Genomic DNA, 53773 nt, shown 5'->3' on the forward strand with positions numbered 1-53773 from the left:
TACCTAATAACTAAAAAACTATCGTTACCGAATCGAAAACAGGGTCAGATAACATAGCGCTATTCATAGCATAGTGATTATCGCTAACTTTCGATATTAATCAATTGGTTAACTTTTCATATTTACCTTCATTTATTTCTTTGCGTGTATTCGTGCAAAATCTCCCGACTAAACTGCGACTGACAAGGCGAAACCTATGCAAATTAGCCATATTCCGTGCGTTTTTTGCAAATACATGACTCACTTGCCAGCCTTTAGTCACAATATTGTGTATTCCCACACATTTACGCAACATTTTTAACAAATGTAAGCTACTGAATTTTATTAATTTAAATATTTAATGCATTAAATGTGAACATTTTGTAAGCAAAAACGATTGACGATGTTAAATCAATCTGGGAATATGCTCACTAGTCGGGCATATCCCCAAAATACAATCATTAACTCAGATCTAGGGCTTACGCCCTGTTTGTGAAGGCAGTTAACGGATATATCGGCTTTAGTTGATTTCCATTTGAAATCTATAAGACCACACACAACACTTACTTTCATAAGGGCGTAAACATGTCTAACTCAAACATCTGCACAACTCACTGTCATCGTAACAATGCTCGACCTGCGTCGGTCTTCGGCAAGCTAGGATTACTCGCGGCAGCAGTTATGGCTGCATCAGCACCTACGCTGGTACATGCTGAAAAGCTAAGCAAAACAGCACCGGCGTACGTACCCGCTACCCAAGTAAACTCGTTTCTTGATGGTCGTGTAGAAGTTAACTTTCTAGCTATGCAAAACTACCAAGCAATTCAAGCCAAAGAAGGCGCGTTTCGCCCTGTAGATGAAGAACAGTCTTCTGGTTTTGGTCGTATCAGAGCAAACCTCATGCTTAAGTTTCACATCACGGAATACATCACCGCTGATATCGATATCGCTGAAGAGCCAAATGATTTCGGTAACAACGGCGACCGTGATTTTGCTTTTCACAATGACTACTCGGGTATCGAGTTTGACTTATTTGGTCTTACTGAGTATGCGCGTGAAAATGCTAACTTGACCCTGCGCGTTGGTACCATTGGCGGAGCTCCTTTCCAATTTAAAGGGTTTCAAGACGGCGCTGACAACCAAGGTAACGCCCTCATTGGTAACGGAATAACGGACTACGCAACCGCAGAGAATGGTGCACAATTAAGATATACCGAGACATTCGATGATGGTGTAATCCGCAGCTACAATGTTACCGGCCACATCACCACATCCAGTTTTGGCGAAGCGTTCCAAGAAGATCGCGGTTTTAACTACTTGCTTCAAGGTAGCTTAGAGTTCGCTGGTGGTTTTAAAGCCGGGATGAGTTTTTTACAGGCCAACCAAGGCGACCAATTGCGCTTTGAAAACGGCGTAGCAAGCCTTGACGGTTTAACCACCACTAACTATCGCTTTGGGGATGGTGAAAACTATAACTTTTCGGCATCAGCTTCAAGTGAGCGCGACACCCATGTTGGTATTATGCCAGGGCTTGAGCAGACAACAATTCAGTTGAACTTAGCGTACCAGCCAACGCCTGAAACCAGTTTAATTTTTATGATTGGTAAGTCCAGTGACGATTATACTTTCGCAGATACGGCAGGAAACGCAGTAGCCGGTATTACTTACTTCGGCGTAGACGGGGTCGCTGATCCGGCAGGAACAACGTTCGATTCAAATAGCGTGATTAAAGGAGATTCGTCAGTTGAGTATTGGACTGTTGAAGCCCAGCATTATTTCATTCCTCGCAAGTTCTATGTCGCCGCACGTTATGCAGAAGCTGAAAACACCTCAGATTTAATCGCCCAAACAGATAACACAGTTGAGCGCCTACAAGTGGCTGCAGGTTACTGGTTCAATGATAGAACGCTTCTAAAGTTCGAATATGTTGATCAAGACGAAGGAATTAACTCTGGCGGGCAAATCGGTAAAGGGTTTGACGGCTTCACCTCAGAGATATCCGTTAAATTCTAAGTTATTAGTCTACTTGATGTGGCCATGTACCTAACAATGGCTGCATCACACTGAACTACAATAAGTTATGAAAACCGTCTTATTTACCCCTGCGAAGCAAAATAGCGGTACGTAAGATACCTAACCGAAAACATAAGGGGAATGCCCGATGTTGAAAAAAATTACCATGTTAACCTGTGCAGCGCTAACGCTGAGTACTGCCGTAACCGCTGAAACCATCACCATCGCCACGGTAAACAACGGCGATATGATCACCATGAAAGAGCTAAGCGCTGATTTTGAAGCTAAGCATCCAGATATCGACCTGCAGTGGGTCACATTAGAAGAAAATATTCTACGTCAACGTGTGACGACCGATGTTGCTACCAAGGGTGGCCAATATGACGTCATGACGATCGGTACATACGAGGTGCCTATTTGGGGCAATCAAGGTTGGCTAACTGAACTTGACGACTTAGGCGCTGAGTACGACGAAGAAGACTTACTTCCGGCTATCAGAAGTGGCCTGTCGGTAAATGACAAATTATATGCGGCCCCTTTTTACGGTGAAAGTTCGATGGTCATGTACCGCAAAGACTTGATCGAAAAAGCCGGTCTTGAAATGCCCACCAAACCCACCTGGAAATTTATTCGCCAAGCTGCCAAAGCCATGACAGATAGTGACGCCGGTGTGTATGGGATCTGTCTGCGAGGTAAAGCTGGGTGGGGTGAGAACATAGCGTTGATTACCGCCATGTCAAATTCTTTTGGTGCCCGCTGGTTTGATGAAAATTGGAAGCCACAATTTAACACGCCTCAGTGGAAAGACACCTTGCAATACTATGTTGATATCATGACAGAATCTGGCCCTCCTGGCGCATCTTCAAACGGATTCAATGAAAATTTAGCGTTGTTTCAAACAGGTAAGTGCGGCATGTGGATAGATGCCACTGTTGCGGGTGCCTTTGTGACCAACGAAAAAGATTCGGAAGTCGCCGATAAGGTGGGCTTTGCCATGGCTCCGGATATGGGCTTGGGTAAACGTGGAAACTGGTTATGGGCATGGACGCTTGCTGTACCTTCTAGCAGCGAAAAAAGCGCAGCAGCAATGAAGTTTATCAGTTGGGCAACATCCAAAGAGTACCTTGCTCTCGTCGCAAAAGAAAAAGGTTGGGCTAATGTACCTCCAGGTACTCGTACATCTTTGTACGCCAATCCTGAATATCTAAAAGCCGCTCCCTTCGCTGAAATCACCTTGGCGTCTATTGAGTCTGTTGATCCGAAAAACCCAACGGTGCAACCCGTGCCTTATGTGGGCGTTCAATTTGTTGCCATACCTGAGTTTCAGGGTATTGGTACTGCCGTAGGCCAACAATTTGCCGCTGCATTGACTGGGCAGATGACGGTAGAGCAAGCATTGGCTAGCTCACAGCGCTTGGTCGAACGCGCAATGCGTAAAGCACGTTATCCAAAATAGTTAAATTTTGATGGGGGGTAAGTGCAGGTCACTTACCCATGGTTTTCACTTGAAAAAGGTCTAGATTATGGCGACGATGCAATCTCGTAACTTAGCTAGAATGATGTTATTTCCATCCGTCGTATTGTTGTTGGCGTGGATGATAGTACCGCTGTGTATGACATTGTATTTCTCATTTTTAGATTACAATCTACTCACACCCGGAAGCGAAGAATTTATTGGTTTTCTAAATTATGAGTTCTTTCTGACAGATCCTGCTTTTTTTGCCTCTTTTTTCAATACACTGTTGCTCGTGGGGGGGGTTCTTCTTATCACCATTTGTGGTGGTATTGGCTTGGCGATCTTGCTTGACCAAGCCATTTGGGGACGCAACTACGTGCGCATTATGGTGTTAGCGCCGTTCTTTGTTATGCCGACAGTTTCTGCTTTAGTGTGGAAAAATATGCTGATGAATCCGGTTAATGGTTTGTTTGCACACTTTGCCATATGGATTGGTGTCGAACCCGTCGACTTCTTTGCTCAAGTACCCTTGTTGTCAATTATTATCATAGTGTCATGGCAGTGGCTGCCGTTTGCAGCATTGATATTACTCACTTCTATTCAGTCCCTTGACCGTGAGCAATTGGAAGCCGCTGATTTGGATGGTGCCGGCCCGTTTAGTAAATTTATTTATATTGTTATGCCGCATTTATCTCGCGCTATAACAGCTGTAATTTTAATCGAAACCATCTTTTTACTGTCGATATTCGCTGAAATATTGGTCACAACCAGTGGTGGGCCGGGCTATGCCTCGACCAATCTTACCTACTTGATTTACACGCAATCATTACTTCAATTTGATGTTGGCGGAGGCTCAGCAGGAGGTATTGTCGCAGTAATCATTGCCAATATTGTCGCTATTTTCCTTATGCGCCTAATTGGCAAAAACCTGGAGGACTAAATTATGGCTATGAATAACAGTAATAAATCTAAAATTATTTATACCGCTTTAGCCTGGGGCATAAGTGGAATGATCTTTTTCCCCATTTTATGGACCTTGCTAACCAGCTTTAAAACGGAAGCTGAGGCAATATCAGCCAACCCCAGTCTATTTATGTTTGATTGGACACTTGAAAACTATTCAGACGTACTGGCGCGTTCCCCCTACTTTAACCATTTCTGGAATTCTGTAGTGATTTCGATTGGTTCTAGTTTGCTAGGTTTAGTCATAGCCATACCCGCAGCTTGGTCTATGGCGTTTGTGCAAACTAAACGCACTAAACATTTATTAATGTGGATGCTGTCGACCAAAATGTTACCGCCGGTCGGTGTACTGATCCCTATTTATTTGATGTTTAGAGATTTCTCTTTGCTCGACACTAAATTGGGCTTGGTCATTGTTATGACACTGGTCAACTTACCGATAATGGTGTGGATGCTTTACACCTACTTTAGAGAAATCCCACATGAAATCCTTGAAGCATCACGTATGGACGGATGCAGTATTGCTGAAGAGATATTTCATGTGTTACTACCGCTTGCACTGCCAGGTATAGCTTCTACGCTACTTCTAAACGTTATTTTAGCGTGGAATGAAGCTTTTTGGACACTGATATTGACCGCAGCAAATGCAGCCCCGTTAACGGCATTTATTGCCAGTTATTCAAGTCCAGAGGGATTATTTTACGCCAAGTTATCAGCAGCATCGGTGATGGCCATTGTGCCCATACTTATACTTGGTTGGTTTAGTCAGAAACAATTAGTGCGCGGATTAAGCTTCGGCGCAGTAAAATAGGAGAGTTATCATGGGCAGCATTACTTTAAAACAGGTCACGAAAACTTTCGGCGACGTAAATGTAATTAAACCAATAGATCTACAGATACATGATGGCGAATTCATCGTATTCGTTGGTCCGTCAGGTTGTGGTAAATCAACTTTGTTGCGGATGATCGCGGGTTTGGAAGATACAACCAGTGGCAATATTGACATAGACGGACAAGATGCCACTAATACGCCTCCTGCAAAGCGAGGCTTAGCCATGGTGTTTCAATCCTACGCACTGTATCCACACATGTCGGTGCGCAACAATATTGCGTTCCCATTAAAACGAGCAAAAATGCCCCCTGCTGAAATTGAGGCAAAAATTGCCTCCGCGGCAAAAATATTGAATCTGGGTGATTATCTGGATCGCAAACCCGGACAATTGTCAGGCGGTCAGCGTCAACGCGTTGCAATTGGCCGTGCGATAGTGCGTCAACCTTCTGCGTTTTTATTTGATGAGCCACTGTCTAATTTAGACGCATCATTGCGCGTTAACATGCGCCTGGAAATTTCCGAGTTACACAAAACTCTTGATACGACGATGATTTATGTCACCCACGATCAAGTAGAAGCGATGACAATGGCAGATCGCATTGCGGTATTTAATGCAGGTGTGATTGAGCAGGTCGGAACCCCGCTAGAGTTGTACCAAACTCCGATCAATCGCTTTGTTGCTGGTTTCATTGGTTCGCCAAAAATGAACTTTATTGAGGTTGAAGCAGTTGATGGCGATCCAACCAGTTGCGTGGGAGTACGTCCGGAGCATTTAAAAGTTACACAGGACAAAGGCCTTTGGACGGGTAAAGTTGGTGTGATTGAGCATTTAGGGTCAGAAACCTTTCTACATATTCATGTTGATGGAGTGGGTCCCCTTACCCTTAAAGCTGATGGTGATTGCCCATTGAAATATGGCGACGATGTAAATTTGACCGCACCGCAAAACAAAATTATGCATTTTGATGCAGCGGGTAAGACTCTGCCAGCGACTCCATTTTCCGGTAACTAAACGGCACAGGGGAGGCAAACCTTTTTGGGTTTGTTTCCACGTGTTCACCCGGGAAATGAACCAACCTGATTTATATTAGCATTTTGCTACATAACGTAGGAGCTCAATTCAATGACTATTAAACTTGGTCTTGACACACTTGATGCCATGCCACCTAACGTGTCTAAACCCGATTATCAACGCGCATTGCTTTCACCCGGTATTATTCACATTGGCGTCGGCAATTTTCATCGTGCTCATCAAGCGGTTTACCTAGACAAATTATTTAACGCAGGCCTGGCCCATGATTGGGCTATCAGAGGAGCAGGCATTAAAACCTATGACTCGGTCATGCGCGACAAATTGAAAGCTCAGGACTGGTTAACGACCGTGGTAGAACTAGATGCAAAAGGACTCACCGCTAGGGTTTGCGCTTCGATGCTCGATTTCATCGAAAATGATGCCAGTACGTTAATTGACGCCCTCACCGATAGTCAGATTCGAATAGTGTCAATGACAATTACCGAAGGGGGTTATTTCATGGATGATAAGACAGGCGGCTTCAACCTTGCCCATGACGAAATCCAAAGGGATATTGCTAATATTGAAACCCCCACAACCGTATTTGGCTTAATGATTTCGGCGCTAAAACGTCGTAAGGAACAGAACAAGCCAGCTTTTACCATTATGTCCTGCGACAATATTCCTCACAACGGTAATATTACCAAACGAGTTGTTAGCGAAATGGCTGCAGCGATCGATGGTGATTTAGCGCAGTGGATTAGCCAAAATGTTACCTTCCCGAATTCTATGGTTGACTGTATTACGCCGGCAACATCAGAGCAGGAACGTCAACGTCTGATGACTTTATTTGATATAGAAGACCAGGCCCCTGTTTTTTGTGAACCGTTTAGACAATGGGTACTAGAGGATAACTTTGCCAATGGCCGCCCCCCCCTAGAACAGGTCGGTGTCGAATTTGTTGCAGATGTCGCCCCTTTTGAACTGATGAAATTACGTATTCTAAATGGTGGACATGCCGCAATTGCCTACCCAGGCGCTTTATTCGGCATTCACTTTGTCCACGATGTTATGGCTCATCCACTCATAAGCTTGTACTTGAAAAAACTGGTTACACAGGAAATTATTCCTACCTTACCCCAGGTGCCTGGGGTCGATTTTGATGACTATTTTGCCGTTATCGAATCTAGATTTGCTAATCCTGAAGTGTGCGATACTGTGCCACGGCTATGCCAAGATGCATCGAACCGTTTACCCAAGTTCATTTTGCCCACTATTGTGGCCAATTTAGAACAAGGTAGAGATTGCGCTGGTCTAGCGTTAGTCGTGGCATTATGGTGTCGACTTTGTGCTGAAGGCGACGTTCCCAATAGCAAAATATCTATTGACGACCCACAAGCTAAAAGGCTTATAAAACAAGCATCTATGGCAAAAGTGGAACCGGCAATATTTTTGCAAATGACGGACATATTTGGGACACTCTCAAGCAACAACGTATTTGTTAAGCATTTTACGTCGATATTAGACATGCTCTGGGTCTCAGGTACTGAAAAGACCTTAGAGTGGTATTTAAAACAATAAGAATAATTGCCGGTTATTGAATGACTCCTTCCCACACATCACTTTTGCAGTACCCCATAGAATTAATCATTTTTGATTGCGATGGGGTACTGATAGATAGTGAAATTATAAGTAAACGTGTATTGCTACACATGCTCTTAGAGCTTGGTGTGCGCATATCCGATGAATATTTTGAGTCGAACTTCCTCGGCCATAGTTTTGAGCATGTCACAGCCAAAATTTTGGCTGACTTTGACGTAGCATTAGCGAGTTCATTTTCCCAAGACTATCAAACTAAGTTAATGCAAGTTTTCGCTGTGGAGCTTGAGCCCACGGTTGGACTAGAACGAATGTTATCAGAGCTCAAAGTACCTTATTGCGTGGCGACCAGTAGCAGTCCTCAGCGCGTCAGTCGCGCGCTAGAGATAACGCGTATTGGCCACTATTTTGGTGATCAAGTTTTCACTTCTTCTGAAGTAAAAAACGGTAAACCCGCTCCTGATTTGTTTTTATACGCAGCGGAAAAAATGGGTGTTCATCCTCAATGTTGCCTAGTGATTGAAGATTCCCCCGCCGGCATTCAAGGGGCCAAGGCAGCCCAAATGCAAGTCATCCGATATGCTGGCGCAGGCCATATGCAGCAATGGAGACAACCCGGCGAGTCCTCAGTCGACGATTTGACGACTATCAAAAATTGGCAAGCTCTTTATGCGCTTGCACCGACGCTCAACACAATACATAACATGCGAGATAAACGTGGTTAAGCTTTCCAGTGCCGAAAATAGACGATTAGACGACGCCGCTCGAGCCGGCTGGTTATATTATGTTGCGGGTAACACACAAGATGACATCGCAAAAAAACTCGGAATTTCTCGCCAATCGGCTCAGCGCATGGTGGCGTTATCCGTTAGCGAGAAGTTAGTAAAAGTTAGGCTCGATCATCCCATTGCTAAGTGCATGGACTTGGCTGAAAAAATTTCCAACCGTTTTGGTCTGCTTTCCTGTGAAGTGGTGCCTAGTGATATTAGCGATCCGACCTCGACCGTGGGTTTAGCCCAGGCCGGAGCCAACGAAATTGAACGTCATTTAAAATCAATACAACCCAAAATATTGGCCATGGGCACCGGGCGAGTGCTGCGTACCTGCGTAGATGAACTGGCCCCGCTAGATTGTGCTCAGCATAAAATTGTAGCCTTACTGGGTAACATGACATCTGACGGCGCGGCGTCACCTTATGATGTAGTGGTACGCATGGCTGAGCGCGTTAACGCCAAGCATTACCCCATGCCTTTACCTGTGTTGCCGCGAAGTGTGAACGCAAAAAATCAGTTACACGCCATGCCCCACATTGCGCAGAATATGAATCTGGCACAACACGCAGATGTGACCTTTGTAGGTGTGGGTAATTTAGGCACCAATTCGCCCCTGCATCTAGACGGTTTCGTGACCCCTGAAGAGTTAGACGAGTTGCAAACGGGCGGCGCCGTGGGAGAAATTATTAGCTGGGTATTTGATAAAAATGGGCAGTTACTCGATTGCGGTATCAATCAACGAGTGGCCAGTACGCCGCTTATTGTTGGCTCAGATAAACCGGTATTTGCTTTAGCTGCCGGTGAAGATAAGGTCTTTGCAATATTGGGCGCTTTACGATCAAAGCTGGTGAACGCTTTGATTACTAATGAATACACTGCCGAGCGCTTATTAAGTATCGACTAAGCTTAAGGCAAACAATCATCGCGCAACAAAAAGGGACCATCAGGTCCCTTTTTTACGGTCCATTGTTAAAGGCCGTTTTATGCTTTACTTTTAAGAACAAAGGTCATGCTGTTCACTTCATCCAACGTGGGTAACGCAGTCATAGCGCCAATTTTGGCACACACCAAGCCGCTAACCTTACCAGCAAATTCGATAAAGCCTTTAAAGTCGTCATGGTAGAAATTATCGCTTGGCCCACTTTTAGCCATTTGAAACAAAATAGCGCCGATGAACGAGTCGCCAGCCCCCGTGGTATCAACGGCGTTTATTTCATAGGCCGGCACTATGTAATGCTGACCATTTTGTGAAATTAAGCAGCCGTCTGGGCCCAGGGTCACCAGCACAACTTTCACGCCTAAATCATGAAAATACTGACAACCTTCAGCCATATCGTCTTTTTGCGAGAGTAAAACTAACTCTTCATCGCTAACTTTTACGATATCAGCTAACGCAAAATAGGTATTACAGATGTCTCTGAATTCAGCGTCTCGTCCGCGCCATAAATCGACTCTGTAGTTAGGATCGAAACAGATTATATTGCCATTATTCTTACCTTGCTGAGCAATACGCAGATAACTTTCGCCTAACTCTCCGCCAAGTAATGCAGTGGCAGAGCCAAGATGCAAAATAGAATCCGTCAACAAGGTACTGATGGTGTTGTCGTCTAAGTTCAGTTGTTCATCTGCGCCACGGTTAAAAGCAAATTCTCGCTCTCCGTTATCGCCCAAAGAGACAAATGCCAAGGTAGTGGAAGTAGATAAAGACGCAACGTGGTCAGTGTTGACGGCATAACGTTTGACTTCTTCAATCAAAAACTCACCAAAAGGGTCGTTACCAACTGAGCCGACCAATACTGGCTCACCGCCTAACTTACCGATACAGGCTGCAACATTAGCGGGTGCACCACCAGATTTTTTAACGTAATTAACGCCATTGACCAAACCACTGTTGGTATCTGTACACACAAAATCGATGAGCATCTCACCAATGCAAATTATCTTCATAATCTCTTTCCGTATAAAAATGTTTAACAATATTGATATGACGAGAAACGGCATAAAAGAACGCCGAACACCTCGGTGTTACAGATCTGTTCTAGCTGACTTTGAACATGGATATTTAAGGGTTAAGCCCAGCCTAATCAAGCCTAAATAGTATGTTGCAAAATTTGCGTTTGTCGTTACGTAAATACCCTTCGAGTATACGCAAAACAGGTTCTGATTAACATCTTTGCAGCCCTTTGTTTATCGATATTTTGTATAATTTAGACAATAAAAATACTGTGACTCAGGCAGGTTTAATTAGCAAAAACACACTCTTTTTTAGTGACATTATCGTTCATCGACTATTGCCGTAACTTAACTACCAACTAACCAATTTTAATGTATTTTAGCGACACAGTTTGTAAGTAAGGATGAGGTTACAACCTAAAATATAATTGAAAGGCAGTCGAGGGGGATGTGACGGTAAGCGGAATATTTTAGATAAAAACGCACTGCCTGTTATCTTGTATTAGCTAAAACTAGGCAGTGACGTATAAATTAACGACGAGGGAAGCTGGCTAACGCTAATTTAGCGACGCCAACAAGCTGAGCTTCCGTTGCACCGCTACTGGCTTGAATCGCTATGCCATTGATAACCGTACATAAATATCGAGCTAAGGTTGACGCATCAGCTTCATCTGTCAAATCCCCTTGCTGTTGGGCTAACTCAAGGCGACTGCGTAATTCGTTTTCACCTTGATGACGCCGCTTAGTGAGTACATCTTTTACACCGGCTGCGGCTTCACTACAGGCCAAAGCACCTTGCACCATCACGCATCCTTGAGGATGAGATGAGTCGGACATATTTTTAGCCGCACCTAACAGCATAAACTCAGCCACTTCATATGCTGTTTTTTGCTCAAGCGCAGGCTTGAAAAAACCACAGGGACGATTTTCATAAAACTCAATGGCTTTTAAAAATAGCTGCTCTTTGTTACCGAAGGCAGAATACAAACTGGGTTTATTAATACCCATAGCAGTGGTTAAATCTGACAGCGATGCACCGTCATATCCTTTCGCCCAGAAAACATCTAACGCTTTCTCTAAGGCTATTTGCATGTCAAAAGCCCGTGGTCTTCCCACTGCGGCAGTACAACTAACAGTGCTCATTATTCAGCTCCTGATATAAATGTGTTCACATAGTAAACAGGTAATTAACCCTTGTCTATATGGGGTTATTTACTATTAAGTACAGAAAGAGTAGAAAATTCCCATTTGTAGCTTTAGGCAAACAATGTGAAGTATTCGACATTCAACTTGCCTCTCACCCTGCGTACCATTCACCAAGTAGTTAGTCTCACTGGCCGAAACTAAGTTCAAATTAGGCGGCGTTTTCTCTATCTATTTTAGTCATGTATCTGCCTTTAACCAGCTCGGCAATCGTGCATATAAAAAACGTCTACATTATATTAAAAATAACTTACCACTCGGTACATAAATCAATTGACTACGCCTACTAGATCTATATTCTTACCGACCAGTACAAAACATTATTTCATACCTACCTCAATCGCCGTAAACTTTAGGAATTAACCCTATGAGCAAAAAACACACGTTCAGAAATATCATTTTTAGCGGGATCACTAGTCTGGTGTTGGTTGCTTGTGGCAACACAGAGCCAACTAAACAACCATCAGCTCCCATAGACCCACAAGTCAGCGTCGCCCGTGTCGTGAATGAACGCATCACTGAGTGGGACGAATTCACCGGTCGTTTACAAGCACCACAAACCGTCACCTTGATACCTAGGGTCTCTGGATATATTGAAAACGTTTTGTTCGAAGAAGGGGCTGTAGTTGGCAAGGGTGATGTATTGTTTCGAATCGACCCACGTGCTTTTAAAGCAGAAGTTGATCGCCTTAAAGCTGAGTTACAAAGTGCCGAGAGTGCGTTTATCCAAGCACAAAACGACTTTACTCGCGCTGAAACCCTTAGCGAACAGCGAGCTGTATCCATCGAAATTCTCGATGGCCGATTGGCACGCAAACAGCAAACGTCTGCGACTGTGGCATCCGTTTCAGCGGCCCTAGCCCTCGCCGAGCTTGACTTGTCATACACCCAAGTGACTGCACCTATTTCAGGGCGTGTTTCCTACGCGTTAATTACCGAGGGTAACTTTGTGACGGCGGGACAAAGCGCACTAACCAGCTTGGTCTCTATGGATAAAATGTATGCCTATTTCGATGTCGATGAGCAAACCTATCTTAAGTACGCTCAGTTAGCTGAGTCTGGTAAACGCTCTGACACTCGAGATGTCGCGGCTAATCCTGTGTACATGGCATTAGCCAGTGAAATAAATTTCGAACATATAGGTAACGTCGACTTTGTTGATAACGCGGTAAACCAACAGACCGGCACCATTCGTATTCGCGCCACTTTCCCAAATCATGATCATGCATTATTACCTGGGTTATTTGCCCGAGTTAAATTAACCGGTAGTAACTCCTATCAAGGCATTTTGATCGACGAGAAAGCCATAGGTACGGATCTGAACAGAAAATTTGTATTAGTCGTTGATCAAGATAACCGACTGGAATATCGCAACGTGGTATTAGGCGAGAAAAACAATGGTTTGCGCATCATTACTGACGGTTTAACCCCCACTGACACCATAGTGGTGAATGGCTTACAACGTGTTCGCCCGAAGATGAAAATACAGCCCAAATTGGTCGACATGACCTCACAAGAAGCACTGACCGCTTTGCGTCAGCAACAAAAATTACTCGACCAAACCAGCAATGAATTGACAGCGCAAGCTGACAAAACATTAGCTGAACGCGGTTAAAGGGAACCCCAATGTTTTCGCAATTTTTCATACGTCGTCCGATATTCGCGGCCGTTATATCTATTATTTTCTTTATCGTAGGTGCCATATCAGTATGGCAACTGCCTATAACCGAGTATCCAGAAGTGGTGCCACCCACAGTTGTGGTTACAGCTAACTATCCTGGCGCAAACCCCAAGGTCATCGCTGAAACGGTTGCCTCTCCTTTGGAGCAAGAGATAAACGGCGTGGAAAACATGCTGTACATGTCCTCACAGGCCACATCTGACGGGCGTATGACGCTAACGATCACCTTTGCCATTGGCAGTGATGTAGATTTAGCCCAAACACAAGTACAAAGTCGAGTTGAGCGAGCCAAACCACGCTTACCCGAAGAAGTGCAGCGCTTAGGCGTGGTAACCGAAAAATCATCACCGGATTTAACCATGGTGGTGCATTTAACCTCGCCAGATAAGCGTTACGACATGTTGTATTTGTCAAACTACGCGGTACTAAACGTTAAAGACGAACTAGCGCGTATTGAAGGCGTCGGTCAAGTGCGTATATTTGGAGCGGGTGATTACAGCATGCGCGTTTGGCTTGACCCAAATAAAGTCGCTGCTTTAGGTTTGTCACCAAGTAATATTGTTGCCGCTATTCGCGAACAAAACCAACAGGCTGCTGCTGGTAGTTTAGGTGCTCAGCCCACGGGAAAAAGTGATTTTCAACTTTTAATTAACGTTAAAGGTCGTTTGACCAAGGTTGAAGAATTTGAAGACATCATTATTAAAGTCGGTGAGCAAGGCCAAGTCAGTCGCTTAAAAGATGTGGCCCGCGTTGAGTTAGGTGCATCCACTTACGCTTTACGTTCGCTGCTTGATAACCAAGACGCTGTGGCTATGCCGGTGTTTCAGGCATCAGGTTCCAACGCCATTCAAATATCCAATGACGTGCGCAGTAAAATGGCAGAGTTGTCAGCCACCTTCCCGGACGGTTTGAGTTACGACATCGTTTACGACCCCACTGTGTTTGTGCGCGGTTCAATCCAAGCTGTGGTTAAAACACTTTTTGAAGCGCTACTATTAGTGGTGCTGGTTGTGGTGCTGTTCTTACAAACTTGGCGCGCATCCATCATTCCTTTAGTGGCCGTACCTGTATCCTTAGTGGGCACTTTTGCCTTCATGCATCTGCTGGGCTTTTCCCTCAATGCCTTGTCGTTATTTGGTTTGGTTTTAGCCATCGGCATAGTGGTAGACGACGCCATAGTCGTAGTAGAGAACGTCGAGCGAAATATCAAAGAGGGTTTGTCACCGGTAGCGGCCACGCAAAAGGCCATGAAAGAAGTGACAGGACCGATAGTAGCAACGACCTTGGTATTGGCGGCCGTGTTTATTCCAACGGCATTTATGTCGGGTTTAACCGGCCAGTTTTATAAGCAATTCGCCTTAACCATTACTATTTCAACCTTTATTTCGGCGCTTAACTCATTGACCTTGAGCCCCGCTCTGTCGGCGTTATTGCTAAAAAGTCCCCATGAGAAAAAGGACGTACTCACCCGTACAATGGACAAACTATTAGGCGCTTGGTTGTTTAATCCCTTCAACCGCTTCTTTGCAAAACTATCAGACGGTTACGGCTGGGTGGTAAAAAAGGTCTTGCGCTTTGGCTTACTCGTTGGGGTGATTTACATTGCCTTAGTCGCCTTGACGGGACTGCAATTCACGACCACGCCTACAGGTTATGTACCGGGACAAGACAAACAATATCTTGTGGCTTTCGCCCAGTTACCTGATGCCGCATCGCTTGAGCGCACAGAAGAAGTCATCAAAGAAATGTCACGTATTGCCCTTGAACAACCTGGTGTTGCCCACTCGGTAGCGTTTCCGGGTTTGAGTATCAATGGCCTGACCAATAGTACCAACAGTGGAATCGTGTTTACCCCGCTAGATGACTTTGCCGAGCGCACCGACCCATCGTTATCAGCAGGCGCGATTGCGGCTGCACTTAACCAGAAATTTGCCGCCATTGAAGATGCCTACATTGCGATATTCCCACCGCCGCCAGTGCAAGGCTTAGGCACTATAGGTGGGTTTAGATTACAAATTCAAGACCGCGCTAATTATGGTTACGACGAGCTATATAAAGTGACTATGCAAGTTATGCAAAAAGCCTGGGCCACGCCTGAATTAGCCGGCGTTTTCTCTAGCTATCAAATCAATGTACCGCAACTTGATGTGGACATAGATCGCACCAAAGCCAAGCAACAATCGGTTTCTTTGGATGAGTTATTTACCACGTTACAGGGTTATATGGGTTCGGTGTACGCCAATGATTTCAACCAGTTTGGCCGTACCTATCAGGTAAACGTGCAAGCAGATGAGCAATTCAGACAAACGCCGGAACAGATCGCTCAACTAAAAGTGCGTAACAATAACGGTGACATGGTGCCTATCGGCTCATTTATTAACGTGAGCAATACTGCCGGTCCTGACCGCGTCATGCACTACAACGGTTTTACCACAGCAGAGATCAATGGCGGAGCAGCACCAGGCTTTAGTTCCGGTGAGGCACAAGCCGCTATTGAGAAAATACTCGCCCAAACCCTGCCCAACGGCATGAGTTACGAATGGACTGAGTTGACCTATCAGCAGATTTTGGCGGGTAATGCAGGCATGTATATATTCCCGCTGATCATCCTGTTGGTATTTATGGTGTTGGCGGCTCAATACGAGAGCCTAAGTTTACCACTGGCTATCATTTTAATTATCCCGATGACGTTATTGTCGGCCTTGAGCGGCGTGCTTATCGCAGGAGGCGACAACAACATATTCACCCAAATCGGTTTTATTGTACTGGTGGGGCTGGCAACCAAAAACGCGATTTTGATTGTTGAGTTTGCTAAAGAGCTACAGGACGAAGGTAAAAGCGCCAGAGAAGCCATATTAGAGGCTGGTCGATTACGGTTACGGCCCATTCTGATGACGTCTATTGCGTTCATTATGGGCGTAGTACCCATGGTGTTTTCAACCGGACCAGGCGCTGAAATGCGCCAAGCTATGGGCGTTGCAGTGTTCTCAGGCATGATAGGTGTCACGCTATTTGGCCTACTACTTACCCCATTATTCTATTACGTGCTCGCTAAACGCGGCGAGCAAAAAACACCTGAATCCAACCCATTAAACACTGCCAAATAGGAGGCTGATCATGACTAATATATTAAAAATTGGCACACTCGCAGGTCTGCTAGCTGCCCTTAGCGCCTGTGCCGTAGGGCCTGATTATCAGGCTCCCACCAAGGTAGAGAATATCGCGTTAACAGACACTTACCAACAAGCAGCCAAACTGACAAATTGGTGGCAAGCGTTTGGTGATGAAGATCTTAATCATCTGATTAAGATCGCATTAGATGAAAACCGTACACTGTTCCAAGCTCAGGCCAATGTGCTACGTGCCTATGCCATATTTCGCGACAGCGCTAATGATTTGATGCCCAAAGGCACCTTGGATGCAGGTTACCAAGCAGCAAAGAATCCAACGGTGCTTAGCAGCGATAACGAGGCAATTACCCGTGGTTATAGCACAGGCGCTAACTTAACTTGGGATATTGATTTGTTCGGTAAGGTTCGCCGTGCCGTTGAAGCATCGTTAGCTGAAGCTGAGCAAGCGGACATCTTATGGCAAGATGCTCAGTTGCAAATTATCAGTCAGGTTGCTGCCAGTTATGGGGACTATCGAGGAGCCCAATTTCGGTTAAAAGTAGCCGAGCAGAATTTGGCCAACTTACGCCAAACTCGCACCATAGTACGTGCACGGTATCAGGCAGGGTTCGCCTCTGAACTAGAAATAGCGCGCATTGACGCCCAGGTGTTTCAAGTTGAAGCCAGTGTGCCACAAATGCGTACTTTGTTAGCCCGTGCCGATGCCACTTTATCTGCGTTATTGGCTAAAAAGCCGGGACAGCTCGCACTGAGTAACGAACCGGATCTACCCCAGTTATCGCAACCTGTTGCTTTAGTACAGGGCGAAAACTACTTGCGTTACCGTGCTGACGTCGCCAGTTCAGAACGTGCATTAGCCGCCAGCACTGCGCGGATCGGCGTAGCGACCGCTGATCTTTACCCAAACGTGTCCGTTAGCGGCTTTTTAGGCTTTTTATCCGGCCCAGGGTTAACGCTGGGCGGAGAGACAAAAAGTTGGAGTGTTGCACCAACCCTGAGTTGGCAAGCTGCTGATTTAGGCTCAGTGAAAGCGCGTATTCGCCAAGCTGAAGCCAGCTCTGATATTGCCCTTGCCCAGTTTGAACAACAGGTTTTTGATGCCCTCGCCGACATGCAGTTTTCATTGCAAAGCTATAATTTCAGTCGGCAGCAACAACAAAGCACTGAATACCAATGGCAAGCAAGTGAAAAGGCCATGACAATAGCACGTCAACGTTTTGAAGCAGGCAGTGGTGAGTTTCTTGAATTATTAGAAGCTCAACGTGATGCTTTACAGAGTCGAGATCAACTTGCTTTACTCGAGCAACAAAGTTTCAACCGTTTAGTGGATATTTATCGTGCCTTTGGCGGCGGTATTAGCGTGATCTAAGCTGATAAACCGTTAACCAATATTCATTACTCATGAAGTGAAGTTAACGTACGTCATGGCACCAAGCAGGTTATATAAACCCACAAAAGCCGGATTAAAAATCCGACTTTTGTGTTTGAGGCAAGCCACCTAGCGCTGTTTAAATGCTAAACGCCTTGTTCAGATGTGACCAAGGTTTGCTTTTTATCTAGTGCCCCAGAGAAGGTCGTTAATATCAAAGCCAACACCACTATGAGCCCTCCGATCCATGGTGTATCAGTCAATTCCATGTTCTCGACTACACCGCCACCGATAATTGAGCCCAGTGCAATGCCTACGTTAAAGGCCGCGATGTTTAAGCCTGCCGCTACATCGACTGCGTTCGGGCTGTACTTTTCGGCAAGTTGCACCACGTAAACCTGTAATCCTGTAATCCTGGGACATTACCAAAGGCAAATGCCCCCCAAACCAATACTGTCAGTACTGCCGCTATAGGATGACCAGCAGTAAAGGTGAAAACAAATAGTACTGCGGCTAAGGCAGCAAAAATGAATTGTAGTGCTTTAACGGGCCCATGTTTATCAGCTAACTTTCCGCCCCATATATTACCGATAGCAACCGACACACCATAAACCAACAAGATTAAACTGATCGCTCCTGCTGAAAATCCGGATACCTGCTGCAACATTGGCGCAAGATAAGTAAAGGCGACAAATGTACCGCCATAGCCCACCGCTGTCATGGCATAAACCAAGAGCAAACGTGGTTGTGTCAGCACTTTAAGTTGTTGGGAAAGTGTCGCTGGAGGTGACTTTCTGAGCTTACTCGGCAACAAGATAGCACTTCCAATCAACGCAACTACACCAAGTAAAGCAACAATCAGGAAGGTTGCGCGCCAGCCAAACGTTTGCCCTATCCAGGTGCCTAATGGTACGCCTGTCACTAAGGCAACCGTTAATCCGGTAAACATGATAGCTATGGCGCTGCCCTCTTTATCTTTACTCACTAAGCTGGTCGCGATCGTTGAACCAATGGAGAAAAACACACCATGGGCTAAACCCGTTAAAATACGCGCGGTAATCAAGGAATCATAACCCGGTGCCAGCCATGCCAGAATATTCCCAGCAATAAACAAAGACATAAGCGCCAAGAGTACGACTTTACGATTCCAGCGTCCGGTCAAAGCGGTGAGTACCGGAGCACCAATCGCTACGCCCAGGGCGTATAAGCTGACCAACAAGCCAGCGGAAGGAAGTGATACGCTCAAGTCTTGAGCGATAGTAGGTACCAAGCCGACAATAACAAATTCGGTGGTACCAATAGCGAAGGCACTTAAGGTTAAGGCCCATAATGCAAGTGGCATAATTAAACTCCAATGATGATAGTGCGGAGCATTATGCCTAATTAAATTTTTGCTAAAAATACCACCAATCGCAAAATACTTTATCAAATTTTACAATAATAATTAAACGACTTACTTTGTGTAATCGCGCTAAAAACGACGAATACAGGTGTGTTAACGAGCCTCGAGCAAGCCTGCGCTAGCGGTGATAAATATACTGTTGTCATTCATTGCTTTACTGACCAACATGGCACCTTCAAGTAACGATAGTGCTGCCACAGCGCGATTTGTTGCTTGCTGTTCGGTGTTACGCTCATCAAGCGCGTAGGCTTGAGTTAACCACTGAATATTCTGTTCAAAGAAACGCTGAGTTTGCAATTTAACCTTATCGGGTAACCCATCTGTTTCCGCGCCGAGTAAACCACACAAACACATTTTTTGATCTTCCGTTAAGGCGCATTGAAATTGCTGTAAATACACTTCGATGGGCTTTTTACCTTGAACGACGAGATCTTCCGGCGAGCCTAAATTAGCAAGAAAATTGTCTGTGTATTGACGCGCAAGCTCTGCCCCCAAGTCAGCTTTGGTGGGAAAATGATAATGCACGCTGGAGCTTTTAATACCGATCTCATCCGCCAACTCACGAAAGCTAAAATTGTTGTAACCACCGGTTCTGACTTTATCTTCAGCCGCTTTAAGTAATTGTTGTTTCTTGCTCATACGCACTCCCTTTTGCTTAATTATCTATCAGTAGATACACAGGTACAAGCTAACTCATGTGTTAACACTATCAGCGTGACGGTTACGTCTCGTAACTGTACTCATTAATGACTCATCGTGAAGTCGTGGGTAGCAAGATAGCTAATCACAGATCAATCCGGCCAACTGACCTGAAGATATTATCACTCGTTCAAATGGCACTAAGTACATGAAATCAAATAATAAAAATGTTATTCGCTAACAGTTTTTAGTAATCGATATTCAATGCTAACCAAGTAAAAATTGACAGCTTTCAATCAAAAGCCTATAACTACCTACCAGTAGGTAGTTAGTTATTTTCATATGAAAATAAAACAAGACTTTTACCTTTAACCATTCCTTATGGAGACAGCCATGATAATTTATGATGTAGAAAACTTTCCCAACCCCCTTCGTGTACGCATTGCATTAGCAGAAAAGAACGCCCTAGATACGGTCACGTTCAAACCGGTTGATCTCATGAACGCCGAACACAGAAGTGACGCCTTTCTAGCAAAAAATCCATTTGCTGGTGTGCCCGTTCTTGAACTTGACGATGGCACATTTATAGCCGAATGCCCTGCGATTACCGAATATATTGATCACCACTTTGCCGGCCCAGCACTGGAAACCGACCAACACAAAGAGTGGGGTCAAAAGCAGCATACACGTGCATTAAAAGGCCTTGAATATTTTGATTCTGTGCTCGCGAAAACCACTTATGTGGCAGGCGACGCATTCACCGTTGCGGATATCACATTGTGGTGTGGGTTAGTATTCGGGGGGTTCTGTAACGTAACCATACCTGCTAGCTTGATACACCTGCAGTCCTGGCATGATCGGGTTGCAATACGCCCAAGCATCACTGTGTAAAGTCGATTAGCTATACATACGAGTAAGAAATAGGAGCCAGAAAATGAATATCAATGCAGACTTCAAGCAGCGCGTGGTCGTACACAGCCAACAGCAACCTTGGGTCGCGTCCCCGATGGCAGGTGTTGAACGTCGACCACTGGATCGTGTGGGTGGTGAAGTTGCACGGGCGACGTCTATTGTTCGTTATGCGCCTGGTAGCCATTTTTCACCCCACGTACATACTGGTGGCGAAGAGTTCATCGTCCTTGAAGGCGTATTTCAGGACGAGCATGGTGACTTCCCCGCTGGCTCTTATATCCGTAATCCACCCCAGTCATCCCACACACCCGGCTCAGAAAAGGGTTGTGTCATCTTTGTAAAACTTTGGCAATTTAACCCAGACGACAGGCAGTACATAAATGTACCTGCTCGCGTCGATACAGCGCTAGCATCGGTCGAATTTACGCCGCCAGCGCTAGGCGTCACCAGCAAGGAGTTGTATCGCGATGAGTTTGAAGTAGTCAGTGTTTACGAGTTAGCCCCTAACACCGCGCTAAATCTCGACGCAGTAAAAGGGCTGGAAATGCTTGTCCTTGATGGCGAATTTTGCGAAGGCAGTGATATCCTAGAAAAGCACAGTTGGTTGCGCTTACCCACAGACAGTGAATTACATGGTAGAGCTGGGAGCAAAGGCGCAAGGTTATGGGTAAAAACCGAGCATCTACCCTTTGTGGATGATCAAATAGCACGGGTGAAAAATACTCGCTAATGTTATTGGCTAGCAGTAAAGACTTATCCCGACCCATGCGGATTGCAAGTGTACGGCTTGATCAATAACGTGATGAGAGAGCGATGAAAATACTACGAAAAAGTGATAATGATGAACAAGCACCAAAGCCGTATTGGGCTCACACGAAAAGCGCTACCGCGACGTTAAACCACACGGCCTTTCTTGGTTACTTCTTTCGGCTGTAGACCAATATTTACAGGATAAATATGGAACAGCTTTAGCTGGCCTTTAGGTAAAGTGCATGGACGCATTTTATAAAAGAAGTAACTGGATGGTCTGTCATATCCAGCAGGGAGGCTGATACGCCCAGCGTATGCTGTTGTGGCCGCAGACCATAAAGTAAGCACAGCTCATAAAAAATAGATAAAAAAATACCCGCTTAAGCGGGTATTTTATAAGCTGAGGGGTTAATGTTTTTTAGACATTGTACCTTCTTCTTCCGATTTCAACATATCCACAACGCTTTTGACGTCATTGGTATTCTCTGCGATTTGAACCGCTAACTGACGCTCAGCGTCATTATCGACCGTACCAGAAAGGGTCACTTTGCCCATTTTTGATTCTACTTCGATGTCCATACCGCTGACTTCAGATTCGAACATTAGACGCGTTTTCACCACAGTCTCAATTTTCGCATCATTTAGACTTTGCATGACTTCGCCATCTTGCTCGTCATCCATTTCATCAATGACGGTTAACTGGTTATCTACATCTTTCACGCCGTCGAGTGACATGACTAACTCAGTGGCTAAGGCCTTATCTACTTCACGGTTAACTTTTCCGGTCAAGGTTACTTTGCCGTTTTTGACATCAGTGTTGATGTCAAATGAGTCCAAATTACCGTTAAGCATCAATGTGGTTTCGGCTTTGCCGTCTATCCAAGCATCGCTCGCGGTATCTTTCCACGTATTCTCTGCATTCGCAGCTAGAGATGCAGTTCCTAATGATACGGCTACTAATACTGAAATGATTGAATGTTTCATAAATATCTCCTTATTAAGATTCGTAGTGACTAATGCCAATTCGATGCCAACAAGTTAACCTATTGAAATAATTAACTTATTTTGACATAAAACAAAAATTAATCGCCTATGCCTAGGTAAATTATTACCAAGGTGTTGTAAATAATTCTTCAAAACAGCTCGGCGATTGACACCACCTTTTCTTGTAAAAAGGAATTGGTACCTGTGGGCTTACTTGATTATCCCTGTCCTAGTAACGAGTCTTTGTAACGATATAGCTCAGTGCCACCGATAAAGGGTATTTACAACACAAGCAACTGAGTTTAGGTTGGCGCAGTCGAAATGGCATTAAGTAACACACATAAAAAAACCGCTAAGGATCTAGCGGTTTGTTTGGGTGAGCAATATTCGGTGAAATCTATCCGTTAACACCTAGGGTAGCCATCAATCTCTACCAATCTGGGGCAAAGTCAGGATCCACAATACGTTCTTGGGGCTCAATAGCATCAATTTTTGCCAGCTCATCTGCGGTTAACATCAACTGTTTGCCAGTGAGATTATCGCGCATATGTTCAACATTTGTTGAGGAAGGTATCACCACTATTTTTTTGTGATTTAACCAAGATAATGCCACTGCAGCGGGAGTAGTTTGATGTGCTTCGGCTAACGCTTTCAACACATCATTTTCCATCACTTTACCTACGCCGAGTGGCATATACCCAGTCACCTGAATATTGTTGCGATGGCAATATTCCACTAGCTCTTTGTTCTGGAAATTCGGATGCACCTCTATCTGGTTCGTCAGAATGTGATCCTTGCCTAGGATCGCCAAAGCCTCATCGAGCTGGCTCTGGGTAAAATTCGAAACCCCAATATGCTCAGTCAACCCGCGCTCTTTGCACGCCTTCAATTCGTGTAAATAGTCGGCCATAGGCACTTTATTATCTGGCGAAGGCCAATGAATAAGCAACAGATTGACGTAATCGGTATTAAGTAACGTTAAGCTGTTTTGCACACTGGTAATGAACTTATCTGAGCTCAAATTTTCGTGCCACACCTTAGTGGTCACAAAAAGCTCGCCTCTCGGTAAGCCGGATGCAGCAATAGCGTCACCCACTTCAGACTCATTTTCATAAATTTGAGCCGTATCAATATGCCTATAGCCAACATCAAGGGCATTCTCGACCGCCAACTTAGCTTCGTCACCTTCTAAACGATACGTGCCGAATCCTGGGGTAGGTATTGGAAAAGTATGCATAAGTAAGTCCTCTCGTTAATCGTATAAGCCAGAACCCGGCTTATACTGTGCGCATGTGACTAATTACATTCGAATACTGTGCCAGTTATTAAGTAATTGAAATAATTGAATTTAAAAACAAAGCAAAAACAGTTTTTGTGGCTTAACTGAAATATTTGCCATAACAATTGAAGTCATTACCGACTTTAGCTGGGTGAAGACGGGTCTGAGTCTAAGTGACGTTTAATTTCGTCTAAACGGCGCTTAATATCATGCCAGTCATGCTCGCCCAATGTTAAGTTGCTTTGGATTTGTTCGATCATTGTGGCTTGTTGACGCACAAATTGCCGATGTTCTGGGGTTTGGCTAAAGCGTAGGATGCTGCTCAGACCTTCAAGCAAGCGTATGGTAACCGCTAAACTGTCTTTTGAGTATTGGCGAATTTGATTGAAGGCGGCCTCTCCTAGCCCAGTAAAAACGATAGGCTTGCACTGCAAGCGTATCACACCATTTTCGTCTTCATGAATAGCTTGAGGAAAGGGTTTGGCGGTTAAAGTACATAATACTGCACTGAGCTTGTCCACCACGGTAACCGCGGTATAAGGATCATTGATCCCTGGCGAGAGGGCACGTACGGCTATTTCAACTAACTGCCGGATGGCAAATTCAACATCTTGAATCGGTGTACGGTGTGCCCCCAAACGCATTAACTCGGATATTTTCTGTGGTTCACATCCGAATGTTGTGCCATGGAAATAAGCCGTCCCGATGACAGCGCCTTCAACCACAAAATCACCTGGCATATAATGAATTTTTAGCGCCATATCACATTCTTTCGCTAACTTACTGAGGTACGCTAAATTGAGCGTTTGGATATAACCACTTTCCTCGGAGAATATGTCTTGTTGATTGGGGTAGCGCTGACTAAAGTCGGGCATTTCACTGCTCACTATAGCTGGTTGCTGGGCTCTGCCGGTTGGGAATAATCGTTCAATAATCTCGTTTAATTCACAGTAGACGTTGTCGATCACTGTGTCAGCCTGGATAGCACGTGCCACGTGGTGAATAAAATAAATTAATACCCCAACCCCCAAGACAGCTAATAACACAGAGGTGAGTATGCTCAATCCTGGTACGAAGTTTTGCTCATCGAATGACTTGGTCGCTTGAATAATAAGTAAGCAGTAAATAAAGGTAGACAAGAAAAAACCCAACACGCATTGAGTTCCGGTATCCATCATAAAGTTTCGGATAAGTCGCGGGCCAAATTGAGATGATGCCAAGCTTAAGGCCACCACGGTAATCGAGAACGCAATACTGGTAACTGTGATCATCGACGAAGCTATGGTCGTCAACAGCGCTCGGGCTGATTCTGGAGAGGTCTGATAGAAATCAGCGAATATTTTTAACTCGCTGCTTGCGCCAAAATGATCGAATGCTAGGCCTACTTGGGATAATCCTATGGCCACCAGCGCCATAATCGATGGTACAAACCAAAAACTGGTTCTAATGGTTTCCCACAGTGTGATGAGCCGCGTATTCATATGTTTCCCTTCATTTTAACCCGGTTTTAATCCAATTGGCGCTGGACCGTGTAAATATTAGGCCAAGACCCTTAAAAACTGCGCCTACGGGCCTTTTTTAGCATTCTTTTTCTTAATAAAGACAATTGCCGCGCCGAGTGCGACGATAACAAAAAGTCCAAATGCAGCTAAGAAAGTAGTTAAAAAACTCGCTCCCCCTGTTCCGCTTACACCGACGATCACACCAACAGCAATAATTAAAATAATCACGGTAATTTGCATTAACACGTTACACACTCCCAGGCGAAGTTCGCCTTATTCGTTATTCAACCCCACTGATGCTCTACTCGCCAATGATCTCTTGTCATCAGTCACACCCACCACCTTGTGAAGTAGTATTAAAAAATAAACAATAAAAAAGGGTGCGAACACCCCTTTAACTTAAACTAGTTTGTGAACTTGCAAAAGCAAATTAACAGTCTGTATCTTTAGCACCTGCGCCATCTTTAACATCTTCACAAGCGTCTTCGATCGCATTGCCAGCATCAGTTGTCATTTCATCAACTTTTTCGCCAGCACTTTCAGCGTTGTTATCATTACAGGCTGTCACTAACGTAAGTGAACTGAAAACCATGGCTAAAAGAGTAAATTTTTTAAGTAAGTTCATAATGAATCTCCATATTGTTATTTAAAGTAAATGTGTGATGTATATCTAGACTCTGGGACCTTTACCGCGAATAGCATTCGCGACTAACGACAGTACCAATAGCACTAAAAATACAAAGAAAATGATTTTTGCAATTCCGGCCGCGGTTCCAGCTATACCACCAAAACCCATTACACCGGCTAATATTGCGATAATTAAAAACGTTAATGCCCAACCCAACATAATATTCTCCTTACCTGTTTAAATTTGTTTGTCGAATAGCTTAATGCGTCATTCATGCCACGCCGCAAACAAAATTACAAGCAGTTGATTTTAAACAATTAATTCTCAATTCAATTAAGATTATCAAGGTTAACATGTAAGTAAAAGTTGAAATATTTACAATATGAAACGGAACATGTTTCCCAAATTTTAGCCGTCTATTTAAGGCAAAGTTCCGTTAACAATGGGAAGTGATCAGACCCAATCTCTGGCAAGCGTGCCAAACGGACTAGTTCAAAACTGTCACTGTGGAAAACATGATCAAGAGGCCAGCGAGCCATTACATATTGGGCGTGAAACGTATTAAAGGCTCCTCGTCCAATGCGTGGGTCGCACAAGCCACTTACCCTCAGGAATGCTTGCGTCGTCGGCGACCAGGCCACATCATTCAAATCACCGCTAACAATTATTGGTAACCCGTCGGCGCTATCAGTTTGTGCAATCTCTTTGGCTAAACCTAACAATTCAATATCGCGTTCGGTGGCTTCTTCATTTTCTGTGGGGCTTGGCGGTGCTGGGTGCACAAAATGACACTTAATCCGTTCACCGCTTTCCAGCTGAGCAACGCAATGGACTGACGGTACCCCTTTTTCAACTCGCTCGGCTGTGATGATGTCACTTAGGGGTAGACGGCTAAATACATGCATACCGTATAAGTTATCTAACGGATAATTCACTCGGTACGGGTAAGCTGCATGTAGCGGTGCTAGAGCATCTTGCCACCATTGATTGCTTTCTAATGTCACCAATATATGGGGTTGCTCTTGTTCCACTAGCGTAATTAATTTTGCTACGTCATGGTTGGTCATTAATACATTGGCATTTATGATCTTAACGCTGCGCTTAGGCTCGGGATTATTGTTAATTTTAACCGTAGGCTTGACCAAAGGCGTGTAGGGTAAAATCCAATACATTTGATACACTAATGCGCCAAGGTTAACGCCTATTAATGATGCGATGACCAATAGGTTGTGATGATAAAACCCACCAATGGCGACCAGGTTGACCAAAAGTAACACGGCAATTTGCAGCCGAGGAAATTCCCATACTCTCACCGACCAATGATCGCTAGGAAGCAGCGGCGCTGCCGTTAAAAGTACCAGCACAAGGCTGATAATGATAAAAGTTGTGAGCATTTTTGACTCTCAGTATAAATAAAGGCTAAAAACGGGAAATGGCTATCACACGGGTCAACACTTAGTCTATGTGGCCTACCTTGTCGATGTATCCTGCGTTTATCAGACCGTTACGGTCATCTTGAATATCATCCAGCATAACGCTCTGGCTAATAACCGGTACAAACACCACGTTATCCACTTTTATATCGAACGATTTAATAAACGCATTTCTAATAATAGCGGTTATCGCCGGCCACAATGGTGTTTCAATATCGTCTATTTGTCCTTCAAGGGGAATACGGGTAGCAATAAGGTCTTTTTTACCGCCTTCGAATAATTCGGCGATGCCACCCGTCACAGCTTCAAATATCCATTGGAAAGGGTTATCACCATCTTCAACAACGTCTGCTTGCCAGTCAAAAACTGACAAATCGTATATTCCCGCTTTGACATAACCACTCACCGCCCCCTGTTTAGACGCGAACTCCATGGCGAAGTCGAGTTGGCCGGCTTCAACATCAAAGGGCGTGTAAAAGCTAATTAAGTGGTCAACATACTTCACGGGTAAACGCTGCATTTCAACGTCTAGATTAAACGTAGGTTTAGCCGCATAGGGGTCGTAGGACCCTGAGATAGAAAGCGGGCAAACACCAGCAATTTCGCCGTTTATCTGCATATTGGTAACCAGCGAACCTGAACGGGCTTTGCTGTTAGTTAGATTGCTAATATGACCATGAACATCTTGAATTTCAGTGTGCGTTTTACGCTCATCGTTAAAGGTTTCGAATATCAGTTTGCCATCAATAATGTCAATTCGATCGATTGAAAAAGGAACTAAGCGGTTTGCTAAGGTGATCCAAGTTTGTTCATTTTGCACGTCGTCATTTATGTGTGCTTCGCGCTTCGCTTCATCTGCATAATAAAATTGCGGCTTTATGAACGTCATTTCGGCCACAATACTGCCACGCAGTAATGCCGACCAAAGAACGGAAATATCCAATTGGCTAACTTTAATCAAAGGTTTTTGTAAATCGCCGTCAATCAAGTTCAACTCGATATCGTCTATCCGGTATGCGCCTCGATATAAAGCGATGTCCACATCGCCCACATGACCACTAATACCTGGGGTGGTATCAATGGCATAGTTCACCCCTTTTTCAACGGCATAGGGGGCCAATACACGTAGCATGACGAGCACCACCACTAAGCTAATCACAGTGATCATGCTTTTGCGTTTACGCGTTGACATAAAGGACTCCAGCTTAGAAAAACAATCACCCGCTGAAGGCGGGTGATTGAAGGTTTTTACCTCGTCATGAACTGTAAAAGTTACACGCTTAGCGGTTAATTTTTACCTCGATTGCATGCACTCACATCGAGCTCACCACGCGTCATTAACGTTTGGCAATAATCCACACCGCGTGGATGATGCCGGGTATATAGCCCAATAGAGTTAGCAAAATATTCAACCAGAATGCGCCTCCTAAGCCGACTTGTAAGAAAACGCCCAGTGGTGGCAGTAAAATAGCAATCAGTATTCTTAGTAAATCCATGATAACGCTCCTGTCTTATCTATATGGTTTGGTTTTATCTACTCCACTTTACATAGGCAATTAGCGTTCCGCTTTTTCTATAACAGCGCTTAATAGCTAAACTGAAAACCCCTGCCGAGTTATTTATCAACCAGATCAGCCGGCCGAGTATCCGCTACAACTGCCCCCCGCTCACCCAAGACTTTGTCACTACCGTGAGTACTATCTTGTTCAGTCTGATGCTCCATGGCGGCATTAAATTCGGCCCCCAGCAATACGATATAAGCCGTAAGGTAAAACCACATCAGCAGGACCACAACGCTTCCAAGAGAACCATAGGTTTTGTCATATTGACCGAATTGGCCAAGATAAAACGAAAAGGCGAATGAAAATGCAATCCACAAGAGGCTAGCCATGACCGAGCCAGGTGTGACCCAGCGCCATTTAGCGCGACGGCGATGGGGGCCATAACGATAAAAAGCAGCCAAGGCGAGATTAAACAGTACAGCTAAAAATGGCCAAGTCAGCCATTGAACCAGCAGACTGCTATAATCTTTTAAACCCACATAAGTAAACAGAATTGGCATTAGCGCAATACTGAATAATGCCCCCGCGAGCAAAATAACCGCGCTTAGTGTCAGTGCGATGCGCATAAATACCATCATCAGAAAGCCTCGATTCTGACGCTGTTCGTAAGTAATGTTACACGCCGTCACCATGGCCTGAGCGCCTTTACTGGCACTCCAAACAGCAAACAAAGTACTCAGCAACGCACCAGTACTGAGCGCAGCTTCAGACTTGCCCATGATACGACTTACTTGGCTGAGAATAATCTCACGACTTTGTGCAGGCACAACACCGATTAAGTGGTTTAAATGCTGTTGCAATTCATCCGCAGAAACTACCAAGCCATATACAGAAATAAACGCTGCCAACATAGGAAAAACGGCCAATAAAAAGTAAAACCCTACCCCTGCGGCGATAAGTGACAGGTTGTCATCGAGCATTTTTTTCATTGTGCGGCGTAAAATATCCCACCAGCCTCGCAATGGGATGTCTTGAGGGGAGTTCGCATGTTGGCCTCTATTTACTTTCATTATATTTCCTTATTGATGCAGATATCTGTTTGCCTGTATGGCATCTATCTTGCGTTATCTAAAGCACTTACTTGATTATGCCGTCGCCAGACTCGCAATATCTGCTTACGCAAACTATTGAAGGTGTTATATGCAACCACATGCCCGTTTAAGCCAAATATCAGTTTCGTTGCTTTTCATTGCTGTAACCTATGCCATTTCCATGCCTAACACTTGGGCACAAGCTAAGGTCACCAGCGAAAAGGTTGCTATCAGCCAGCAACCTTTAGATGTTTGGGCAGATGTGGCGAGCCTATGGCAACGCATCGTTCTGGCATTGCCCATGGTCTCATTAGGATTATTGTTTTTTGTTATCTGCTACTTACTCGCCAAGCCTCTGTCAACTTTGCTGGTGCGCCCAATTGGTTATGTCAGCCAAAGTCAGTTAATCAAACTGGTCACCAGGCGCACTATCAGCTTGCTGATTATTTTACTTGGGCTTTACGTATTCCTGCGGTTTGCGGGCTTGAGTGAGTTTGCTATTGCGATTGTTAGCGGTACCGGTGTGATGGGCTTAATTCTTGGGTTTGCCTTTCGCGATATTGCTGAAAACTTTATTTCTAGTTTGTTATTGAGCGTGCAAAAGCCGTTTAAAATCGACGACGTTATTGAGGTGCAAGGTCAGTTAGGGATAGTCAAACAAGTCACAGCAAGAGCCACAACTTTAGTCGATTTCGATGGTAACCATATCCAAATTCCCAATGCGACTATTTACAAAAATATCATTCGTAACCTCACCGCCAACCCCAAAATGCGTGGTAAGTTTATTATTGGCATCGGTTATGATTCGAGTATTTTGGACGCGCAGCAGTTGGCGACTAAGGTACTGGCGTCTCAGCCGACTATTCTACAAGACCCAGAGCCCCAAGTACTGGTGGACGAGCTGGGTTCGTCTACTGTCAATCTGAAAGTTTATTTTTGGATTAATGCCCAGCAATATAGCTTACTTAAAGTGTCATCTATGCTGATGCGCCTGATCATGCGCGAGTTTGAGAAAAACAATATCAGTATGCCTGACGATGCTCGTGAAATTATTTTTCCCCAAGGCGTGCCTGTTCATCAAATACCGTCAGTCCCTGACGAACAGAGCACATTAGCGACCCCGTCCAGTCAAACCTTACTTGAAAATAAAACGGCTACCATAGAGCGTGATAGCACCGAAGACGAGCATTTGGAGGATTTAAGCAGCGACACCCATGATATTCGCCAGCAAGCAAAGCAAGCGCGCGATCCAGAGCAAGGACAGAATATTCTGTAGTCGACGTTAGGGGCTACTTTTCTTTTTTCAGCCAATAGCTTTGCATTAACCCAATGAATAAAAACGCACTCATTAATGGGAGAATTTGCTCACCAATAATGGGATACAAAACCGCATAGACGCCGCCAAAAGCAAGTAAGACATAACCCACCACTGTGTTTGCCGTGGCCACATATTGGGTACGTGTATTACCGTCTGCGATATCTAATAAATAGGTTTTTCGCGCCGTACGCACACCGGCATAACCCACGGAAAGAAAAAAGAATAACCCCACATTCAGCCATAAAGACGCGAGTCCAAAACATAAATAAAATACGCCACTTGCCAGCAAACATATCCCAGTTGCAATGCGGATGGTCAATACCGCACTTTTATCAGACCAAGTCCCCCATACATACGATGATAAAAATGTAGCTAAGGAACTAGCAGCAATAAAATATGGTAGCTGAAAAGTGTCATCCTGACTCGTAGTAATACTGACAAAAAATGGTGCAATAAGCGCGCTGTGCAACAATAAACAGCGGCTGATAATAAGATGGAGCAATGCCCGGTCATGCTTTAGGGTAAACAGAAAAGAAGCCTGTTGATCATTCTCATCAGACTCCACCTTGGCATGTAGCGTTAAAGACAGCGGCAGGGTTGCGATAAACAACATACTTGCACTCGCGATGATCCATAACAGCCAAACCTGATCGAAGTGCGCCTCACCTAGAATAAGCGCCAACGCGCTCAATAAGGAGAGTAAGCCCGAAATACCACTCGCAAAGCCAACCAATTTTCCTCTGCGACCTTTTTCAATCAGCACCCCTTCCATATCTTTCATCGTTAACGAGCACAAGGCGCGACCGAGACTCAACACGATCAATAAAAAGAGTATCAATAAGCCGCCAGAATAGGGGCTGAGGAAGGCCACAGCTGGGACCATTCCCATGATTGCCGATGCTTGCACAAATACACCAACCCGCCAAACACGCTGACGCTGGGTGAATTGCTGAATACGCTGCTTCAATGGCCATTGGGGAATAAGCGAGCCTGATTCACGAACGGGTACCAAGAGCGAAATCATCCAACTTGGCGCGCCGATACTCGTTAATACCCATGGCAAGGTGGTTTTGGCTGAAATTAAGATATCCGCCAATTTAGTCATGCTTGATATCACAACCAAGCGCAGGAATGCGCCAGAACCTGATGCTTTACTCACTGATATTCCCTGTTTCCAGATTACTGACAATCATTAAGAAAATTGCCCCCGTAAGGATCACATATTAGCCTTCGGTTTGAGGAAGGCCTGCTTTATTGTGATTTTCTTTTTGCGCGGATCCGGCCCCCGTATTGCTGCTATTTAACATGAACAAGGTCGTGCCCAATAGCGCTGCAATCACCGAGCCTGCCAAAATACCTAGCTTCGCCTGAGCCAGTAATTCTGGCTGACCGGCGAAACCCAACGAAGCGATAAATAACGACATGGTAAACCCCACCCCCGCCAAACTTGCTAATGCAAATACCTGGGCAAACGACAATCCTGTTGGCAGCCGTGATAAACCACTTTTTACCGCCAACCAAGCGAACAAACTAATGCCACATATCTTGCCAAGCACCATAGCCACTGCCACGCCGACCAACACCACTGAATCAAAAATTTGGCTGAGGTCACTTGGCAGAGCAACACCTGCGTTGATAAACGCAAAAATAGGCAAGATCAGCAAGCTGACAGGACGATTCAAAACATGTCCCCAACGCTGAATGGGTGTGGTGGCCATGGCGGCAATATCTTGGGCTTCTTCAACCAACTCGTGCTGCTCTTGATGCTCTAAAATCGATACGTCTTTTTTATCTATTTTTTCGAAGCGATTAACAATATTGCGCATATTACGTGCGAACCACGAGCTCTGGGCATAAGGTTTAGTTGGCACCGCTAAGGCCGCTAAAATACCTGCTGCGGTGGCATGCACACCGGATTGCAATACAAACCACCAAAGCAGTAAGCCGCCTAATACATAAAAAATTGGCCGCCGAACACCCAGTACATTAAACAGAAATAGGCCCAACAATGCCAGTCCCGCATAACTCAATGATAATAAGTCAAGACCGTCGGTATAAAACAGACCAATTACCGCGACGGCCCCCATATCATCGACAATGGCCAATGCTGATAAGGTTACCGCTGCTGAACGAGGCGCTTTACTGCCCAATAAGGCCAAAATGCCTAAGGCGAATGCGGTGTCGGTAGCCATGGGGATACCCCAGCCATTCATGGCTTCATCGACCCCTGTAAGCGCAATACCTGCGTAAATACTGGCAGGCAGCACCATACCCCCTAACGCCATCGCAATGACCAAACTCGAGTCACGAAAGTCTTTTAAATCTCCTACCAAACACTCATATTTGATCTCAAGCCCGAGTAAAAAGAAAAATAACACCATCAATCCATCGTTCACCCAAGTGTGCAGGGAATGACTCAAGGTAAAATCACCTAATGAGATACTCAATGCCATATGGCTAATTTTTTGGTATAGCTCTCGGCTGTCTGAATTGGCGATAACCATGGCTGCAATAGCCGCAAGCAGCAGTATGATACTGGCGGTGGCTTGGCTTTTGAAGAATTGCTCGAATGAGCAAACCACATGATTAAACTCACGCTCTAAAGGCGCCAGTTCTCGCTCCTTATCTTTTAGCTCATCCATATGCTATTCCCCTGCACGTCGAAAGAGAAGTAATCGATTGAATACAAACAGACCGAATGGCTAAAACGAAAAATGGGCCGAATACGAGTGTATTCGCCCCATTTAATTGAAAAAATAATGCTTTAATATGCATAAGCCTGAGTACTCTATTTAACTGAATACCGAGGAAATATGCAGGAACCTCGCCAACCCCAACCCATCAGTCGGTTAAAGAAGCAGCGCGCAGTTATGCGCGTATTTGGCCTGTTCCGCTCACTAAGTATTTCTCAGCAGTAAGTGACTCAAGTCCCATTGGACCATAGGCATGCAGCTTAGTGGTAGCGATACCAATTTCAGCCCCAAGGCCAAGTTCGCTGCCATCAGAGAAACGCGATGATGCGTTAACCATGACCACGGATGCATCAACACTGCGCTGAAAACGCTTAGCGGTGATCTCATTCTTGGTACAAATCACTTCAGTATGGTGACTGCCAAAGCGGGATATATGGGCAAAAGCTGCTTCTATATCAGCAACAACACCTACCGCAATCTCTAAATCTAGATACTCTTCACCGAATTCGTCGTCTTGAATAACAGTAGGGTTATCAAAGTAACGAGCGGCGTCAGCACTGGCATTCACTTTCACTTGTTTACTTTGTAACGCTGCAGCTGCTAGGGGTAAAAATTTATCAGCAATATCTTGATGTACGATCAACCCCTCAAGGGCATTACACACACCTGTACGGTGAGTCTTGCCATTCACTAAGATATCAATACCCGTTTGTAAATCTGCGTCATTGTCTATGTAAAGATGACACACACCTTTAAAGTGCTGGATAACAGGAATTTTACTGTTGTCAGTCACGTGGCGGATCAGCCCTTCACCACCACGGGGAATGATCACATCTATGTAATCACTCTGCTGCATTAATTCCATCATCAGCTCACGATCAGGGTTTGGTACAACCGTAATTAATTCAGCCGGCAGATCGTGTTTTTTGAGAACGTCTTGTAAAACACCCGCAATGGCTTTGCTGCTACCCAGCGCTTCTTTACCACCACGTAAAATCACCCCATTACCGGATTTAAAGCACAAAGCTCCGGCATCGGCGGTAACATTCGGGCGCGCCTCATAAATCATGCATACCACCCCTAATGGAATGCGCATCTTACTGATTTTAAGACCATTTGGTCTCTCACCTATGACTCGTTCCTGGCCGGCAGGGTCTGGCAATGCAGCGATAGTTTCGATACCAACAGCCATGCTTTCAACACGTTCGGCATTTAACGTTAGGCGATCAATCATTGCTGCACCTAAGCCATCTTTTTCAGCTTGAGCTAGATCCAACTTGTTGGCGGCGTAAATCACTTCCGCATTGACACGTAATGCATCGGCCATATCGTGTAAAACGATGTTCTTGGTTTTTTCATCTAATACTGCTAATACTTTTGCAGCTTCTGCTGCCTTTCTTGATAATTCTTTAATCATGTTTATTGTTTCTCCAATACAGCGATGTTCTTCTTCGAGATGATAGGACCGGTTTTATTTTGGAATTCACCGGCAAATTCACGGTCTTCTTGGTCAGCAATAAAGCTCAGCAAACAACTGCTGTAATTGGAGCGAGCTTTTGCAATACGTGTCCCGTCATCTTTTCTCAATAAAATAGTGTCACCCACAGCAAAACTACCGTTTACTTCAACGATTTCATCACTGGTCAATTGCTGCCCGTCCACAAAGGTCGTGTCGAAATCATTATCAACAACTAACTCCCCTTGCTCTGAAGCAGTGTGAGTCATCCAATGCACATGCTCCTGCATCGGTTTAGCATAGGGCCTGAAATGCGTACCAGGGTTTTTACCCTCTAATAAGGTATTAAAGGTGGTAGCGGTAAATCCGTTAACGATAAAGGTATCGATGCCGTGTGAGGTTGCCTTCTCAGCCGCTTCAATCTTAGTTTTCATACCGCCCGTACCAACTGCACTGGTGGCTCCGCCGCCCATGGCGAAAATGCGACTGTCGATCGTTGTGACTTCAGGCAACAATACTGCGTCATCATGGGTATTGGGGTTTTTGTCGTACAAACCGTCAACGTCCGAGCAAATAATTAACGCGTCAGCATCAGCTGATGCTGCAACCATAGCGGACAAATTATCGTTGTCGCCGACCTTAAGATCATCCGTGGTCACAGTGTCGTTTTCGTTGATAATGGGTAACACGCCATTATCTAGTAGCGAAAAAATCGTGTCACGAATACTCACGTAACGTTCACGGTCACGCAAATCACCATGCGTTAACAGAATCTGTGCCGTTGGGAAATCAAATAAACGATCCCATGTGGCCATCATCTCGGTTTGACCGGCGGCTGCCATAGCCTTTTTCAGGGCAATATTCACGTTCTCAGTTTCTGGGAACAAGTGCGAACCAGCCGCTACCGAGCCTGATGAAACCAAAACGACCTGAACACCATTGGCTCTAAGACGCACAATAAATTGCGCGATACTGAGCAAGTAATGGCTACTACACCCTTTACGGTGTGGCGCTATCAGCGCGCTGCCTACTTTAATTACGACGCGCTTCCATTGTGAAAGATCCATTGAATGTTTCCTTAATTTGAATGTTGTTTAGCTAAAACCAGATTGGTTTCGTCGAACATGGCGGCTGTGGCTTCACTTGGTTCGTCACCGAATAAACTGACGAGCCATATCACAGCGGCACTAACAATAAAGCCGGGGACAATTTCATACATCACGCTTGAAAGCGCTTGCCCATCGGGTAGCAGTGGTGCATAAATCCAGACCAAAACGGTCACAGCACCTGAAATAATGCCTGCTACAGCGGCTTTGTGGGTTAAGTTTGCTTTGTATAAGCAAAACAACACTAACGGTCCAAATGCGGCGCCAAAACCAGCCCACGCATTACTGACCAACGATAAAATACTGTTGTCACTATCTAACGATAACAACAAGGCGATAATTGCTACACCCGCAACACCATAACGGCCCATTTTTACGGTTTGCTCGTCACTGACTTCATTTCCGGCTTTCAAGCGGTAAATATCTTCAGTGAGTGAACTCGCTGATACCAGCAACTGGGACGAGATAGTACTCATAATGGCCGCTAAAATAGCTGCTAACAAAAAGCCACTAATTATCGGATTAAACAGCAATTCAGAAAAAATAATAAAAATGGTTTCTGGGTCATCTACCGCCAAGGCAAATTTATTTGCATAAGCGACCCCCACTAAACCGGTAGACAGTGCGCCTATAATGGTCACTGTCATCCAACTCATGCCAATAGCACGTGCAGTTTTTACCGCTGGTACTGAACGGATAGCCATAAAACGCACGATAATATGCGGTTGGCCGAAGTAACCTAAACCCCAGGCTAAACTCGACACTAACCCTAACCACGTCATATCACTCATGGTTTGCGAGAAGGTTGGAATAGACTGATAAGCATAACCTAACATTTCGTTGCTATCGGTGAATTGTTGGTAGGCAACGATAGGCACTAATGCTAAAGCAACGAACATAATACAACCTTGTACAAAGTCCGTTAATGACACAGCTAAAAATCCACCAAGCAAGGTATAAGACACCACCACACCTAGGGTGATAATCAGTCCAACTTGGTAATCTAACCCAAATGCCGATTCGAACAACTTTCCGCCAGCCACCAACCCTGCAGAGGTATAAAGGGTAAAAAACAGCACAATAATGGCAGCCGAAATAATACGGATACTGCTGGTTTTACGATTAAAGCGTTTGGCAAAGAACTCTGGGATCGTCAACGCGTCATTAGCAACCTCGGTGTAGACCCGTAATTTGGGTGCAACCAAAATATAATTTGCTAGCGCTCCCACAAGCAAACCAATGGCAATAAACATACTGTCAAAACCACCGACAAACATGGCACCGGGCAAGCCCATGAGCATCCAGCCACTCATATCTGAGGCACCTGCGGACAATGCGGTCACTTGGGGACTGACCTGACGTCCACCCAAAATATAACCTGACATATCGCTGGTAGAACGACGATAAGCAAACACACCTATCCCCAGCATAGCGATGAAATATACTGCTAAAGAAATATAACTCATAATTTAATAATTAATGGCTTGTAGAAGTTTGGCTTATGCCGCGAGCGCGAGATTGGTTGTGGGTAACAAGTACGAGTAATGAAATGCAGGTCAAAAACCAAAAACTCGTTATGTGAAAAATTTTGTTAACTACTAAAGTGGCAGGTTGGGTAAGCGTCTTGCCAATCGCCTTAAGCGTTTTCATTTTATCTCCGTAAATGAATAATAAGTTGTGCACACATAATTACAGGTCAATTAATTAGTACACGAAGCATTATGCTCAATTACTGCTCAAAGATCAAATCTAAATGCGTGCATATCAAGGATAAAAGCTCAGGGATGCCAGAAAAACAGTCCTAAAAATAAACAGTTAGATCAGCGCTAGCACTTATACCTTCAACGCTAGAGCGTTATTTTTTAAATACACTTTTAACATCAGAAAAAAGTGTATTAGGTTGCATTCGAGGGGGAATTTGCTAGGGTTCGCCAGTTATAGACCACAGGGGCGTTTGCGATGAGAAAATACGATGAATTACTGGTTTCACTGCGCCGGGTTATCCGGGCAATAGACCTTTACTCAAAAAAGCTCAATAAAGAATCAGGCTTAACCAGCCCTCAACTGATCGTGATGCAAGAAATTGCCAACAACGAAGATGTGATGGTTAAGGATATCGCGACTCATATTAATTTGAGTTCAGCTACGGTGACCAGTATTCTCGATCGCCTAGAAGCGCGAGGCTATGTGGTGCGTGAACGCACTCAGGTTGATAAACGCAAGGTGGCGGTTCGCTTAACCGAATCAGGAACTAACGCGTTCAAAAATGCCCCTACCTTATTACAGGAACACTTCATCAATCGTTTTGAGGCTCTGGATGAATGGGAGCAAACCCAGTTGGTATCTACCATGCAACGCATTGCTAAAATGATGGACGCCGAAGCATTAGACGCAGCACCATTATTACAAGTCGGTCAAATACACCCGCAAAGCACAGTCATCGATAACAGCAAATAAAATCAACCTAGCGCCCGGTCAATTAAGTCGTACTCTATTAAAAAGGCGCCTCGCCGTTAGTTAAGCTGGTCGTCTTTCCAATATTTTGTCCCTTTCACGGTTGCTTGCAAGGCTAGTCCGCTTTCAGTCAACTGATAGATGGTGATATTATCCGCGGTAACCTCGCCACTTTTGGCAGCGCCTTTATCGCCCGCTTTAGCCGCAGCATCAGCCTGGGCGCCAAATGCCCAACCCTTTTCCACAAAACGTGACATCACGGCTTCATTGTGAAAAACAAATACTGCGCTGAAATCCTTGATGCCAGCTCCCAGGCCTACACCCACTTCCGCCATTTTCATGTAAGTCTGCTGACCCGTTTGATTATCAGTGACAACCCCGTAACCGCCGCCAAAACTGGCCAAAATCAAGTTAACATTGGCGTTATCAAACACCGCGTAACCTGGTGCACTGTTAATTTGTGAACGAACACTGGGTTTGAGGGTAAATAACTCAGTTAACACTTTGTCTTTCATCGTTTGCACAGCCTGACGCTTTTGCGCGACAGTGGCGTCTGTGGTGGTTGTACAGCCACTCAATAAAACAAGCGATAACGAGGCAAAAACGCCAAAAAACAATGATTTGTACTGCATAGGTAGTCCTTAAAAAAATATTACTAGAATCCGAGATGGCTTAGCAATTAACAAACCAAAAACAATAACCATTTGTTATTTAAAGATTAAACGAATAAATATTCACTCTCAGTGGGCTTTTGCAGCGTTTTAACGTAATACTGAAGAGCGTATCCGGTAATAATGTCGCAACCGTTAAGTAGTTTTTTCCTAAATAGAAAGGGCAGCTTGGCAAAATATCCATAAAGACATTTAAATCAATACGTTAACAATGGAATGAATTTTGTATCCTATTGAGCGAAGCTTTCCATAAGAGTTGAAATATAAAACCATCAATAACAACTCCGTTATGGCAATCTCGCTTTCATTTGCAGAGGAATATCAGTTTGTTAACTAGACCTATACTGAAAAAAATTATCACCGGCGGCGTGCTCAGCATGACGTTACTGCTTACCGCTTGTAGCACGAATGACGTCCAGCACACGGTCGAGCAACCAGTTAACAGTAATGTTAGCGGTTCTGAATTGGTGATCACCAGTTCCCACGGTACACAGACCATTGAACCTACCGTTGTCAGTTATCCCGCGCCCAACAGCGTGCAAGACAAACAAAATAGCGATGTCACTACATTCAATGACCCATTAGAATTCATTAATCGACCGATTTTTGCCTTTAACGATAAATTGTTTGAGTACGTCTTAATTCCTGCTGCAAAAGGCTACACAAAAGTCGTCCCCGATCCTGTACGAAGTAGTGTTGGACATTTTTTTAGTAACATTCGAGAACCGTTAAACGCGTTAAACCAATTATTTCAAGGTGAAGTGAGCGACAGTGGTAAAAGCGTAGGGCGATTTGCCATTAACTCAACCATTGGTTTATTAGGCTTCTTTGACCCAGCGACAGCCTGGTTTGAAATCGATGAAAACGTGTCCACAATCAACGACACCTTGATGAAATATGATGTGGGCTATGGAAGTTATTTAGTCTTACCGTTTCTTGGCCAATCCGATTTGCGCAATGGGTTTTCAACCATAACTGAGTCTATTTTCAGCCCTATTCAATATGTTACAGAAAATCCAGAAACCCTTTATATTCAGGCATATGGGGGCTTTCACGCCTTTACTCCTGAAGCACCTACCTACGAAAAATTACGCAGTGAAACAGATGATCCCTACGTGTTTTTTCGTAACCTATACATGCAAAGCATGTTGCGTGATCAGCAATATCCGGCCCAAGGATCCCTTAATGATAAAGCTCAACAAGGCAACCCCAATACCAGTGATGAAAATACGCAAGATTTAGATACCGATGTACCTGCATCGCAGCCGGAGTAAATGATTGATGAGTGCATTTTTAGCCAACATTATTATTCGCCATGCAAAGCTGATATTGGTCCTTTTTACTATTTGCGGTGTGTTAGCTGCTTGGTCTGCTCAACAGTTTAAAATTGACGCTTCTGCTGACACCTTATTAATTAAAAATAATAAGATGTTCGTCGAAACCCAAGTGATGAATGAGCGGTTTTCGCCTCAAGAATTCATTTTAGTGGCATACAAACCAAAAGCCCATGAGGTATTTAGCCAACAGTCATTTAATGATATTCAACAAATATCCAGTGAACTCAAACGCCTACCCAGAGTGGCTGACGTAACCAATATTCTGAATGTGCCTTTGCTGTCGTTATCAGGCAAGTTAGATCCTAACCTCAAACCAGAGCAACTAACTTGGCAAGCAAACCATTACTCTAGCGAAAAAATGCGCGAGGTATTTACTGACCACCCACTTTTCACCGATCTACTGGTCAATAAAGACCAAACCGCCACCGCGATGCAAATCGTCTTTAAACCCAACGCTGAGTTAAGAGACATTCAAAGTCAAATCATCGCTATTCAAAAAACTATTCTGGACGGTGAGTTAACTGAACAAGATGAGCAAAAAATTGCTGAGTTGAAAAAACAGGCAGAGCCTATCGAGCAAAAACTTAAAAAAACTCGGCAACAGGAAATAAAGCAAATATACCAAACGATTGAACCCTTCAAAGACGATGCGGATTTATATCTCGGTGGCGCCTATGTGCTCGGCCAACAAATGATCGACATCATTCAAAGTGACTTGGTCATCTTCGGCAGTGCGATAGGGCTGGCTATCTGTCTGATCTTATTTATCTTTTTTAGGAAAATACGTTGGGTTATTTTGCCGCTACTGTGTTGTGGACTAAGTGTCATATTGACTGTCGGTTTATTCGGTTTGTTAGATTTTAGAGCCACTGTCATCTCCTCGAACTTCATTGCCTTACAGTTAATTTTAACCTTGGCGGTGGTTGTACATCTGATTGTTGAGTTTCGTCAGTTGGAAGAACAAAACAGCGAAGCAAACCAACAAGAGTTACTGCGCCAAACATTTGTTAACAAGTTCAAGCCATGTTTGTATGCAGGGATCACGACAAGTGTTGGCTTTGCCTCCTTGATATTTAGCGGTATTCAACCAGTTGTTAGTTTCGGCTGGATGATGATAGTTGCCATGTGCGTATCGATATTCTCAAGCCTATTACTGTTCCCAGCGGTTCTCGCGTCATTTAAACGCAAAGGCGATAGTCATGAGAGTCGTATCAGTCAGAAAGTCGTATCTGTCCTAAGTGCTTTCACCTTAAAGCGCCCTACCTTTATTGTGTTCATCAGTGTGATAGTCGGTGGTGGTCTTATATTCGGCATCGTTAAACTGAATGTGGAAAACAGTTTTTTAAATTACTTTAAGGAATCAACTCAAGTTCGCACCGAACTAGAGTTTATCGATCGTGAATTCGGCGGCTCAACCCCCTTGGATTTCATCTACACCGTTCCTGAAAGTGAGCGTCGTGACGATCTGGTGATGAGCGCTAAGACCATTCAAACGCTGCAAAAAATACAGCACGTAATGCGTCAGTACGAGGCAACGGGCAATATAACCTCAGTGGTAAACTTCACCGAGCTGGCAAAAAAGATCAATCAAGGTCGCCCACTGACTGAATATGAACTCACGGTGATATACACCTTGTTAGATAAATCACTAACCGAACAACTACTAGGTGCCTATTTTAACCCAGAGAACAACCAGCTTCGTATTAGTACGCGTATTCAAGACAGTACAGAAAACTTTAATCGCGCAGAATTTCTCGAGACCTTTCGTAGCGATTTAGCCCTGCTCGATATCGATCCAAAAAGCTATTCCTTAACCAATTTGTTTGTGCTCTATCAAGATATTTTACAACGCTTGTTTTCGTCACAAATTATGACTTTAGGTTTGGTATTTGCTGCACTGACTCTGGTGTTATTAGTTATCTTTCGCTCGATCAAGGTGGCGCTTATTGCCGTCATCCCTAACATTCTAACAACACTGGTGATTTTAGGCGTAATGGGCTGGTTAGGTATTGCATTAGATTTAATGACCATCACCATATCAGCTATAGCAATGGGGATCGCAGTAGATGACACCATCCATTTTGTGCACCGCTACTTGGAAGAGTTAAACCGTGAAAATAGCGATGGGGATATTGCCATTAAGAAAACATTTAAGTCCGTTGGTTATGCGCTGATCTACACCACCACCATTATTGCCGTGGGCTTCTCGTTACTCAGCTTTTCGGATTTTGTACCCAGTATCTTGTTTGGCTTGTTAACGAGTTTAGCTATGCTACTGGCCTTTATTACGGACACTACCTTGCTGCCAGTACTACTGAGAAAGTTTGTGAAACCTAAACCGCAAAAAATACAGGCTCAAAGTAATAGCTAGTTATCGAAATGAAATTGATAAAATGTACACATCTATGTCGTTATTTTTCACACTATGGTGCATGAAAACTAGGCACTGAAAATATAATTCAATAATTTCAGTGCCTTACAAATTTGCATGGAAATTGCTAAATACACTTTACAGTGCAATAGAAAATACGACACGGAACGAGTCAACGAACCATGTCACCCGTTTGCTGAGATAGCGCGTTATCAAAAGCGTTACCTTGCTACCGTTTTCGTTGGGGCTGGGGCGTTAACACTCCCTTGATACTGCTACTATCTAGCCCCAACGAATTCTTTTTTGCCAAAAGCCAAGGTGCCTAATGTAAAGGTAGATAAAAGCGTTGTGAAGGGAGGAGGAAAATGCGTCAGTTTGGCGACGAAAATTGCAGTCATGGCAGCAGAACGGCCATGAATAAAGCACTAATCTTTGACTAAATCGCTCAATACTTGTTTATTGATAGGCTTTAAAATAAATTTTGAAATCTCTGCTTCTGCCATTTCGTTCACGTCAGGCTCTTCCCCGCTCAGTATGACCATTTCGACTGCCGGCGCACTTTGACGTAATTCTTTGGCCAAGCTCAAACCATTAGTATCAGGCAAGTTTAAGTCCAGTAACACCTTACTCCAATCATCGCGTTGCTTAAACACGTCGACCCCCTCTTTACCAGAATGTGCCACATGTACCGATGCCCCTAAGCTTTCTAACAACAAAGCGGTGATATCTGCGGCGTCTATATCGTCCTCGACCAAGAGTATATGCTGCTCACTACTGACCTTTGCAGGTTGTTCGCTTATTGCACTTGATGCAACACCCGCTTCATCTTGGCTTGGCTCTACACATGATGTCACAGTCAAGTAGGCATCAAGCGCACTCATCAGTGCTTGTGGATTAATTGGTTTTTCTAAAACATTGCTAAACCCTTGGCTGATCAGTTGCTCCCTTACCCCTTTCATTGTCGCTGCGGTCATAGCAACCACGGGAGATAATATGCCGGCAGCGCGAATTTGCTTTATCGCCTCGGAGCCGTCCATCACAGGCATATGAATATCAATCAACACGAGATCGAAAGGCTTATCCTCACTACGCGCGTTAATGATCTTGTCTAACGCTTCTAGGCCGTTCTTGCCGTATTCCACCAGCACACCGGTGCTGGACACCATATGGCCAACCAACATACGTATATCGTTTACATCGTCGACCACCAATACTTTGCCTTGATACTGCAAGGACTGCACATCTTTAATCACCAGAGGCTTAGCATCGAATTTAAGCCGTTCATGGGGCACCTGACTCACATCACCAGTTTGAATATAGGCGGTAAAACAACTGCCCTTGCCAAATTGCGATTGTAAACTGACCGTTCCGCCCATCTTAGCCACCAGCTCATTACAAATAGCCAAACCCAGACCACTGCCACCCTGGCGTCGTGATACGACATCAGCGACTTGTTCAAACGGCTTAAATACACTGCTTAATTGGTCTTTGGGAATGCCAATACCCGTGTCTGATACGGTAAAAAACAATAGATCTTCACCATCTCGTTTTTCACTCCATAAACGCACATTCACCTCGCCTTGCTCGGTAAACTTAATCGCATTGCTAATGAGGTTAATCAAAACCTGGCGAAAACGAGTGGCGTCGGTTTGTATCTTCAGTGGTAAGGGACTAACTGAATCTACCGTGAGCATGAGTCCTTTATCGGTCGAAGGTATCGTCATTAATGCGTATACATCTGCAATCAGCGCATCTAAATTTACGTCACTGATATTTAACTCAAGTTTGTCCGCTGCAATCTTCGACAAATCGAGCATATTGTTCAGTAAACTTAGTAGGTGCTTGCCATTGCTTAATACTATGCCTAACTCAGTGTGCGCAGACTGGCCAATTTTAGAGTCCATAAGCAACTCGGTATAACCTAAGATAGAGGTTAGCGGCGTACGTAATTCATGGCTTAGGTGAGCTAAAAATCGGTCTTTAGAGCGGTTTTCGGCTTCCGCTTTTAAGCGGTCGACCCGCTCCTTTTCAATTTCTCGCCGAGCGAGTGCGTAACGAATCGCCCGGGCAAAGCGACTACCGCTCAATTCACTTTTGATAATGTAATCAACCGCACCTGCATCCAAGGCCGCCATATCGACTTCTTCGTCAGCTTGGCCGGTTAACATGATAATAGGTGACGTGAACCCAGCTTCAATGCCGAGTTTAAGGATGGTCAGGCCGTTCTCAGCCCCTAGCTGGTAATCCAACAGGCAGATATCGTGACGGTTCTCGGCCATTTTAGCCAGTGCATCGCGTTGATTAGTCACCCAGTCTATTTCAAATTCTAATGTGCTTAATTGGCTTATGTAATCACACGCCAAGACGTAATCGTCTTCGTCGTCTTCGACTAATAGTAAACGAGAAATTGAGTTAGACATGATTACCAACTTGTTCCTGAATCACCCGTTGTTCACGGGTAATTCAACAAACTCGACCCAGTATTTACCGAGTGCGCTCATCAGTGCCACCAATCCCTCAAACGTGACAGGTTTGGTGATATAAGACGCCGCCCCAAGGTCGTAGCCTTTGACCATGTCTTCTTCTTGGGCTGAGGTGGTGAGAATAACGATAGGAATACTGCGCAGCTCTGGGTCGAGCTTAATTTGCTCAAGCGCTTCCCGGCCATCCATGCGTGGCATATTTAAATCAAGTAAAATCAGGCCTGGACGCGGCGCAGCATCTTTATCACTAAATTTACCTTCCCGGCGCAAGAACTCTAATAATTCCACACCGTCTTCAACACAGTGTAACTCGTTTAACACACGACTTTCCCGCAGGGCGTCTTGGGCCAACAGGCGATCATCTTCATCATCGTCTGCCATTAAAATCACTATTGGTTTCGCTTTTGAATAAAGCACTCTACTCTCCCATATATTTGTTAACGACAGCATCTATCGGTAAGGTAACGGTAAACGCAGCACCTTCATCAGGGCTACTTAACGCTGTAATGGTGCCGCCGTGACGTTCAACAATGCGACGACAAACGGCTAAGCCAATTCCCGTTCCTTTGTAAGCAGTACGCCCATGTAAACGCTGAAACGGCGAAAATATCTTGTCTGCATAGGTTTGCTCAAACCCAATGCCATTATCTTTTATCGTAACAATACAGCACGGGACATCCATATGTTGTAATTCATCACGAATGTCTTTTTGCTCTACTGATACAGATATAACAGGCGGCACGTCGACTTTACGGAACTTCAAGCCATTGGATAACACGTTTAAAAACAGCTGATACATTTGGCTTGGGTCGGCACAAACCTTGGGCAATGGCTCAATGTTTATCTGTGCGCCACTTTCGCTTATCGCAATTTCTAAGTCGATGAGCACCTCTTCGAGCACATTGTTTAACTCTACATCAACAAAGTCTTTGCCTCGAGTGGTAATACGAGAAAACTCGAGTAAATCATTGATTAAAGTAGACATTCTAAACGCAGCTGTGGTCATACGTTTGATATAATCAACGCCCCTTTCATCGAGCTTGTCTTTATACATGGTGGTTAAGCGGTCACTAAATGCTTGAATTTTACGCAGGGGTTCCTGTAAATCGTGGGACGCCACAAAAGCAAAATCTTCTAACTCGCGATTGCTCCGCGACAGTTCTTCTGAGTAAATCGTCAGTTCTTGCGTTCGCTGGGCAACCTTGTCTAATAACTGTTCGTTTTGTTTTTCCAAGTCATCTTGATAACGGGTATTAATACTCAAGTTAATGCGCGCCATCAAAAACATACCTATGACTAATAACCCGCTGGTGATGGCCGACACACCAAAGTTAACTTTGGCATCTCGTTGGATCCGTTTTAGTTGGCTGTAGAGCACTTGTCTGTGTTCGTACTCAGTATCAACCAGCTGCTTCATGGTTTTGCGAATTTCCCGATACAGATCGCGACCGCGGTTAGTCATAATTTGGCGCAGCGCGGACTTTTCACGCTCCTTGAGAGCAAGCTCTACTGTACTGGTCAGTTCATGAATTTTTTCATTCACCAATACCAGTAAGTCTTTGATCCGCTCCTGCTGACCAGGAATTTCTGATTCAATACCTGAGACTAAAGCAATTTTTTCATCCAAGCTCTGTAACTCAGCATGATACGGATTAAGATACTCCTCATACTCAGTCAGCAAATAACCACGTTGGCCCGACTCAGCCACCACTACGGATAAATGCAGGCTCTCGAGACGCAAAATGATAATGCTGGTTTTATCTAGACTGGTTTGCACAGCAGTCAACTTGTTAACTGTGTTTAAAGCAATAGACAGATTTATGCCGATAATGCCCACCACTAGGACCGAAATAATGATCCAACTAGCGGTAGTATTACCAAACAACCGGTTTAAGCGCATGAGCGTCCTTTTAAGTAACCTTATTTAGCCGCTTCTACGCAGCTAAAATACTAGCTTGTTTCATCCGTGCGGGCATGTTCAGCCAACTTTTGTAATGCAGCACTGCTATCTTGACAGGCCACCAGTATTTTATCTAAAGCGGCTATCGCCTTCTCTCTTGGCATATCGTTTTCCAACACAAGCTTGACCATTTCTGCCTGCATTGAAATACGATTTAATGGATTGCGTACATCATGGATCAACGAATTGGTAGTGGGTGATTGTACGTCTTGTGTTGGTTGCATAAATTACCCCTGAGCTTGGTTTTCCCAAGCATTTAAGCGGTTGTATAAGGTCTTAGTGCTAATTCCGAGCATTTCCGCCGCTAAGGTTTTATTGCCTTCGACTTTTTCTAAGGTCACGCGTATTAGCTCTTTTTCAACGTCGTCAATAGTTTGCCCTGCAGTCACCTGATTCGATGTCATTTGATTTTTTGCAAAAGGAGATTCAAAATTCTTTGGCAAGGTAATCTTGTTGCTCGTCGGGTCGCTCATGATAAATGCGCGATGAATAGCATGCCGCAGTTCGCGGATATTGCCCGGCCAACCATATGCTTTAAGCTGGTCGAGTTGGGCATTCTGCCATTCAAAATTAGTCTCGTTTTCAGCATTTAACTGTTCGATAAACGCCGTGGCCAATAGTGGAATATCCGCTAAACGCTCACGCAATGGCGGTATCGTGATCGGAAACACAGCTAAACGGAAATAAATATCTTCGCGCAGTACTTTACTCTGGGCAATTTCTTCAACCGTACGGTTAGTTGCTGAAATAACCCGGCAATCCACCGACGTATCTTTCACTGCGCCAACGCGAGTCACACGCTTACTTTCAAGCACTCTAAGTAAATTAGGCTGCATTTCCAATGGCATTTCAGTAATTTCATCGAGAAAAAGGGTGCCATTTTGAGCTTGTTCAAATACGCCGATTTTACGCCCTACAGCGCCGGTAAATGAGCCTTTTTCATGACCAAATAACTCACTACCAATGAGTTCACGGGACAATGCACCACAGTTAGTGGCAACTAAGGGCCCCTCAACGTTGCTGGCCGTATGAATGGCATGAGCCACCACTTCTTTACCAACACCACTTTCCCCCATGAGCATGACGTTAGCATTGGTTTTGCCGACTCGCTCGATCATCTGATAGAGCTCTTGCATCGCAGCTGACTCACCGACCAAGCAGTCGAAATGCTTAGTGATGGCAGACGATTTGGCTTTTTTTCTGGCCTTAGATTTACCTGACAGCACCTGCTCTAAATCTTCTCGCTGCAACGGTTTAACCAAATAATTAACGGTAGGGCCGCACATGCCTGCAATGATGCTTTTCACCGAGGGGTGCCCGGTAATTAACGTCACAAAAGGCACTTTGTCGTGGGTGTTTAGTTTATCAATCAGGTGCAATGCGCTGCCGTCAGGCAACATAAAATCAAGTAGTATGTGGTCAAAGCGTTGAAACTCGATACAGTTGTAGGCTTCTTCTAAACAGTTCGCGACCTCGACGTCATGGCCTAAGAACTCGATAATATTGCTCGCTACGTCGGTAAATTCCTTATCATCATCGACTAACAGTATTTGAGACACATTGATTCCTTTTTGTTGAGTAACGGTTAATTCAGTTTTAGCTTTATTTATTATCTAGTGCCTGTGGGCTATCGTGATTAGCGAACCAAATTAACGATTACTGTAGAGTAAATTGCGTACTTACCCCAGAGTATGATTTGGATAGTATTATCCTACTACCCACTGTATCACATTCGTGTCTTGGGCTCGGTGACGAAAGACACAACTGAGGCTAAATTCACAACCTAGCTAATAAAGCAAAGCTCAGGCCAGCTGATCACATACGTAGCAATTTAATGAATGGATCACGGTACTTATCCATTATCTATCCAGCAAAAACGAGGATTAGAGTCATAAAAAAGCCTGCTGAAAACAGGCTTATAAAATACAACATATTGTATTTATTCTATTTTTTGGATATTAACAAAGCCGTACGTAATTTGCTTTTACCAAATGCAGACAGCCTGAAAAAATCTCCCCGAGCAATCGGAATATGCTGACAGTCCATGGGTTGTGGGTGTAAATCATCCGGATCAGGGTCATGTAGATACAAACAATCTTCATCTATGTGTGTAACTGTTACCCAATGCGGTATTTTTTTCCCATCCAGCTGATAGGTGCTGATCAAACTTATCACCGCGGCCCCCTTTGCCAAGCCGGTTTGCAAGGCATTTACATCAGGGTCGGTGTAAATAATGTTTATACCTTGAGCCTTAGCTTGTTGTAAAAATTGCCGATCAACCGCTTGCATGATGTATTTTTTATGCTCACTACGCACACCATCAATAAATAAAGGCGCTTTAGTGTTCACATACGCTGTGACCGAAAATCCCAATTGGTGAGCGGCCAGTGCTAAACCAATAGGATGACAGCCGCCGTGACCTGATGTCATAAAGATAGTCGTCGCTTGGCGCCAGATATCCAGCTCCAAAGACTGGGACATATCCAGTTTGGGGTTCAAATTCGCCATTGCCATCATCAGAGATGACGGCCCGCAGGTAAATTCTGTCGTCTGCTGATACCAAGGATAAGTTGGCAGTGTTTGCAGCGACAGACTCTGCCGAATCGGTTTTTGCATACGCAGTGCATCTATCGAACCTTGATAGTAGTTGGCGTAGGTACCAAATGTGCGGTAACCCAAGCTCTCATATAACTTAATCGCGCCTGTGTTATTGGTCGCCACTTCAAGACGCATAAAAAGTTTGTCTTGTTCTAAGGTATTTTGCTCTAACGCTAACAGTAGCTTTTTGCCCACCCCCAAGCCTTGAGCTTGGCGACTCACCGCAATGGAATACAGCCGCGCCAAACGCGTACCTTTGCGCATTATAACCAAACCATAACCCAGCAAGACATCATTATGGGTCGCCACCATAAATACTCTGTGGCTATCAGCGGCCTTAAGCCAATGCATAAAACGGCGCTGACTTAAGCGGTCAGATTCGAAACTAGCATTTTCAAGTGCCACCAGCTGAGTAATATCGCCCAGCATAGCGCTGCGAATGTTTAGCTCACTTTCTTTATGCACACCCAGCCCAGCGACATCGGGTAAATCGATATCAGATAAGCTGCGTGCAACAGATATTGGCGCATTTTGGTCTTGTTGCTTTTTGTGTCCCCTGGACATCTTATTTGCCTCGTAACTCAAGACGGTTAGCGAATTCTTGCATCACCAACATGTATAATTCTTTGCCTAAGTATAAATCTTCTACTTTTGATTCTAAGCTCGGGTTGTCGTTGACTTCAATAACGTAAACTTGATTGTTTACCTGTTTGATGTCCACACCATACAAACCTTTACCTACAATAGCACTCGCTTTAACCGCCGCATCGAGTACTGGTTTTGGTACTTCAAAAGTCGGCAATGTTTCAAAATCACCAGAGAAGTGTTTTTTCGAACTGTGGTTGTAAATTTGCCAATGGTTACGCGCCATAAAATAACGACATGCGTAAATCGCTCGGCCATTTAATACCCCAATACGCCAATCGAAATCGGTATAAACGAATTCTTGAATCAAGACTAACGCTGATTGGCGCAACATTTCCACTAGCTTAAGCTTTAATTCAACCAAGTTTTCGACCTTGAAAACGCCAATTGAAAATGAGCTTTCTGGCAACTTCAATACCATTGGATAGCTAAATTCACCCTCCAGTAGTTCACACGTTTGATCACTGGAGTTAGACACAAAGCGGCTCTTAGGCGACGGTACCTTGTTGTAGCTAAATGCATCGTGCAAAAATACCTTGTTGCAGCAACGCAAAATCGAGGTGGCGTCATCGATCACTTCCAAACCTTCTTGCTCGCCTTTGCGGGCAAGTTGATAGGTATGGTGATTAATTGCTGTGGTTTCACGGATAAATAACGCGTCAAACTGACTGATCATCGGCCCTTGTTTAGCCGTGATCACTTCTGCATTAATGCCCACTTGCTCTGCCGCTTTAACAAAGTTTTGGATGGCTTTGCTATCACTTGGGGCGGTTTTTTCTTCTGGGTTAACCAAGATCGCCATGTCCCAACGAGAACGTTTTTTGTTGCCACGACTACGCCAATATTTTTGCGTAAAATGCTCTAATCGCTCAGCAAATAACGGCCACAAGCTTGAATCGATTTCACGTATACCCAAGGCTTTCGGTTGTACACTCAAGCCTTTTTCATCACGGCTAAACGACAAACGTAAAATTGGCGCAGGGAAACGCTCAAATACATGCTTGGCAATACGCTTATGACGCTCATTTTGTGACCAGCCGAAAAACACCAATATTTCATCAGGCAATTCGTCGTCAATATGGGCGTACAGATCCGTGCTCATATACTTAGGCACAGGCGTTAACATCTTGCTTTGATCATTAAGCGATTCGCTTAAATCATTGATCGTGTTTACGCTTGGCAACACTTTATGTTGACGCGCTTCAGCCAGCAAAGAACAGTAGTAACCCTGACTCAAATATTTATCTGTGTCACATAGATTAATGATGCGTGTTTTTGGCTCACCGACCTTAGGGTAATCAGCAAGATATTGGGCAAAATCGATAACGGTGGCATCCAAACTTGGGAAGCCATCAGCATTATCGACCACAACGATTGTTTTAAACATTTTACAGCGCTCCAAATAGCAATTTGACTTGTATTTAGGGCACCAAAAAGTGCAACAAGCCAAGCGAAATCAATTAGTTAATCAACAGCTCATGCTTGCCACATCAGGTAGGATGGTCTGGGCAATGATATTGGTGCGGAATATAGGCGTTACGTAGATTTAATCAATACTTTTTTTGCAAAAAATGCTAATTATTTTCAGTACAAAATTGCGCAGCAAATAAATGGCTGAATCGCCGAAAAATAACCATTGAAATCAATACCTTAATCAACCAGTTTTTGCAACTTTAAATCTTGGAAATCATAGCTAAAATCGATATCCGAAAACACGGGTACAAGCTCGATATACGACAGCTTATTATTTTTGTCTCGATGTAACTGGACAAATACATCTGCCGCTAAGCTTCGGTCGTCCCAGCGCACTAAATAACGGTCTTTTTTGCTATCCTCATATATACCACCGATCAATTTACTCACTCTGGCTGAGCGCAACTGAATTCGGTCTTCTTTTTGTTCTAGGTAGAAGTCCCCAAGCCAGTCATCTCGGTATACACCTAATGCAGCTTGAATAAGCTTGTCCTGGGTTAACAGAGCGACCGGTGCGGATGTTTGATTGTGGTTTTTTTCCCTCGCTCCGCTGTTGGAAGTGCGGGGCGCAAAAGCGGCTAACCAATCCGTTTGATCATCACCCAGATAGGGTTTCATCAGGGTATACATCAAAGCACTACGCCCAGCACTGGACTCTTGATTGGTTAATACCACTATACCTAAATCTAACTCAGGGAAGAAACTCACATATGAATACATGCCAGCTAAACTACCGCTGTGATGTACCCGTAAATGCCCGTCGACGTCATTTAATCGCCAACCTAATCCATAGGCGCTGAAATGAGTATTATTATGCTGTTTATCTGTGCCTGACACCGGCATTATGGTCTGTGGTGACCACATCTGTTTATGCTGCGCTAACGAAAACAGCCTATTGCCATCAGCTTTTATACCTTTATTTAGTTGCAACTGTGCCCAAACGAGCATGTCGCTCAAGCTGCATTGAATGCCTCCTGCGGCAGCGGATACATTCGGCCTATTTTCATCAATCTCCCGCTCAATCGTCGCAAGTTGCCCATTCACCACGCCGTGGGGAGTGGCAGCGAATTTTTGCTGGGCTTGCGGAATATGACCAGCAAAGCAGTACTGCATACCTAACGG

At 44.5% G+C, this 53773-nt stretch carries 44 protein-coding genes and 1 pseudogene; 17 read left to right on the top strand and 28 right to left on the bottom strand.

Translation table 11 applies throughout. The features are described from left to right. The first annotated feature begins 564 nt into the window (after positions 1-564). From GPLA_RS05640 to GPLA_RS05675, 8 genes are all read left to right on the top strand, one after another. On the top strand, positions 565-1992 hold the full coding sequence (locus tag GPLA_RS05640; RefSeq protein WP_040513978.1) for a hypothetical protein: 1428 nt from the start codon (positions 565-567) through the stop codon (positions 1990-1992). Positions 1993-2140: 148 nt separating this feature from the next. Further along, positions 2141-3448: an ABC transporter substrate-binding protein gene (locus GPLA_RS05645; protein WP_007103892.1), complete on the top strand. Its 1308-nt coding sequence runs from the start codon at positions 2141-2143 to the stop codon at positions 3446-3448. A gap of 67 nt (positions 3449-3515) precedes the next feature. Beyond that, entirely contained in the window at positions 3516-4388 is an 873-nt protein-coding gene (locus GPLA_RS05650; protein WP_007103893.1) for a carbohydrate ABC transporter permease, read from the top strand. A 3-nt stretch (positions 4389-4391) separates the two neighbouring features. Then, complete coding sequence (locus tag GPLA_RS05655; RefSeq protein ID WP_007103894.1) at positions 4392-5222, top strand: carbohydrate ABC transporter permease; 831 nt, start codon at positions 4392-4394, stop codon at positions 5220-5222. Between the two features lie 10 nt (positions 5223-5232). Continuing rightward, complete coding sequence (locus GPLA_RS05660) at positions 5233-6255, top strand: ABC transporter ATP-binding protein (protein ID WP_007103895.1); 1023 nt, start codon at positions 5233-5235, stop codon at positions 6253-6255. Positions 6256-6366: 111 nt separating this feature from the next. Next, on the top strand, positions 6367-7836 hold the full coding sequence (locus tag GPLA_RS05665; RefSeq protein ID WP_007103896.1) for a mannitol dehydrogenase family protein: 1470 nt from the start codon (positions 6367-6369) through the stop codon (positions 7834-7836). 20 nt (positions 7837-7856) lie between these two features. After that, the gene (locus GPLA_RS05670) at positions 7857-8579 is read left to right on the top strand and encodes an HAD family hydrolase (protein WP_051997643.1); all 723 of its coding nucleotides are present in this window, start codon (positions 7857-7859) and stop codon (positions 8577-8579) included. Beyond that, complete coding sequence (locus GPLA_RS05675; RefSeq protein WP_007103898.1) at positions 8572-9531, top strand: sugar-binding transcriptional regulator; 960 nt, start codon at positions 8572-8574, stop codon at positions 9529-9531. The genes GPLA_RS05670 and GPLA_RS05675 overlap by 8 nt, the downstream gene beginning before the upstream one ends. Before the next feature lie 77 nt (positions 9532-9608). Here GPLA_RS05675 and GPLA_RS05680 read toward each other — a convergent pair whose 3' ends face one another. Beyond that, positions 9609-10574, bottom strand: coding sequence for a carbohydrate kinase family protein (locus GPLA_RS05680; RefSeq protein WP_007103899.1), 966 nt, complete (start codon positions 10572-10574; stop codon positions 9609-9611). Positions 10575-11111: 537 nt separating this feature from the next. Next, positions 11112-11723 carry a TetR/AcrR family transcriptional regulator gene (locus tag GPLA_RS05685; protein ID WP_007103901.1) on the bottom strand — a complete coding sequence of 204 codons (612 nt, stop codon included), beginning with the start codon at positions 11721-11723 and terminating at the stop codon, positions 11112-11114. A gap of 427 nt (positions 11724-12150) precedes the next feature. Here GPLA_RS05685 and GPLA_RS05690 point away from each other — a divergent pair, with 427 nt between their 5' ends. From GPLA_RS05690 to GPLA_RS05700, 3 genes are read left to right on the top strand one after another with little or no spacing between them, the layout of a single operon-like run. Continuing rightward, entirely contained in the window at positions 12151-13398 is a 1248-nt protein-coding gene (locus GPLA_RS05690) for an efflux RND transporter periplasmic adaptor subunit (protein WP_007103902.1), read from the top strand. 11 nt (positions 13399-13409) lie between these two features. Next, positions 13410-16571 (top strand): efflux RND transporter permease subunit, encoded by a 3162-nt coding sequence (locus GPLA_RS05695; protein ID WP_007103903.1) that lies wholly within the window; start codon positions 13410-13412, stop codon positions 16569-16571. A gap of 10 nt (positions 16572-16581) precedes the next feature. Further along, positions 16582-17964 carry an efflux transporter outer membrane subunit gene (locus GPLA_RS05700; RefSeq protein ID WP_007103904.1) on the top strand — a complete coding sequence of 461 codons (1383 nt, stop codon included), beginning with the start codon at positions 16582-16584 and terminating at the stop codon, positions 17962-17964. A 146-nt stretch (positions 17965-18110) separates the two neighbouring features. Here GPLA_RS05700 and GPLA_RS05705 read toward each other — a convergent pair. Together GPLA_RS05705 and GPLA_RS05710 are read right to left on the bottom strand one after the other, a co-directional pair. Further along, a pseudogene (locus tag GPLA_RS05705) lies at positions 18111-19306 on the bottom strand (MFS transporter). A gap of 153 nt (positions 19307-19459) precedes the next feature. After that, positions 19460-20005 carry a TetR/AcrR family transcriptional regulator gene (locus tag GPLA_RS05710; protein WP_007103905.1) on the bottom strand — a complete coding sequence of 182 codons (546 nt, stop codon included), beginning with the start codon at positions 20003-20005 and terminating at the stop codon, positions 19460-19462. Positions 20006-20398: 393 nt separating this feature from the next. Here GPLA_RS05710 and GPLA_RS05715 point away from each other — a divergent pair, with 393 nt between their 5' ends. Together GPLA_RS05715 and GPLA_RS05720 are read left to right on the top strand one after the other, a co-directional pair. After that, positions 20399-20896 (top strand): glutathione S-transferase family protein, encoded by a 498-nt coding sequence (locus GPLA_RS05715; RefSeq protein WP_007103906.1) that lies wholly within the window; start codon positions 20399-20401, stop codon positions 20894-20896. A gap of 43 nt (positions 20897-20939) precedes the next feature. Then, the gene (locus GPLA_RS05720) at positions 20940-21647 is read left to right on the top strand and encodes a cupin domain-containing protein (RefSeq protein ID WP_007103907.1); all 708 of its coding nucleotides are present in this window, start codon (positions 20940-20942) and stop codon (positions 21645-21647) included. A gap of 428 nt (positions 21648-22075) precedes the next feature. Here GPLA_RS05720 and GPLA_RS05725 read toward each other — a convergent pair whose 3' ends face one another. The 10 genes from GPLA_RS05725 to GPLA_RS05770 form a co-directional block, all read right to left on the bottom strand. Next, positions 22076-22651: a BON domain-containing protein gene (locus GPLA_RS05725; protein WP_007103908.1), complete on the bottom strand. Its 576-nt coding sequence runs from the start codon at positions 22649-22651 to the stop codon at positions 22076-22078. A 430-nt stretch (positions 22652-23081) separates the two neighbouring features. After that, positions 23082-23888 carry a 2,5-didehydrogluconate reductase DkgB gene (dkgB, locus tag GPLA_RS05730; RefSeq protein WP_007103909.1) on the bottom strand — a complete coding sequence of 269 codons (807 nt, stop codon included), beginning with the start codon at positions 23886-23888 and terminating at the stop codon, positions 23082-23084. 185 nt (positions 23889-24073) lie between these two features. Further along, positions 24074-25411, bottom strand: coding sequence for a DUF2254 domain-containing protein (locus GPLA_RS05735; protein WP_007103910.1), 1338 nt, complete (start codon positions 25409-25411; stop codon positions 24074-24076). An 84-nt stretch (positions 25412-25495) separates the two neighbouring features. After that, positions 25496-25678: a hypothetical protein gene (locus GPLA_RS05740; RefSeq protein ID WP_007103911.1), complete on the bottom strand. Its 183-nt coding sequence runs from the start codon at positions 25676-25678 to the stop codon at positions 25496-25498. Positions 25679-25862: 184 nt separating this feature from the next. After that, positions 25863-26057: a hypothetical protein gene (locus GPLA_RS05745; RefSeq protein WP_007103912.1), complete on the bottom strand. Its 195-nt coding sequence runs from the start codon at positions 26055-26057 to the stop codon at positions 25863-25865. Between the two features lie 45 nt (positions 26058-26102). Then, entirely contained in the window at positions 26103-26279 is a 177-nt protein-coding gene (locus GPLA_RS23125) for a DUF1328 domain-containing protein (RefSeq protein ID WP_007103913.1), read from the bottom strand. Between the two features lie 197 nt (positions 26280-26476). Then, positions 26477-27454: an endonuclease/exonuclease/phosphatase family protein gene (locus tag GPLA_RS05755; RefSeq protein WP_007103914.1), complete on the bottom strand. Its 978-nt coding sequence runs from the start codon at positions 27452-27454 to the stop codon at positions 26477-26479. A gap of 61 nt (positions 27455-27515) precedes the next feature. Beyond that, complete coding sequence (locus GPLA_RS05760) at positions 27516-28685, bottom strand: DUF748 domain-containing protein (RefSeq protein ID WP_007103915.1); 1170 nt, start codon at positions 28683-28685, stop codon at positions 27516-27518. Positions 28686-28830: 145 nt separating this feature from the next. Continuing rightward, positions 28831-28989: a YqaE/Pmp3 family membrane protein gene (locus GPLA_RS23130; protein WP_007103916.1), complete on the bottom strand. Its 159-nt coding sequence runs from the start codon at positions 28987-28989 to the stop codon at positions 28831-28833. 119 nt (positions 28990-29108) lie between these two features. Further along, on the bottom strand, positions 29109-30065 hold the full coding sequence (locus GPLA_RS05770) for a YihY/virulence factor BrkB family protein (protein WP_007103917.1): 957 nt from the start codon (positions 30063-30065) through the stop codon (positions 29109-29111). A 130-nt stretch (positions 30066-30195) separates the two neighbouring features. On the opposite strand from GPLA_RS05770, the gene GPLA_RS05775 reads away from it, so the two are divergent. Then, complete coding sequence (locus tag GPLA_RS05775; RefSeq protein WP_007103918.1) at positions 30196-31362, top strand: mechanosensitive ion channel family protein; 1167 nt, start codon at positions 30196-30198, stop codon at positions 31360-31362. Positions 31363-31375: 13 nt separating this feature from the next. Here GPLA_RS05775 and GPLA_RS05780 read toward each other — a convergent pair whose 3' ends face one another. The 5 genes from GPLA_RS05780 to putP all read right to left on the bottom strand — a co-directional run bounded on the left by GPLA_RS05780 (position 31376) and on the right by putP (position 38125). Then, on the bottom strand, positions 31376-32509 hold the full coding sequence (locus GPLA_RS05780) for an MFS transporter (RefSeq protein WP_051997644.1): 1134 nt from the start codon (positions 32507-32509) through the stop codon (positions 31376-31378). Positions 32510-32627: 118 nt separating this feature from the next. Continuing rightward, on the bottom strand, positions 32628-34046 hold the full coding sequence (nhaA, locus tag GPLA_RS05785; protein ID WP_007103920.1) for a Na+/H+ antiporter NhaA: 1419 nt from the start codon (positions 34044-34046) through the stop codon (positions 32628-32630). Between the two features lie 226 nt (positions 34047-34272). Continuing rightward, positions 34273-35514, bottom strand: a complete 1242-nt coding sequence (locus GPLA_RS05790) for a glutamate-5-semialdehyde dehydrogenase (RefSeq protein WP_007103921.1) — start codon at positions 35512-35514, stop codon at positions 34273-34275. A 2-nt stretch (positions 35515-35516) separates the two neighbouring features. Next, positions 35517-36620 (bottom strand): glutamate 5-kinase, encoded by a 1104-nt coding sequence (gene proB, locus GPLA_RS05795; RefSeq protein ID WP_007103922.1) that lies wholly within the window; start codon positions 36618-36620, stop codon positions 35517-35519. 11 nt (positions 36621-36631) lie between these two features. Continuing rightward, a complete protein-coding gene (putP, locus tag GPLA_RS05800; RefSeq protein WP_007103923.1) occupies positions 36632-38125 on the bottom strand; it encodes a sodium/proline symporter PutP in 1494 nt (497 codons plus the stop codon). Positions 38126-38618: 493 nt separating this feature from the next. On the opposite strand from putP, the gene GPLA_RS05805 reads away from it, so the two are divergent. Further along, a complete protein-coding gene (locus GPLA_RS05805; RefSeq protein ID WP_007103924.1) occupies positions 38619-39116 on the top strand; it encodes a MarR family winged helix-turn-helix transcriptional regulator in 498 nt (165 codons plus the stop codon). A 56-nt stretch (positions 39117-39172) separates the two neighbouring features. On the opposite strand, the gene GPLA_RS05810 is transcribed toward GPLA_RS05805, so the two are convergent. Beyond that, the gene (locus tag GPLA_RS05810) at positions 39173-39745 is read right to left on the bottom strand and encodes a lipid-binding SYLF domain-containing protein (RefSeq protein WP_007103925.1); all 573 of its coding nucleotides are present in this window, start codon (positions 39743-39745) and stop codon (positions 39173-39175) included. Between the two features lie 365 nt (positions 39746-40110). On the opposite strand from GPLA_RS05810, the gene GPLA_RS05815 reads away from it, so the two are divergent. After that, positions 40111-41058 (top strand): MlaA family lipoprotein, encoded by a 948-nt coding sequence (locus GPLA_RS05815; protein ID WP_007103927.1) that lies wholly within the window; start codon positions 40111-40113, stop codon positions 41056-41058. Between the two features lie 7 nt (positions 41059-41065). Further along, positions 41066-43492, top strand: a complete 2427-nt coding sequence (locus GPLA_RS05820) for an efflux RND transporter permease subunit (RefSeq protein WP_007103928.1) — start codon at positions 41066-41068, stop codon at positions 43490-43492. A gap of 425 nt (positions 43493-43917) precedes the next feature. Here the strand turns inward: GPLA_RS05820 and GPLA_RS05825 are convergent, their stop codons facing one another. From GPLA_RS05825 to GPLA_RS05860, 8 genes are all read right to left on the bottom strand, one after another. Further along, on the bottom strand, positions 43918-45912 hold the full coding sequence (locus GPLA_RS05825) for a response regulator (RefSeq protein ID WP_007103931.1): 1995 nt from the start codon (positions 45910-45912) through the stop codon (positions 43918-43920). A gap of 21 nt (positions 45913-45933) precedes the next feature. After that, positions 45934-46392 carry a response regulator gene (locus tag GPLA_RS05830; protein WP_007103932.1) on the bottom strand — a complete coding sequence of 153 codons (459 nt, stop codon included), beginning with the start codon at positions 46390-46392 and terminating at the stop codon, positions 45934-45936. A gap of 1 nt (position 46393) precedes the next feature. Beyond that, the gene (locus tag GPLA_RS05835; RefSeq protein WP_007103933.1) at positions 46394-47875 is read right to left on the bottom strand and encodes a sensor histidine kinase; all 1482 of its coding nucleotides are present in this window, start codon (positions 47873-47875) and stop codon (positions 46394-46396) included. Between the two features lie 50 nt (positions 47876-47925). Then, positions 47926-48159 (bottom strand): hypothetical protein, encoded by a 234-nt coding sequence (locus GPLA_RS05840; RefSeq protein WP_007103934.1) that lies wholly within the window; start codon positions 48157-48159, stop codon positions 47926-47928. 3 nt (positions 48160-48162) lie between these two features. Beyond that, the gene (locus GPLA_RS05845; RefSeq protein ID WP_007103935.1) at positions 48163-49494 is read right to left on the bottom strand and encodes a sigma-54-dependent transcriptional regulator; all 1332 of its coding nucleotides are present in this window, start codon (positions 49492-49494) and stop codon (positions 48163-48165) included. Positions 49495-49879: 385 nt separating this feature from the next. Continuing rightward, positions 49880-50962, bottom strand: a complete 1083-nt coding sequence (locus GPLA_RS05850) for a GNAT family N-acetyltransferase/peptidase C39 family protein (protein ID WP_407636144.1) — start codon at positions 50960-50962, stop codon at positions 49880-49882. A gap of 136 nt (positions 50963-51098) precedes the next feature. Further along, on the bottom strand, positions 51099-52565 hold the full coding sequence (locus tag GPLA_RS05855; protein ID WP_007103937.1) for a RimK family protein: 1467 nt from the start codon (positions 52563-52565) through the stop codon (positions 51099-51101). 263 nt (positions 52566-52828) lie between these two features. After that, a partial coding sequence (locus tag GPLA_RS05860) for a serine hydrolase domain-containing protein (RefSeq protein ID WP_040513991.1) occupies positions 52829-53773 on the bottom strand: 945 nt, incomplete at its 5' end.

The sequence above is a fragment of the Paraglaciecola polaris LMG 21857 genome, assembly GCF_000315055.1.
Lineage (GTDB): Bacteria > Pseudomonadota > Gammaproteobacteria > Enterobacterales > Alteromonadaceae > Paraglaciecola > Paraglaciecola polaris.

Excerpts from the sequence above, each read along its gene's own strand:
- GPLA_RS05640 (WP_040513978.1), top strand. The coding sequence starts at position 565 with ATGTCTAACTCAAACATCTGCACAACTCACTGTCATCGTAACAATGCT.
- GPLA_RS05645 (WP_007103892.1), top strand. The coding sequence starts at position 2,141 with ATGTTGAAAAAAATTACCATGTTAACCTGTGCAGCGCTAACGCTGAGT.
- GPLA_RS05650 (WP_007103893.1), top strand. The coding sequence starts at position 3,516 with ATGGCGACGATGCAATCTCGTAACTTAGCTAGAATGATGTTATTTCCA.
- GPLA_RS05655 (WP_007103894.1), top strand. The coding sequence starts at position 4,392 with ATGGCTATGAATAACAGTAATAAATCTAAAATTATTTATACCGCTTTA.
- GPLA_RS05660 (WP_007103895.1), top strand. The coding sequence starts at position 5,233 with ATGGGCAGCATTACTTTAAAACAGGTCACGAAAACTTTCGGCGACGTA.
- GPLA_RS05665 (WP_007103896.1), top strand. The coding sequence starts at position 6,367 with ATGACTATTAAACTTGGTCTTGACACACTTGATGCCATGCCACCTAAC.
- GPLA_RS05670 (WP_051997643.1), top strand. The coding sequence starts at position 7,857 with ATGACTCCTTCCCACACATCACTTTTGCAGTACCCCATAGAATTAATC.
- GPLA_RS05680 (WP_007103899.1), bottom strand. The coding sequence starts at position 10,574 with ATGAAGATAATTTGCATTGGTGAGATGCTCATCGATTTTGTGTGTACA.
- GPLA_RS05685 (WP_007103901.1), bottom strand. The coding sequence starts at position 11,723 with ATGAGCACTGTTAGTTGTACTGCCGCAGTGGGAAGACCACGGGCTTTT.
- GPLA_RS05690 (WP_007103902.1), top strand. The coding sequence starts at position 12,151 with ATGAGCAAAAAACACACGTTCAGAAATATCATTTTTAGCGGGATCACT.
- GPLA_RS05695 (WP_007103903.1), top strand. The coding sequence starts at position 13,410 with ATGTTTTCGCAATTTTTCATACGTCGTCCGATATTCGCGGCCGTTATA.
- GPLA_RS05700 (WP_007103904.1), top strand. The coding sequence starts at position 16,582 with ATGACTAATATATTAAAAATTGGCACACTCGCAGGTCTGCTAGCTGCC.
- GPLA_RS05710 (WP_007103905.1), bottom strand. The coding sequence starts at position 20,005 with ATGAGCAAGAAACAACAATTACTTAAAGCGGCTGAAGATAAAGTCAGA.
- GPLA_RS05715 (WP_007103906.1), top strand. The coding sequence starts at position 20,399 with ATGATAATTTATGATGTAGAAAACTTTCCCAACCCCCTTCGTGTACGC.
- GPLA_RS05720 (WP_007103907.1), top strand. The coding sequence starts at position 20,940 with ATGAATATCAATGCAGACTTCAAGCAGCGCGTGGTCGTACACAGCCAA.
- GPLA_RS05725 (WP_007103908.1), bottom strand. The coding sequence starts at position 22,651 with ATGAAACATTCAATCATTTCAGTATTAGTAGCCGTATCATTAGGAACT.
- dkgB (WP_007103909.1), bottom strand. The coding sequence starts at position 23,888 with ATGCATACTTTTCCAATACCTACCCCAGGATTCGGCACGTATCGTTTA.
- GPLA_RS05735 (WP_007103910.1), bottom strand. The coding sequence starts at position 25,411 with ATGAATACGCGGCTCATCACACTGTGGGAAACCATTAGAACCAGTTTT.
- GPLA_RS05745 (WP_007103912.1), bottom strand. The coding sequence starts at position 26,057 with ATGAACTTACTTAAAAAATTTACTCTTTTAGCCATGGTTTTCAGTTCA.
- GPLA_RS23125 (WP_007103913.1), bottom strand. The coding sequence starts at position 26,279 with ATGTTGGGTTGGGCATTAACGTTTTTAATTATCGCAATATTAGCCGGT.
- GPLA_RS05755 (WP_007103914.1), bottom strand. The coding sequence starts at position 27,454 with ATGCTCACAACTTTTATCATTATCAGCCTTGTGCTGGTACTTTTAACG.
- GPLA_RS05760 (WP_007103915.1), bottom strand. The coding sequence starts at position 28,685 with ATGTCAACGCGTAAACGCAAAAGCATGATCACTGTGATTAGCTTAGTG.
- GPLA_RS23130 (WP_007103916.1), bottom strand. The coding sequence starts at position 28,989 with ATGGATTTACTAAGAATACTGATTGCTATTTTACTGCCACCACTGGGC.
- GPLA_RS05770 (WP_007103917.1), bottom strand. The coding sequence starts at position 30,065 with ATGAAAGTAAATAGAGGCCAACATGCGAACTCCCCTCAAGACATCCCA.
- GPLA_RS05775 (WP_007103918.1), top strand. The coding sequence starts at position 30,196 with ATGCAACCACATGCCCGTTTAAGCCAAATATCAGTTTCGTTGCTTTTC.
- GPLA_RS05780 (WP_051997644.1), bottom strand. The coding sequence starts at position 32,509 with ATGACTAAATTGGCGGATATCTTAATTTCAGCCAAAACCACCTTGCCA.
- nhaA (WP_007103920.1), bottom strand. The coding sequence starts at position 34,046 with ATGGATGAGCTAAAAGATAAGGAGCGAGAACTGGCGCCTTTAGAGCGT.
- GPLA_RS05790 (WP_007103921.1), bottom strand. The coding sequence starts at position 35,514 with ATGATTAAAGAATTATCAAGAAAGGCAGCAGAAGCTGCAAAAGTATTA.
- proB (WP_007103922.1), bottom strand. The coding sequence starts at position 36,620 with ATGGATCTTTCACAATGGAAGCGCGTCGTAATTAAAGTAGGCAGCGCG.
- putP (WP_007103923.1), bottom strand. The coding sequence starts at position 38,125 with ATGAGTTATATTTCTTTAGCAGTATATTTCATCGCTATGCTGGGGATA.
- GPLA_RS05805 (WP_007103924.1), top strand. The coding sequence starts at position 38,619 with ATGAGAAAATACGATGAATTACTGGTTTCACTGCGCCGGGTTATCCGG.
- GPLA_RS05810 (WP_007103925.1), bottom strand. The coding sequence starts at position 39,745 with ATGCAGTACAAATCATTGTTTTTTGGCGTTTTTGCCTCGTTATCGCTT.
- GPLA_RS05820 (WP_007103928.1), top strand. The coding sequence starts at position 41,066 with ATGAGTGCATTTTTAGCCAACATTATTATTCGCCATGCAAAGCTGATA.
- GPLA_RS05825 (WP_007103931.1), bottom strand. The coding sequence starts at position 45,912 with ATGTCTAACTCAATTTCTCGTTTACTATTAGTCGAAGACGACGAAGAC.
- GPLA_RS05835 (WP_007103933.1), bottom strand. The coding sequence starts at position 47,875 with ATGCGCTTAAACCGGTTGTTTGGTAATACTACCGCTAGTTGGATCATT.
- GPLA_RS05840 (WP_007103934.1), bottom strand. The coding sequence starts at position 48,159 with ATGCAACCAACACAAGACGTACAATCACCCACTACCAATTCGTTGATC.
- GPLA_RS05850 (WP_407636144.1), bottom strand. The coding sequence starts at position 50,962 with ATGCTGGGCGATATTACTCAGCTGGTGGCACTTGAAAATGCTAGTTTC.
- GPLA_RS05855 (WP_007103937.1), bottom strand. The coding sequence starts at position 52,565 with ATGTTTAAAACAATCGTTGTGGTCGATAATGCTGATGGCTTCCCAAGT.